A 56657-nucleotide genomic window follows, 5' to 3' on the forward strand; every position below is an offset into this window, starting at 1 on the left:
CCCCGCAGCTGGCAGGTTTCGTCATGCTGACCCAGTACGCGGCGAGCATCCCGGCGCCCTGCGCCTTCCCGCCGGAGCCGCTGACCAACGTCCTCGGCGAGTACCTGGCCAAGCATGGCAAGACCCAGCTGCGCATCGCCGAGACCGAGAAGTACGCCCATGTGACCTTCTTCTTCTCCGGCGGCCGCGAGGAACCCTACGAGGGCGAGGAGCGCATCCTGATCCCCTCGCCGAAGGTCGCCACCTACGACCTGCAACCCGAGATGAGCGCGCCGGAAGTCACCGACCGTATCGTCGAGGCCATCGAGCAACAGCGCTACGACGTGATCGTGGTCAACTACGCCAACGGCGACATGGTCGGCCACACCGGGGTGTTCGAGGCCGCGGTCAAGGCCGTGGAGTGCCTGGACACCTGCATGGGCCGTATCGTCGAGGCGCTGGACAAGGTCGGCGGCGAAGCCCTGATCACCGCCGACCACGGCAATGTCGAGCAGATGGAAGACGAGTCCACCGGCCAGGCGCACACCGCGCACACCTGCGAACCGGTGCCCTTCGTCTACGTCGGCAAGCGCAAGCTGAGCATCCGCGAAGGCGGCGTGCTGGCCGACGTGGCGCCGACCATGCTGACCCTCATGGGGCTGGAGCAGCCGGCGGAAATGACCGGTCGCAGCATCGTCACCCTCGGCTGATCCGCGAACGACGAACTCCCGCGCAGGGCGGATAACCGCGTCGCGGTTATCCGCCGCTTCTGCAGGCCATCGACGGATAACGCCTGCGACGTTATCCGCCGTAGCGGGCCGGGCGCCGCGCCCTGTTTCCACGACGCCACCTTCCCCGCTTTAACGCTGCCGATCGGCCGACAGGCCTGGCCACGCGGCGTCGAGACGTGTGCCGCGGTTTTCATTTTCCGCGTCTCCCCCCCTGCCTCCCGCTACGTCGCCGAGGCCCGTGCTAGCCTTGCCCGCGCTGTCTTTTCCATCTGCCCTACAAGGATTTCCGCCGATGTGGTTCCTCCTCGCCACCTCGCTCCTCGCCCTGTCCTTCCAGCGCCTGCTGGCCCTCGTCTTGCTGCTCGCGACCTGCTGTCTCGCCTTCTACGACGGGGTTCTCGCTCCGCCTGCGGTCGCCGCCCTGGCTGCACTGGGCGTCCTCGCCCTGTTGCGCCGGCGTCTGGCGGCACGCCGCGCCTGGGCCCTGGGCCTGGAGCTGCTGCTGGTCGCCGGCGCGGTGGGCCTGTTCCTGCACCTGCTACCCGGCTTCGCCAACCCCAGGATCCTGGACAAGGCGGTGGTCGGCCCGCAGAGCCTGCCGTTCACCATGTACTTCAACTTCGACAAGGCACTGGTGCCGTTCCTGCTACTGGCCTGCCTGCCGAGCCTGTTCCGCGACGAAGCCCGCGCTCCCGGCCGCCCCTGGTACTGGCTGCTGCTCGTGGCGGCGGTGCCGGCGCTGCTTCTGCTGGCTGTCGGCGTCGGCCTGCTGCGGCCGGAACTCCACGCGCCGGCCTGGCTCTGGCAGTTCATCCTGGCCAACCTGTTCTTCGTTTCCCTTGCCGAGGAAGCGCTGTTCCGCGGCTACCTGCAGCAACGCCTGGGCCAATGGCTGGGCCCCTGGCCCGCCCTGGCGCTGGCCTCGGCGCTGTTCGGCCTGGCGCACTTCGCCGGCGGCCCGCTGCTGATGCTGTTCGCCGGCCTCGCCGGGCTGATCTACGGGTTGGCCTGGCTGTGGAGCGGCCGCCTGTGGGTGGCGACGCTGTTCCACTTCGGGCTGAACCTGACGCATCTGCTGCTGTTCACCTACCCGCTCTACAGACCCGCCTGATGCCCGTGGCCTTCGTCGTCGACGACATCCGCCGCTGCCATCCGGCTGAAATACGTGGAAGCGCCCCACAGCGCGCGGTGCGGGGCGTTTTTTTTAACGGCGGCCACGGGCATACTAGGCCGGTCCAATTCCCAGGTGCCCGCCACCCCATGCTCCGCCTCCTTCCTCTCCTGCTATCCCTCGCCTGTCTCGCTCCGGCCTTCGCCGACGAGCGCGCCGACACCCAACGCCAGCTGGAACAGACGCAGAAGGACATCCGCGAGCTGAAGAAGCTGCTGGACGGCATCCAGCAGGAAAAGAGCGGCGTGCAGAAGCAGCTGAAGTCCACCGAGACCGAGATGGGCGACCTGGAAAAACAGATCAAGGCCCTGCAGGACGAGCTGGACAAGAGCGAAGCCGAGCTGAAACGGCTGGATGGGGAGAAAAAAAAACTCCAGGACGCGCGCATTGAGCAGCAGCGCCTCCTCGCCATCCAGGCCCGCGCGGCCTACCAGAGTGGACGCGAGGAATACCTGAAGCTGCTGCTGAACCAGGAACACCCGGAAAAATTCAGCCGCACCCTCACCTACTACGACTACATCAACAAAGCCCGTCTCGAACAGCTCGCCAGCTTCAACGAAACCCTCCGCCAGTTGGCCAACGTCGAGCAGGACATCTCTGCGCAGAAAGCCGAACAACTGAGCAAGCAAGGCGAGCTGGACAGCCGCCGCGAGGCGCTGGCAGCGACCCGCAAGGAGCGCCAGCAAGCCCTGGCCAAGCTGAACAGCGACTACCGCGAACGCGACCAGAAGCTCAAGTCCCGCCAACAGGACCAGGCCGAGCTGGCCAAGGTACTGCGGACCATCGAGGAAACCCTGGCCCGCCAGGCCCGCGAAGCCGCCGCCGCGGCGGAGCGCGAGCGCCAGCGCGCGCTGGCCGCCGAACGCGAGCGTGCGCGCCAGCAGCAGGCCGCCCCCGGACGAGTCACCAGCCCGCCGCGCGAACCTGCGCCGGGCCCGCTGGTCTCAAGCACTGGCGCGGTCTACGGTGGCGCGTTCGGCTCGGCCCGCGGCAAGCTGCCGTGGCCGGTGAATGGCCGCGTCGTGGCGCGCTTCGGCAGCCAGCGCGGCGACGATCCGCGGGCGAAATGGGACGGCGTACTGATTTCGGCGAGCGCCGGCAGCACCGTCCGCGCGGTGCACGGCGGACGCGTGGTATTCGCCGACTGGTTGCGCGGAGCCGGCCTGTTGGTCATCCTCGACCACGGTGGCGGCTATCTCAGCCTTTATGGCCATAATCAAAGCCTGCTGAAAGACGCCGGCGACACCGTGAAGGCCGGAGACCCGATTGCCACCGTTGGAACCAGCGGCGGCCAGAGTAGCCCGGCCGTGTACTTCGCCATTCGCCATCAGGGCCGCCCGGCGGACCCTACTACCTGGTGCCGCGCACAGGGATAGGCGCCGAACTCGTGATTAGGAGCTGAACATGCTGCATTGCTTCCGTCCCACCACCCTGGCGCTGGCCCTGCTGCTCGGCGCGGGCGCGGCCCAGGCTGCCGACGCCCCGGCCGACGCCGCGCCACTGGCCAACGGTAGCAGTGCCCCGCTGCCCCTCGACGAGCTGCGTACCTTCGCCGAGGTTCTCGACCGGGTGAAGGCCGCCTATGTCGAGCCAGTGGACGACAAGACCCTGCTGGAGAACGCCATCAAGGGCATGCTTAGCAACCTCGACCCGCACTCCGCCTACCTCGGCCCGGAGGACTTCGCCGAGCTGCAGGAAAGCACCAGCGGCGAGTTCGGCGGCCTGGGCATCGAGGTCGGCAGCGAAGACGGCTTCATCAAGGTGGTCTCGCCGATCGACGACACCCCCGCGGCCCGCGCCGGCATCCAGCCCGGCGACCTGATCGTGCAGATCGACGGCAAGCCGACCAAGGGCCAGTCGATGACCGAAGCGGTCGACAGCATGCGCGGCAAGGCCGGCTCCCCGATCACCCTGACCATCGTCCGCGATGGCGGCAGACCGTTCGACGTCGAACTCAAGCGCGCCATCATCAAGGTCAAGAGTGTCAAGAGCCAGGTCCTCGAACCCGGCTACGCCTACCTGCGCATCACCCAGTTCCAGGTCAACACCGGCGAGGAAGTGGTCAAGGCGCTGAACCAGCTGCGCAAGGACAACAAGGGCCGTCTCAAGGGCCTGGTCCTGGACCTGCGCAACAACCCCGGCGGCGTGCTGCAGTCCGCCGTCGAGGTAGCCGACGCCTTCCTCACCAAGGGCCTGATCGTCTACACCAAGGGCCGCATCGCCAACTCCGAGCTGCGCTTCAGCGCCGACCCGGCCGATCCCAGCGACAAGGTTCCGCTGGTGGTGCTGATCAACGGTGGCAGCGCCTCGGCGGCGGAAATCGTCGCCGGTGCCCTGCAGGACCAGAAGCGCGCGATCCTGATGGGCACCGACAGCTTCGGCAAGGGCTCGGTGCAGACCGTGCTGCCGCTGAACAACGACCGCGCCCTGAAGCTCACCACCGCGCTCTACTACACCCCCAACGGGCGCTCCATCCAGGCCCAGGGCATCGTTCCGGACATCGAAGTCGGACGCGCCAAGGTGACCCAGGAGCGGAGCAGCTTCGAGGGCTTCAAGGAAGCCGACCTGCAGGGCCACCTGGCCAACGGCAACGGCGGCGCCGACCGCCCCACCGGCAAGCGTGCCGCGCCGAGCGAGCGCCCGCAGGATTCCGACTACCAGCTCAGCCAGGCCCTTAGCCTGCTGAAAGGCCTGAGCGTCACCCGCGGCAACTGATGTCGGCGTTCCGCGTTGCCCTGCTGGGCCTGTGCCTGCTGTTCAACCAGGCCCAGGCCCGCCAGGACCCCGTCCCCTACCAGCGCCCGCCGCTGCTGACCGTGGTCATCGATGACCTCGGGCAGAACCTGGCACGCGACCGCCGGGTTCTCGACCTGCCCCCCGGCGTAACCCTGGCGATCATCCCGGAAACCCCGCATGCCGCCGAACTGGCCCGCGAGGCGCACCAGCGCGGGCGCACGGTGATCCTGCACATGCCGATGGACCCGGCCGGCGGTCCCTACGCCTGGCGGCCGGAGCTGACCCAGGAAGAGCGTGCGCGGCGGCTGGACGCGGCGCTGGCCAAGGTGCCGTTCGTGCAAGGCCTGAACAACCACGAGGGCAGCCGCATGACCGCGGTGCGCCCGGCGATGGCCTGGCTCGCCGAGGAACTCCAGCGTCGCGGCCTGTACCTGGTCGACAGCCGCACCAGCGCCGCCACCGTGGCCGCCAGCGAGGCGCAGCGGATCGGCCTGGCGAGCGTCTCGCGCGATGTGTTCCTCGACAACGAAGCCACACCGGAAGCGGTCTCCGCACAACTGCAGGCCGGCGTCGCCCTGGCCCGCAAGCAGGGTTCGGCGTTGCTCATCGGCCACCCGCACAAGGCCACCCTCGACGTGCTGGCGCGGGAGCTGCCGAAGCTGCGCGCCCAGGGCATCGAGCTGGTACCGCCGCAGATGCTCATCGGCGAGCGCGGCAACCGCAACGTCAACCCACGCCAGGCGCCGCACTGAAGCCGGGTTTACCGGCGTCGCGGCAGCGGTTAAGGTGACGTCCTCGTCATTCCTGCACGGACGCACCGATGGCCCGCCCTTCCCCTCCCATGCCCCTGCTCGCCGCCGCCCTGCTGGTCGCAGGCGCGATTCCCCTCGGTTTCATCTGGATCCTCACCAGCGCCAAGTTCGAGATAGGCGGCGCCAGCCCCGGCGAGAGCACCGTCGGCAAGGTCGAGAACATCGACCAGCGCGCCATGGAGCAATTCTGCACCGGCGTGCGGGCGACGCCCGCCGGCACCTGGCTGGTAGGCCGGCGCGAGGTCGGCCGCGACGAGCAGGCTCTGCCCGAGGGCGTCATCGACCTGGACCTGGTGGCGGCCGCCCAGCCCAGGGAAAAAGAGTCCGACCCCCACCTCTTCAACTTCCTCAACGGCATGCTGCTATCCGGCGGCGATCCGGAAACCACCTATGTCTCGCGCCTGGGCGCGGACGGCGTGTTCCACGAAGTGGCGCGGCTCGGCGAGACCGCCTGCCTGGAAGTCACGCCGGACGGTTCCAGCGTCTTCCTGCTCACCGGCCTGCGGCGCCCGGGCAAGGACAACGGTCAGCGCGAGCAGACAGTGGTGCTGCGCAGCGACGACCAGGGCAAGAGCTGGCGGCGGCTCGAGGAAGGCTTCATGGCCGAGGCGAATCGACTGGGCTGGGCTCTCGCACCGCGCTTCCACGGCAAGGATGAAGTCTGGGTCTGGGGTGATTTCGAATACGGCGGTGCCGATGGCGGCCGGGAACCCGGCCAGCCGAGCGGGCTGTTCTATTCGCCCGACCGCGGCGCCAGTGTCGAGTCGATCGCCACCTCCGCGCCGCTGCTGGTCGACCTCGCCTACGCCCGCGAGTTGGCGCCGAACGGCGTCAACTGGGGCGACTACAACGGCAAGCACGGGCAGATCAAGGCACACGTCGCCCAACTGAACGCGGAGCGCGCCGCGATCTGGGTAAGCCAGACCTTCCGCTATGGCCCACCCGAGGGGCGCTACCTGACCAGCTCGATATTGGTCACCACCCAGGCCGAACTGCGCCGCGAGGGCGGACGCTGGCAGATGGGCGCGATCCGGCGCACCGACGGCGTGGCCGTCGAGCGCCTGGAACAGAACATGGACGGTCGGGTGATCGCAGTGCTCGACCACCCGGACGAATCGCGCTCGCTGATCGCCGAGCTCGATCGCGACGCGCTCGAATGGAAGATCACCGGCAAGCTGCCCAGCCCGTTCTGGCCCCTGCCGTCCAGTTCCGGGCTGCGCGAGTTCTACATGGGCAGGAATGTGCTGCTGGCCAACACCATGAGCCACTACGAAGTGCCGCTGTGGCTGTATCCCGACGAAGAGCCGGCGAGCGTCTCCGCCAACGCGGTGTACTACTCGGACGACTGGGGTTCATCCTGGCGCCGCCTGGACATCGCCGGCTACCTCGGCGTGCTCGGCTTCGACGAGGCGCACGACCGGGTGTTCTGGGCCCGCGGCAACTGGTACGACAGCCGCGACCTCGGCGTCCAGGCCTACGACCTGGACTGAGCCCCCTCGCCGCGCCGGCGGAGGGGCGCCCGCCAGTCAGAGGTAGTTGGCGACGGCTTCGTCGACGAAGCCTTCCTGGCGCATCTGCTCCAGGGCCTTTTGCAGGCGCTCCACCACCTCGTCCGGAGTGTCCTTGTTCAACGCCAGGTAGAGCTTGGCCTCGTTGAAACGCAGCACCGTCTGCAGGCCGGACACGCCTTCCTGCTTGGCCAGGTAGCGGCCGACCGGATCGGTGGTGGCCCACAGGTCGATCTGCCCGCCGGTAAGCTTCTTCACGTTTTCCTGGTCGCGCAGGGCGTTGATCACCGGGATGCCCTGGGCCTCCAGGTGCTGGCTGACCGCGTCGTTCTTGTAGGCGCCGAGCTTGTAGCGGGCGGCGTCCTTGAGATTCTTCACGGCGATCTTGCTGCCGGCCGGCGCCAGCAACACCCAACTGGTGTCGGCCAGCGGGCCGACCCATTTGAACTGCGGCACCCGCTCGGGGGTGTAGGTCATGGAGAACAGCCCGTAGCCGGGCTTGTCCAGGGTCAACCGGTACAGGCGGTCCCAGGGGAAGCGCAGGCTCAGGGAATAGCCGATGCCGGCGCGCCTGAACATCTCCCGGACGATGTCGGCACTGATGCCGTCGATGCCATCGTCGCGGGCGAAGTTCTTGTCGTCCACCGCCATGTTGAAGGGCGGGAAGTTCTCGGTCAGCAGCACCACCTTGTAGTCGGCGGGCAATTCGGCACGGGCCGCGGAGGCCCCCAGCAACACCCCCAGGATCAGGGTCTGGATCAGGACTTTCAGCATGGTCACACCGCTCGCTTGGTTATCGTTATTGGCTAGCGGCATCCCTGCGTCAGGACGAAATACCTGGCTCGTCGGCCTTCCATGGCATTGCCGGCGGGGCCGGCAAAGGCGTTTCCCCGCCCGGCCCCCTGTTGGCCGGACGGAGCGAATCAGAGATAGCTGTTGAGGATGTCCTCGACGAAACCTTCCTTGCGCATGCCGTCCAGGGCTGCCTGGAGCTTCTGCACCACTTCGTCGGGAGTCTCGCGGTTGAGCGCCAGGTACAGCTGGTCGCTGTTGAAGCGCAGCACCGTCTTCAGGCCGGTCACGCCTTCCTGCTTGGCCAGGTAGCGCCCGGCGGGATCGCCGCTGGCCCAGAGGTCGATCTGGCCCTTGACCAGCTTCTGCGCGTTTTCCTGGTCGCGTAGCGCCAGGTCGGCCTCGAAACCGTTCTTGCCGAGGAACTCGGCGATGGCATCGCCCTTGTAGGCGCCGATCCGGTATTTCTTCGCCTCGTCCAAGCTGCCCAGGGTGATCGGGCTGTCGCCCTTGGCCAGCAGCACCCAGTCGTCCGGGCCGATCGGACCAACCCACTTGAACTTGTCCTCGCGCTCGGCCAGGCGGGCGGTGACGAACACCCCGTAGCCGGGCTTCTCCAGCGCCAGCTTGTAGATGCGGTCCCAGGGGAAACGCAGGGTCAGGCTGTACTTGATGCCGGCGCGCTTGAACATCTCGCGGACGATATCCACGGCGATGCCGTCGATGTTGTCTTCCTGGGCGAAGTTCTTGCCGTTGATCGCCATGTTGTACGGCGGGAAGTTCTCCGTGAGCAGGACCATGCTGTAGTCGGGATCGGTTTCGGCGCGCGCGCCGCCGACCAGCAGCAGGGTTGCGAGCAGCGCGAAGAGCAGGCTTCTTTGCATTGTTGTCATCCTGTCAGGGGCCTGGAGCGAGGCAGAATAACCAGCGCCGCGCCGCCAGGCCAGCCTTTTGCCAGCATCGCCGGCGAGGCGTCAGTAGCGCTCGCGGATCTGCTTCAACAAGCCTTCGCTGCGCAGCGCGTCGACCGCCGTTTGCAACTTCTGCACCAGCTCGTCCGGGGTGTCCTTGTTCAGCGCCAGGAACAGCTCGGCGGTATGGAAACGCTGGACCACCTTCACCTCCTTGAGGCCCTCGCGCTGGGCGACGTAGCGCCCGCTCGGATCGGCGGTGACCCAGAGATCGATCTGCCCACTGGCCAGCTTGTCGACGTTCTCGTTGTCGCGCAGCGCCAGTTGCACCTGCAGGCCGCGGTCGACCAGGTGCTGACTGATGGCGTCGTTCTTGTAGCCGCCGATCCGGTAGCGCGCGGCGTCTTCCAGGCTGTTCAGGTGGATGCTGCTGTCGCCGCGAGCCATCAGTACCCAGTCGTTGACCGCCAGCGGGCCGACCCACTTGAACTTGTCCTCGCGCTCCGGCGTACGGGCGGTGGAAAACACGCCATAGCCGGGCTCGCTCAGCGCCTGCTGGTAGACCCGGTCCCAGGGGAAGCGCAGGATCAGCTGGCACTCGATCTGCGCGCGCTCGCAGGCGGCGCGCACGGTATCGGTGCTGATGCCGCTGATGCCATCGTCCTTGGCGTAGTTGCCGCCGTTCACCGCCATGTTGAACGGCACCAGGTTCTCGGTCAGCAGGACCAGGGTTTCGGCGCGCGCCAGGGCGCTAGCGCATAGCAGGGCCAGGCTGCCGACGCAGCCGAGAGCCAGACGGAAGATGGACATGGAGGACTCCCTGTCGGTCGCAATGTTTGTCGTTATGGCAGGGCATCGGCGCTCTAGCGGCACCTGATGCGGGGGGCGTGACTGTACCTGAAAGAAAGCCGCGCGAGTGTCGACTCGCGCTCAGGAATGGCTAGCCGATCACCGGCCCTGTGCGCTGCGGCGCAACGCGCCTCAGCGCACCACGATACCGCGGCTGGCCAGGTAGGCCTTGGCTTCCGGCACGGTGTACTCGCCGAAGTGGAAGATGCTCGCCGCGAGCACCGCGTCGGCCTTGCCCTCGAGGATGCCGGCGGCCAGATGCTCCAGGTTGCCGACGCCGCCGGAAGCGATCACCGGCACGTTCACCGCCTCGCTGATGGCGCGGGTCACGCCCAGGTCGTAACCGCTCTTCACGCCGTCCTGGTCCATGCTGGTCAGGAGAATCTCGCCAGCGCCCAAGTCTTCCATCTTCTTAGCCCAGAGCACGGCATCCAGCCCGGTGGGCTTGCGCCCGCCATGGGTGAAGATTTCCCAGCGCGGCGCCTCGCCCGGGGCAGAAACCTTCTTCGCGTCGATGGCGACCACGATGCACTGCGAGCCGAAGCGGTCGGCGGCCTCACCGACGAACTCGGGGTTGAACACCGCGGCGGTGTTGATCGAGACCTTGTCCGCGCCGGCATTCAACAGGTTGCGGATGTCCTGCACGCTGCGTACGCCGCCGCCCACGGTCAGCGGAATGAACACCTGGCTAGCCATGCGCTCGACGGTATGCAGGGTGGTGTCGCGCCCGTCGACGCTGGCGGTGATATCGAGGAAGGTGATCTCGTCGGCACCCTGCTCGTCGTAACGGCGGGCGATCTCGACCGGGTCGCCGGCGTCGCGGATGTTCTCGAACTTGACGCCCTTGACCACTCGGCCGTTGTCCACGTCGAGGCAGGGGATGATGCGTTTTGCCAGTGCCATGCGGTTCGCCTCAGGCCTTGAAGTTGTCGCACAGCGCCTGGGCTTCGGCCACGTCCAGGGTGCCTTCGTAGATCGCCCGGCCGGTGATGGCGCCGATGATCCCCGGGGTGCGGGCGTCCAGCAGCTTCTGGATGTCGCCGAGATTGTGGATACCGCCGGAGGCGATCACCGGAATCCGCGTGGCATTGGCCAGCGCGGCGGTAGCCTCGACATTGCAGCCCTGCATCATGCCGTCCTTGGAAATATCCGTGTAGACGATGGCGGACACCCCGTCGGCCTCGAAGCGACGAGCCAGGTCGATCACCTGGACTTCGCTGACCTCGGCCCAGCCGTCGGTGGCGACGAAACCGTCCTTGGCATCCAGGCCGACGATGACCTTGCCCGGGAAGGCGCGGCAGGCCTCGCCGACGAACTCAGGCTGCTTGACCGCCTTGGTGCCGATGATGACGTAGCTGACGCCGGCGCGAACGTAATGCTCGATGGTTTCCAGCGAGCGGATGCCGCCGCCGATCTGGATCGGCAGGTCCGGGTAGCGACGGGCGATGGCGGTGACCACCTCGCCGTTGACCGGCTTGCCTTCGAAAGCGCCGTTCAGGTCCACCAGGTGCAGGCGGCGGCAACCGCCATCGACCCATTTGGCGGCCATCGCCACCGGATCGTCGGAGAAGACCGTGGCGTCTTCCATCAGGCCCTGGCGCAGACGCACGCAGGCGCCGTCTTTCAAGTCGATCGCGGGAATGATCAGCATCGGTGAACCCTGTTCAAGTCTGTATTCGGTGGACAGGCGCGCGGAAACTCAACTCTTTTCCAGCGCCCAGACATCGCTCTCGATGCTTTCGAACCGTTCCTTCAGGTACGACTGCACGTCGAGGATGGCCTTGTTGTAGAAGTACGGGGCGAACTCGCGGGCGAAGAAATCGAGCAGTTCCTCGGCTTCGAAGGAACCCAGCTCCAGTTCGAAGCGGTCCTCCATGAAGCGCTTGATCGCCAGTACCGCGTCCTGGGTCTGCGCGGCGTCCAGCTGGAGGATCGGCGTCTTGCTCTTCGCCCTGGCCATGGCCTACCAGCGCCCGTCCCAGGCCACGAAGTTCTGCAGCAGTTGCAGGCCGTGGGTATGGCTCTTTTCCGGGTGGAACTGCACGGCGAAACGCGAGCCTTCGGCCAGCGCGGCGGCGAAATCGACGCCGTAGTGCCCGTGCCCCACCACCTGGCGCGGGTTACCGGCCTCGATGTAATAGCTGTGCACGAAGTAGAAGCGCGCCTGGTCGGGAATCTCGTGCCACAACGGGTGCTCCACCGCCTGGCTCACCTGGTTCCAGCCCATGTGCGGCACCTTCAGGTGCTCGCCGGCTTCGTGCAGGTCCTTGCCGAAGAAGCGCACCTGGCCGGGGAACAGACCGATGCAGTCGACCCCGTCGTTCTCCTCGCTGCGCTCCAGCAATGCCTGCATACCGACACAGATGCCGAGGAACGGGCGGTCCTGGCTGACCTCGCGGACCAGAGCGTCGAAGCCCAGGCGGCGGATCTCGGCCATGCAGTCGCGGATCGCGCCAACCCCGGGGAACACCACCCGGTCGGCCTCGCGGATCACCGCCGCGTCGCTGCTAACCAGCACCCGGCCGGCACCGACGTGCTCAAGGGCCTTGGCCACCGAGTGCAGGTTGCCCATGCCGTAGTCGATCACGGCTACCGTCTGCATCACAGGCACCCTTTGGTCGACGGCATCTGCCCGGCCATCCGCTCGTCCAGCTCGATGGCCATGCGCAGCGCGCGGCCGAAGGCCTTGAACACGGTCTCGATCTGGTGGTGGGTGTTGTGCCCGCGCAGGTTGTCGATGTGCAGGGTCACCTGGGCGTGGTTGACGAAGCCCTGGAAGAATTCCATGAACAGGTCGACGTCGAAGCCGCCGACGCTGGCACGGGTAAAGGGAACGTGCATCTGCAGGCCGGGCCGCCCGGAGAAGTCGATGACCACCCGCGACAGCGCCTCGTCGAGGGGCACGTAGGCGTGGCCGTAGCGGCGGATGCCCTTCTTGTCGCCGATGGCCTTGGCGAAGGCCTGGCCGAGGGTGATGCCGATGTCCTCGACGGTGTGGTGATCGTCGATATGCAGGTCGCCCTTGCACTCGATGTCCAGGTCGATCAGGCCGTGGCGGGCGATCTGGTCCATCATGTGGTCAAGGAAGGGAACCCCGGTATCGAACCGGGCCTTGCCGGTCCCATCCAGGTCGATGGAGACCTTGATCTGGGTCTCCAGGGTGTCGCGCGCGACGGATGCCTTGCGTTCGGCCATCACCAGCTCCACAGCTAACACTGCACGTAATTATAAGAGGGCCAGCATTATAGGCAGGCCCGGGCTGGCGCTGCCAGCCGCGACCGTCGGCGCGAATCGCCCCACGGGCGGCGGGCCAGGCCTTACACTGCGCTCCTTTCATCCCGCCGCGGAGAGCCGCATGCCCGTGATCGTCGAAACCCTCGCCCAACCCAGCGCCCAGGATCGCCTGGACCTGGCGAAGATCTACGCCGACGCGCCGGACTGGCTGTTCGCCCCGCATGCCGACGGCGCGGCGCTGGTCGCGGCCGGGCTGGCCGCCGGCGAGCTGATCGCCGGGCGCTTCAACGACCGCCTGCTGGGTGCCGCCCTGCTGCGGCGCGGCGACGACGCCTGGCAGCTGTCGCACCTTTGCGTGCGCGGCATCACCCGCGGCCGCGGGGTCGGCCGACGCCTCCTCGACGAGGCCCGGCGCCTGGCTGCCGAAGCCGGCAAGCCGCTGCGCCTGGTCGCCCCGGACGGGCACCTGGAGGCCCGTGCCCTCGCGGCACGCCACGGGCTGCCGCTGGACAGCCTCTGATATGCTCGGTGGCGGTCCCCGCCACGGAGCTTCGCCATGTCCTTTTCCTCCGCCGAGCGCGCCGCCCTGCTTGCCCTCAAGGGGGTCGGCCCGACCGTGCTGCAACGCCTGGAGCAGATGGGCCTTGACAGCTTCGTCCGGCTGCGCGACTGCGACGCCGCGAGTATCCTCGCCCAGGGCGCGGCCCTGACCGGCTCCAGTTGCTGGAAGAACAGCCCGCAGGCGCGGGCAGCGATCGTCGCCGTGCTGCAGCGCGCAGCCAGCGACGTATGAACGACGTCGACGTACTGGTAGTCGGCGCCGGCGCCCTCGGCCTGGCCTGCGCTGCGCGCCTGGCCGAAGCCGGCCACGGCGTACTGGTGGCGGAGCGCGAACGGCTGGTCGGTAGCCACACCTCCAGTCGCAATTCCGAAGTGATCCACGCCGGCCTCTACTACCCGCCCGGCTCGCTCAAGGCCGATCTCTGCCTGGAAGGCCGCGAACGCCTGTACGCCTGGTGCGCCCGCCACGGCGTCGGCCACCGGCGCATCGGCAAGCTGCTGGTGGCGGTGGAAGAAAACGAGCGCGAGAAGCTCCAGGCCCTGGCGGCCAACGCACGCGCCTGCGGGGTCGACGACCTGATGCCGCTGGACGGCACCACGCTGCGCGCGCTGGAGCCCCAGGTCCGCGGGGTCGCCGCCCTGCTCTCGCCGAGCACGGGAATCATCGACAGCCACGCCTACCTGCAATCGCTGCAGGCCGTCGCCGAACGCCACGGCGCACAACTGGCGCTGGACACCCGGGTCGACCGCCTGGAGCGCCACGCCGGCGGCTGGCGCGCCGAAGGACAGAGCGTCGGCGAAGCGTTCCGGTTGCGCGCGGGCTGGGTGGTCAATGCCGGCGGCCTGTTCGCCCAGGCGCTGGCGCAACGCACCGAAGGCCTCGATCCGCGCCTGGTGCCGGCGCTGCACCTGTGCCAGGGGCGCTATTTCTCCTACAGCGGCCGCTCGCCGTTCCGCCACCTGGTCTACCCGATGCCCGAGGCGCGCACCGCCGGGCTCGGCATCCACGCCACCCTCGACCTCGGCGGCCAGTTGCGCTTCGGTCCCGACGTGAATTACGTGGACAACCTCGACTACCGCGTCGACGAATCCCTCCGCCCCGCCTTCGCCCAGGCCATCTCGCGCTACTTCCCCGGCATCGATCCTCGGCGCCTGGCCGCCGGCTACGCCGGCATCCGGCCCAAGCTCGGCGGGGCGGGGGAACCCGCCGCCGACTTCATCATCCAAACCCCTGCCGAACACGGCCTGCCCGGCCTGGTCAACCTGTTCGGCATCGAGTCGCCCGGCCTCACCGCCAGCCTGGCGCTCGCCGAACGGGTCGCCCGCGCACTCTGAGACGAGGTTTCGCCGCGCGCAGGGTCGGCCTGGCAAAACGGCGTTGTTATACTCGCCCGCACATTCACCGCTGCCAGCACAAAGGATTCGTCCATGAAAGCATTCGGCAAGGTCCTGGGGCTGTTCTTCCTGGGACTCTTACTGCTCGTCGTGGCCCTGGGCTTCGCCCTGACCCACCTGTTCGATCCCAATGACTACAAGGACGAAATCCGCCAGATCGCCCGCGACAAGGCCAACCTGGAGCTGGACCTGAAGGGCGACATCGGCTGGAGCCTGTTCCCCTGGCTGGGCCTGGAACTGCACGACACCAGCATCGCCAGCGCCGCCACGCCGACCAAGCCGTTCGCCGACCTGCAGATGCTCGGCCTGTCGGTGCGGGTCCTGCCGCTGCTGCGCAAGGACGTGCAGATGAGCGCGATCCGCGTCGAAGGCCTGAGCCTGGACCTGGTCCGCGACAAGCAGGGCAAGGGCAACTGGGAAAACATCGGCAAGCCGGCCCAGCCCCAGGCCCCGGCCGCTCCTTCCGCCACCCCGCCGGCAGCGGACGGCAAGGGCGCCCAGGCGCAGGCACCGGAGCAGGCGCCGCAGAACGACAGCCCGCGCACCCCGATCAAGCTCGACATCGACAGCCTCAACGTCAACAACGCCCGCGTCACCTATACCGACGAAGCCAGCGGCAAGCAGTACAACGTCGAGGGCATCGAGCTGAGCACCGGCGCCATTCGCGAAGGCAGCAGCATTCCGCTGAAGCTCAACGCCTACCTCGGCACCAACCAGCCGGTGGTACGGGTCAAGACCGAGCTGACCGGCAACCTGCGCTTCGACACCGCGCTCAGGCGCTACCAACTGGAAGACGCCAGGCTCTCCGGCGAAGCCTCGGGCGAGCCGCTGCAAGGCAAGACCGCCACCTTCTCCGCCCAGGGCCAGTTGCTGCTCGACCAGTCGGCGCAGATCGCCGAGTGGAACGGCCTGAAGCTGAGCGTCAACCAGTTGCGCGCCCTCGGCGAACTGAAGGCCCGCGAGCTGGACAAGGACACCAAGTTCAGCGGCGGCCTGTCGATCGCGCCGATGAACCTGCGCGAGTTCCTCGCCGGCATCGGCGTGACCCTGCCGGCCATGGCCGATGCCAACACCCTCGGCAAGTTCGAGCTGAACACCCGCCTGGCCGGCAGCCGCAACAGCCTGAATCTCGAAGACCTCAAGCTGGGTCTGGACGACACTGCCTTCAGCGGCCGCTTCGGCATCGCCGATTTCGCCAGGCAATCGCTGCGCGCCCAGCTCAAGGGCGACAAGCTCGACCTCGACCGCTACCTGCCGGCCAAGGCCAAGCAAGCCCAGGATGCCGCCAGCGCCACGCGCAAGGCGGAAGTCGACGCCACCGTGGCCAGTGCCGCCCAGGGCAACACGCCGCTACCGGAAAAACCGACCAGGCAGGCCTGGAGCGACGCGCCGCTGCTGCCCATCGCGACCCTGCGCAAGCTCGACCTGGACGTGGCGCTGAACTTCGGCCGGCTGACCGTCGAGAAGCTGCCGATCGACGACGCCAGCCTGAAGCTGCGCGGCCAGGGCGGCGTGATCAGCCTCGACGACATGCGCGGCGGGCTGTACAACGGCCGCTTCAACGCCAAGGCCAACCTCGATGTACGCCAGGACAGCGCCGTGCTGACCGCCACCAAGCACATCGCCAACGTGCCGGTGGAGCGCCTGCTCGAAGCCCAGGGCAAGAAACCGCCGGTGAAGGGGCTGCTCGACCTCGACGCCGACATCCGCACCAGCGGCAACAGCGAGAAATCCTGGATCGACCATCTCAACGGCAACGCACGCTTCAGCCTGATCAACGGCGTGCTGCCCGACGCCAACCTGGAGCAACAGCTCTGCCAGGGCATCGCTACCCTCAACCGCAAGGCCCTTGCCGGTACTCACGGCGGCAAGGACACGCCTTTCCGCGAGCTCAAGGGCAGCCTGAACTTCACCAACGGCGTGGCCAGCAACCCTGACCTGAAAGTGGCCATTCCCGGCCTGGCGGTCAGCGGCCACGGCGATATCGACCTGCGCGTGCTGGGCATGGACTATCGCATCGGCGTGGAGATCCAGGGCGACAAGAGCGACATGCCGGACCCGGCCTGCCAGGTCAACCAGCGCTACGCCGGCATCGAATGGCCGCTGCTCTGCCGCGGCCCGCTGGAACTCGGCGCCAAGGCCTGCCGCCTGGACAAGGAAGGCATGGGCAAGGTCGCCGCGAAACTGGCCGGCAATCGCCTCAACGAAAAACTCGAAGAGAAGCTCGGCGACAAGGTCAGTCCGGAGCTGAAAGACGCACTCAAAGGGCTGTTCAACCGCAAATGACACCTGAAGGCTTCAACGGCGCGGTCCTCGACTGGTACGACCGTCACGGTCGCAAGGACCTGCCCTGGCAGCAGGGCATCACCCCCTACCGGGTGTGGGTCTCGGAAATCATGCTGCAACAGACCCAGGTCAGCACCGTGCTCGGTTACTTCGACCGTTTCATGGCAGCGTTGCCCGACGTCGAGGCACTGGCCGCGGCGGCCGAGGACGAAGTCCTGCACCTATGGACCGGGCTCGGCTACTACAGCCGTGCGCGCAACCTGCACAAGACCGCGCAGATCGTGGTCGAGCGGCATGCCGGGGAGTTCCCCCGCGACGTCGAGCAGCTCGCCGAACTGCCCGGCATCGGCCGCTCCACCGCTGGAGCCATCGCCAGCCTGTCGATGGGCCTGCGCGCACCGATCCTCGACGGCAACGTCAAGCGCGTACTGGCGCGCTACCTGGCGCAGGACGGCTATCCCGGCGAACCGAAGGTGGCCAGGGCGCTGTGGGAGGCCGCCGAACGCTTCACCCCGCACGCACGGGTCAACCACTACACCCAGGCGATGATGGACCTCGGCGCCACCCTCTGCACGCGCAGCAAGCCCAGTTGCCTGCTTTGCCCGCTGGTCTCCGGCTGCCGCGCGCACCTGCTCGGCCGCGAAGCCGATTATCCGCAGCCCAAGCCGCGCAAGGCGTTGCCGCAGAAGCGCACGCTGATGCCGATCCTGGCCAACCGCGACGGCGCCATACTGCTCTACCGGCGGCCTTCCAGCGGACTCTGGGGCGGGCTCTGGAGCCTCCCCGAACTGGACGACCTCGACGGCCTCGAACCGCTCGCCGCGCGCCATTCCCTGGCCCTCGGCGAGCGCCGCGAACTGAGCGGCCTGACCCATACCTTCAGTCATTTCCAGCTCGCCATCGAGCCCTGGCTGGTGGCGGTGGAAGGCGCTCCGCGCGCCGTGGCCGAGGGCGACTGGCTCTGGTATAACCTCGCCACCCCGCCGCGCCTGGGCCTCGCCGCTCCGGTGAAGAAGCTGCTCAAGCGCGCAGAACAGGAACTCGGACGCGGCACGACCGCGTGAATGCCGGGCCCGCGGGCCCGGCGGCAACTGCAGGAGAACGACCATGAGCCGCACCGTGATGTGCCGCAAGTACCACGAAGAGCTGCCCGGCCTCGACCGCCCGCCGTATCCTGGCGCGAAGGGCGAGGACATCTACAACAACGTGTCGCGCAAGGCCTGGGACGAGTGGCAGAAGCACCAGACCATGCTGATCAACGAGCGTCGCCTGAACATGATGAACGCCGAGGACCGCAAGTTCCTCCAGCAGGAGATGGACAAGTTCCTCTCCGGCGAGGACTACGCCAAGGCCGACGGCTACGTGCCGCCATCCGCCTGACCCCCACCCCGCCCGACGGAGGCCGCCATGACCCCATCCCTCTCTGGCCTGCCTCCGTTCCGCACCGCGCTGATCGGCTACGGCTTCGCCGGCAAGACCTTCCACGCCCCGCTGATCCGCGCGGTACCGGCGTTGTGCCTGGAGCACGTGGTCTCCCGCGACCCTGGGCGGGTGCACGCCGACCTGCCCGAAGCCCGGGTCAGCGCCGATCCGGATGAGGCCATCGAGGCCGCCGACATCGACCTGGTGGTCATCGCCTCGCCCAATGCCACCCACGCCAGCCTCGCCGAACGGGCCTTGCGCGCCGGCAAGCACGTGGTGGTGGACAAGCCGTTCACCGTCACCCTGGCCGAAGCCCGGCGCCTCGCCGACCTCGCCCGTGAACGGCCTGGGCAGGTCCTCTCGGTGTTCCAGAACCGGCGCTTCGACAGCGACTTCCTCGCCGTGGAGGCCGCCCTGCAGGCCGGCAGCATCGGCCCGGTGCGCTACTTCGAGTCGGCCATCGAGCGCTTCCGTCCGCAGGTCCGCGACCGCTGGCGCGAACACGACCTGCCCGGCTCCGGGCTGTGGTTCGACCTCGGCCCGCACCTGCTCGACCAGGCACTGTGCCTGTTCGGCGTACCGCAGCGTGTGCACGGACACCTGCGCCGGCTGCGCGAGGGGGCGCAGACCGACGACTGGTTCGAGGTCCTGCTCGATTATCCGCACTGCCAGGTAGCGCTGCGCGCCAGCATGCTCGCCGCCAATCCGGCGCCACGCTTCAATGTGCACGGCGACCACGGCAGCCTGCTCAAGGCCGGCGCCGACATCCAGGAAGCGCAACTGCTCCAGGGACTGCACCCCGGTTCCGCCGGCTGGGGCCGCGATCCCGACCTGCTGCAGCACATCGATGGCCAGGGCCTGCGCCAGTCGCTGGTCACCCCGGCAGGCGACCAGAGCCGCTACTACCAGGCGCTGGCCGCCGCCATCCGCGGCCAGTCGCGCAACCCGGTGTCGGCGCAACAGGCCTGCGCGCTGATGGCCCTGCTGGAGTTGGCACGACGCTCCGCCGAGGAAGGCCGGAGCCTGCCGGTGGAGCTGCGCGACGAGGAACGCCAGGCCTGGAACTGAGGCCCGGCAGTCCGGCGGAAACCGCGAGGGGATCGTAAGGCGTTAAAAAACAAAAAAAATTTCTTCGCCGGTGTTGACACTGCCGCGCTAAACCCGTTTAATTGCGCCCCGTTGCCCAGGTAGCTCAGTTGGTAGAGCAGGGGATTGAAAATCCCCGTGTCGGCGGTTCGATTCCGTCCCTGGGCACCATGAATACGACGAAAAGGCTCACCTCCGGGTGGGCCTTTTTGCTTTCCGCCGTTCGCCTAGACGTGCTGCCCGCCGTTGACGTGGATTTCCGCGCCATTCACGTAGGATGCGCCGCTGGTGCAGAGGAAGTAGATCAGCGAAGCGATCTCCTCCGGCCGGCCGAGGCGGTGCAGCGGGATGCTGCGCTCGACGATCTCCTCGGTGCCCGGCGACAGGATCGAGGTGTCGATCTCCCCCGGCGCGATGGCGTTCACCCGCACCCCATGCGGGCCGAAGTCGTGGGCCATCTCGCGGGTCAGCGCGGACAACGCCGCCTTGGAAGTGGCGTAGGCCACCCCGGCGAACGGATGCACCTTCGAGCCGGCGATGGAGGTCACGTTGATCACCGTTCCCTGCGCCGCCTTCAGCTCGGCGAACAGTCCGCGCGCCAGCAGCGCGGTGGAGAACAGGTTGACGTTGAACACCCGCAGCCAGGTGGCGTAGTCGGTTTCCAGCACACCGAGGCGCTCGCCGCCTTCGCCCTTGGGCGAGATGCCGGCATTGTCCACCAGCGCGTGGAGCCGGCCGTCGCCAAGCTTCTCGCGGATCAGTTCCAGGCTGGCCTCGACGCCGGGAATGTCCTCCAGGTCCAGATGGATGTGGTTTTCCTCGCCGTCCGCCCAGGGACATTCGCTGGCCCAGCTCTGCCGCGACGCGGTGAACACCCGCCAACCCGCGGCATTGAAGTACTTCACCGTGGCATGCCCGATACCGCGGCTCGCCCCGGTCAGCAACAGGGTCTTTCTCTCCGCCATACGCCCTCCGTGAAGGCCTGCTGGAATGAACGCGACTCGCACAGCCTACAAGGAATGACGAATCGCCGCGGCGGATCTTTCGCCCATCCCGGCGAACGGCCGAGCGTGAGCCAGGCAGTGCCGATAGACTAGGCGGACCTTGTCCGGACCCCCGATCGATGCTGAAGAAAAGCTTCAACTCCCTGCTCACCACCTGGCTCGCCGGCCTGCTGGTGATGCTGCCGCTGGTACTCACCCTAGCCTTGCTGGCCTGGGTGGTCAGCTTGCTGAACCGCTTCGTCGGGCCATCCAGCCTGATCGGTCGCGGCTTCGCCGCCATCGGCCAGCCGCTCGCCGGCGATTCGCCACTGGCCTACCTGCTCGGTACCGCGCTACTGCTGGTAGCCATCTACCTGCTTGGCCTCGGCGTACAGCTAGGCCTGAAGCGGCCGCTGGCCAACCTGTTCGACCTGACCCTGCGGCGCACCCCGCTGATCGGCAACCTGTACAACCTGGCCGACCGTTTCGTCGGCCTGCTGGACAAGAAGCAGGACGCCGACATCGCCGCGATGAGTCCGGTGTGGTGTTTCTTCGGCGGCGACGGCGCCGCCGTGCTGGCGCTGATGCCCAACCCCGAAGCGGTGGAACTGGACGGCCGCGCGCACTACGCGATCCTGGTGCCGACCGCGCCGATCCCGGTGGGCGGCGGCCTGCTCTACGTTCCGGTGGAATGGGTGAAACCGGCACAGATCGGCATGGACACCTTCACCAGCATCTATGTGTCGATGGGCATCACCCCACCGCCGCCGCTGGCCGCCGCCAAGGTGCTGGCGGAGCCGCGCGCGGAGCAGCCGCCGGCGGCTCCATAGGCGGTCCCGCATGCCCGGGAACGGGGCGCACACCGACCTCCAGGCTCTGCTTCAGGTCAGGGTTCGCCAGGAGTTTTCTTCGAAAGCCGACAGTTTTGTTCCTACGCGACAGCGCACTGCAGCGATGCGACAAGATGCCGCCAACCCCGCTCCAGAGGCACGCCGCCTGCTTGGCTCCGGTTGAAGCGCTGTGCTAGCTTGCCTTCGCCAGGAAGGCCCTTCCAATCCGAATAACAAGAGGAAAATCCATGGCCGAGGCCACCCCCGCACTGGAAATCCGTAACCTGCACAAGCGCTACGGCGACCTCGAAGTGCTCAAGGGCATCTCCCTCACCGCCCGCGACGGCGACGTGATCTCCATCCTCGGATCGTCCGGCTCGGGCAAATCCACCTTCCTGCGCTGCATCAACCTGCTGGAGAACCCGCACCAGGGCCAGATCCTGGTCTCCGGCGAAGAGCTGCGCCTGAAGAAGAGCAAGAACGGCGACCTGGTCGCCGCCGACAGCCAGCAGATCAACCGGCTGCGCAGCGAACTCGGTTTCGTCTTCCAGAATTTCAACCTGTGGCCGCACATGAGCATCCTCGACAACGTGATCGAGGCGCCACGTCGCGTACTGGGCAAGAGCAAGGCCGAAGCGATCGAGATCGCCGAGGGCCTGCTGGCCAAGGTCGGCATCGCCGACAAGCGCCACAGCTATCCCGCGCAACTTTCCGGCGGCCAGCAGCAGCGCGCGGCCATCGCCCGGACCCTGGCCATGCAACCCAAGGTGATCCTGTTCGACGAGCCCACCTCGGCGCTCGACCCGGAAATGGTACAGGAAGTGCTTAACGTGATCCGTGCGCTCGCCGAAGAGGGCCGGACCATGCTGCTGGTCACCCACGAAATGAGCTTCGCCCGCCAGGTTTCCAGCGAGGTGGTATTCCTCCACCAGGGCCTGGTAGAAGAGCAGGGAACGCCGCAACAGGTTTTCGAAAACCCCCAGTCGGCGCGCTGCAAACAGTTCATGTCCAGCCACCGCTAACGGAGCAACACCGCATGAAGAACTATAAGAAGATCCTGCTGGCCGCCGCTGCAACCCTGGCCTTCGCCCTCGACGCCAGCGCCGCCGACAAGCTGCGCATCGGCACCGAAGGCGCCTACCCGCCCTTCAACGGCATCGATGCCAGCGGCCAGGCGGTCGGCTTCGACCTCGACATCGGCAAGGCGCTGTGCGCCAAGATGAAGACCGAGTGCGAGGTGGTGACCTCCGACTGGGACGGCATCATCCCGGCGTTGAACGCCAAGAAGTTCGACTTCATCGTCGCGTCCATGTCGATCACCGACGAGCGCAAGCAGGCAGTCGACTTCACCGATCCCTACTACACCAACAAGCTGCAGTTCGTCGCGCCGAAGAGCGTCGACTTCAAGACCGACAAGGACTCCCTGAAGGGCAAGGTGATCGGCGCCCAGCGCGCCACCATCGCCGGCACCTGGCTGGAAGACAACATGGCCGACGTGGTCACCATCAAGCTCTACGACACCCAGGAGAACGCCTACCTCGACCTCTCCTCGGGGCGCCTGGACGGCGTGCTGGCCGACAAGTTCGTGCAGTACGACTGGCTGAAGAGCGACGCCGGCAAGGAGTTCGAGTTCAAGGGCGAACCGGTGTTCGACAACGACAAGATCGGTATCGCCGTGCGCAAGGGCGACCCGCTGCGCGAGAAGCTCAACGCCGCGCTGAAGGAAATCGTCGCCGACGGTACCTACAAGAAGATCAACGACAAGTACTTCCCCTTCAGCATCTATTGATGCCAAGCCAGGCCACCGCCGGGCGCGTCCCGGCGGTGGCCGCCTTCAGGCCTGACTTCTCATGATTCTCGACCTGCATGGGTTCGGCGAGCAACTGCTCGCCGGTACCTGGATGACCCTCAAGCTGTCGCTGGCGGCGGTCTGCGTGGGGCTGCTGCTCGGCCTCCTCGGCGCCATCGCGAAGACTTCGAAGTACGCGGCCCTGCGTTTCCTCGGCGGCACCTACACCACCATCGTCCGTGGCGTGCCGGAAACGCTCTGGGTACTGATGATCTATTTCGGCACGGTGAGCGGCCTGAACGCCCTCGGCGACCTTTTCGGCAAGCCGGACCTGGCGCTCTCGCCGTTCGCCGCCGGCACCCTGGCCCTCGGCCTGTGCTTCGGCGCCTACGCCACCGAGGTGTTCCGCGGCGCGCTGTTGTCCATTCCGCGCGGCCATCGCGAGGCCGGCCAGGCGCTCGGCCTGTCGCCCGGTCGGATCTTCTGGCGCATCGTCCTGCCGCAGATCTGGCGGGTCGCCCTGCCCGGCCTCGGCAACCTGTACCTGATCCTGCTGAAGGACACCGCGCTGGTGTCGCTGATCACCCTCGACGAGATCATGCGCAAGGCGCAGGTCGCCTCCAACGCGACCAAGGAACCCTTCACCTTCTACATGACCGCGGCCGCCATCTACCTGAGCCTCACGGTCGTCATCATGGTCGCCCTGCACTTCCTCGAACGTCGCGCCGGCCGTGGTTTCGTGAGGAACGAGCTATGAGCGAGTGGGAGCTGATCCTCAAGTGGATGCCGAAGATGCTCCAGGGCGCGGCGCTGACCCTGGAGCTGCTGGCGATCGCGGTGGTCGCCGGGCTCGCCCTGGCCCTGCCGCTGGGCATCGCCCGCGCCTCGCGGCACTGGTACGTGCGCGCGGTGCCGTACGCCTACATCTTCTTCTTCCGCGGCACGCCGCTGCTGCTGCAACTGTTCATCGTCTACTACGGCCTGGCGCAGTTCGAGGAAGTGCGCAAGAGCGCCTTCTGGCCCTACCTGCGCGATCCGTACTGGTGCGCGCTGCTGACCATGACCCTGCACACCGCCGCCTATATCGCCGAGATCCTCCGCGGCGCGATCCACTCGGTGCCGGTCGGCGAGGTGGAGGCCGCCCGTGCCCTCGGCATGTCGCGGCGCCAGGCGCTCTGGCACATCATCCTGCCGCGCGCGGTGCGCATCGGCCTGCCGGCCTACAGCAACGAAGTGATCCTGATGCTCAAGGCCAGCGCGGTGGTCTACACCGTGACCCTGTTCGACATCATGGGCATGGCCCGGACCATCATCGCCCGCACCTACGAATCGATGCTGTTCTTCTGCCTGGCCGGCGCGCTGTACCTGGTGATCACCATCGTGCTGACGCGGATATTCCGCCTGATCGAACGCTGGTTGCGGGTCGACGCCACCCAGGGCCGCTGAGCGGGCGCTTTCCGATGCCTGCGGGGCGGCTATAATCGCCGCCCCGTTTTCCCGCTGCCGCTCGCATCGTGTCCGAAACCTTCCCGTTCCTCACTGGCGACGCCCTGTCGCAGCGCTTCCTCGCGCTGGACGCGTTCCTTCTCGAACACCAGCGGCTCTGGCGACCCCGCCCGTTCAGCGAACCGACCCTGGCGTGGGAAGCCGAACACGCCGAGCTGGCGTCCTGGCTGCGCGGGCGCAGCCTCGAACAGGCCGACGCGGAGCACAACCAGCCCACCCGCCTGGCCGCGCCCGCGCCTTATCCGCAGCTCGCCGCCCAGGCCGCAGCGCTGGGCGCGGTCGGCGAACTGCCATTGGCGGAACGCCCGCAGGCACCGAACCGCTTCAATGTCGACGTACCGGGACGCAAGTGGCAGCAGATCGGCCTGTTCGCCGGGCGCCTGCAGTTCGCCAGGCCGGTCGTCCACTGGCTCGACTGGTGCTCCGGCAAGGGCCATCTGGGCCGCCTGCTGGCCCATGCGGGGCAACCGCTGACCTGCCTCGAACACGATCCCGCGCTGGTCGCCGACGGACAGCGCCTGAGCGACCGCCTGGGGCTCTCCGCCCACCACCTCCGCCAGGATGTGCTGGCCGTGGACTGCGCCGAGCGCCTGCTTCCCGGGCATACGCCAGTGGCCCTGCACGCTTGCGGCGAACTGCACCTGCGCCTGCTGCGCCTGGCCAGCCAGGCCGGCTGTCGCCAACTGGCGGTGGCGCCATGCTGCTACAACCGCATTCCGGGGCCTTTCTACCAGCCGCTCTCGCAAGCGGCAGGCCGATCGCTGCTCGCGCTATCGCTTGACGACCTGCGCCTACCCCTGAGCGAGACAGTCACCGCCAGCCAACGGGTCCGTCGCCAGCGCGACCAGTCGATGGCCCGGCGCCTGGGTTTCGACCTGCTGCAGCGCGAGCTACGCGGAATCGACCAGTACCTGAGCGTGCCTTCCCTTCCGGTGGCCTGGCTGGAACGTCCATACGCCGACTACTGTCGCGAACTCGCCGTCCTCAAGGGACTTCCCGAACCGGCCGCGCGCGACTGGCAGGCGCTGGAAGCGGCCGGCTGGAAGCGCCTGGCGATGGTTCGCAACCTGGAACTGGTGCGCGCCCTGTTCCGCCGCCCGCTGGAACTCTGGCTGCTGCTGGACCGCTGCCTGTATCTGGTCGAACAGGGCTATAGCGTCCGCCTGGGCGAGTTCTGTCCGACCTCCCTGTCTCCGCGAAACCTGCTGATCCTTGCGGAGCGCAGCTGATACGGGTGTTCCGGATGGTTGCCCACACAACCTGTGGATAAGTCTGGTGACAAGTTCTGGGAAACATCTGCAGAGGGGCCCGTATCCAGGGGCGGCCAATGCTGTTCAAAAAATGAACAGAAAAAATAAAATCCATATAAAACAATATCTTGTTAACAACCGAAATAACCGCAGCGACTCTTAGAGCGTTTCCTTCCTATCCCTTGCCCACTTGTGCATAAGCCTGGCTTTCCGGTTAATCCGAAAGTGGACTTCAGCACCGACAATAGTTGCAAAACGGCATCGTATGACGTTCGAAGGAACGGATTGTTCTTTTATTGCAACGGTTGAGCTCTTGTTAATCGCTGCCTAGGCAGTATTATTTTGAAACACTTTCCCTGCCTAGACAGCGATCCCCTCCACCATGGGTCACTACAGCGCCTCCGACTTTCCCTTCAAGGGCTCCATTGGCCAGCTCATCGGCGTCAGTGCCGCGACCAAGGACCGCATCCTCGAGAAGCACCTCGCCGCGCTGGACATCACCGCCGCCCAGTTCAAGGTGCTGATCTTCGTCGGTCTCAACCGTGCCAACAGTCCGGTCGAACTGTGTCGCGAGCTGTCGGTGGACAGCGGCTCGATGACGCGCATGCTGACGCGCCTGGAGAAAAAAGGGCTGCTGCTGCGCGGCCGCTGTCCCGAAGACCGCCGTTGCCTGCGCCTGGATCTCAGCGAAGCGGGACGGAAGGTCCAGGAGCAGCTTCCGCTGATCGCCTCGGCGGCGATGAACGAGCTGGTCGCCTGCCTGAGCACGGAAGAATTGCAGACGCTGACCCATCTGCTGACCAAGGTTCTGCTACACGCCGGCTGCCCGCGGGCCAGCCTGCAGGAGTCCTGATCCATGCCCTTCCCTCCTCTCCATCTCTGGCCGCAGCGATTGGCGCTGGCCTCGGCGATACTGCTGGCCGCCGGCTGCGTCACTTCCGAAGGCCTGGAACCGAACGCCCGACTGCAACCGGCAGGCGCCCTCCAGGCGGGCAGGAGCCTGGACGGCGTAGCCCTTTCGCCAGCGGCCTGGCCGCGCCAGGACTGGTGGACCGGGCTCGGCGACCGGCAGCTCGACCAACTGATCGGCGAAGCCCTGCAAGGCACTCCCGACCTGCAGATCGCCGAGGCGCGTGCGCGCCAGGCGGCGGCAACGGCCCAGGCGCAAGATGCCGCGCGCCAGCCGACGCTGGACGCCAAGGCCAGCTACTCCGGCATCCGCGCGCCGACCAGCGTGGCCCCGGCACCGCTCGGCGGCCGCTATTCGGCGATCAAGTACCTGTCGCTCGGCTTCAACTACGACTTCGACCTCTGGGGCGGCGAGCGCGCCGCCTGGGAAGCCGCCCTCGGCCAGGCCAATGCCGCGCGGATCGACAGCCAGGCCGCGCGCATCGGCCTCTCGGCAAGCATCGCCCGCGCCTACAGCGACCTCGCCCACGCCTTTACTGTGCGCGATCTCGCCGAGGAAGAACTGAAGCGCTCGCAGCGCATGACCGAGCTGAGCCAGAAGCGCATGAGCGCCGGGCTCGACAGCAAGGTCCAGCTGCAACAGACGCAGACCCAGCTGGCTACCGCCCGCCAGCAACTCAGCGCCGCCGAGCAGGACATCGCCAGCGCCCGCATCGCCCTCGCCGTGCTGCTGGGCAAGGGGCCCGATCGCGGTCTCGAACTGCAGCGCCCGCAACCGCTGAACCCGGCCAGCCTGAGCCTGCCCTCGGTGCTCCCGGCGGAACTGCTCGGCCGCCGCGCCGACATCGTTGCCGCGCGCTGGCGGGTCGAGGCGGCGCGCCGCAACATCGACTCGGCGAAGACCGAGTTCTATCCCAACCTCAATCTCGGCGCGATGGCCGGCCTCGCCGCCCTGCACACCAGCGACGTGTTGCAGGCGCCGAGCCGCTTCTTCCAGGTGGCGCCGGCGATCTCCCTGCCGATCTTCGACGGTGGCCGCCGCCGCGCCAACCTGGCCGAACGCGACGCCGACTACGACCTGGCCGTCGGCCAGTACAACAAGACGCTGGTCCAGGCCCTCGGCGAGGTCAGCGACGACCTCGGCAAGTTGCGCTCCCTGGAGCAGCAGGTGATCGACCAGCGCCAGGCCCGCGATATCGCCAGGTCCAACTTCGACCTGGCCATGCGTCGCTACGGCGAAGGCGTCGGCAGCTACCTCGACGCCCTCAGCGTGCAACAGCAACTGCTGGTCGCCGAACGCCAGCTGGCCAGCCTGGAGAGCCAGCAGATCGATCTTTCCGTCCAGCTGGTCCAGGCCCTGGGCGGCGGTTTCCAACCCGATTCCCGCTCCGCTGCGCTCGCTACCGCGAAAGCGCCGGCAGAATGAACGAGGCACCCACCATGACTACCGCCAACAGCGAAACCCCCGCCGGCAACCCGAAGCGCAAGCGCTGGTTGCTGATCCTGCTCGCCGTGATCGTTCTCGCCACCCTGGCCAGCGTGGCCTGGGAGTTCTTCTACGGCCGCTGGCACGAGGACACCGACGACGCCTACATCAACGGCAACGTGGTACAGATCACCCCGCAGATCGTCGGCACCGTGGTCAGCATCGGCGCCGACGACGGCGACCTGGTGCGCAAGGGCCAGGAACTGGTCAGGTTCGATCCCAGCGACGCCGACATCGCCCTCCAACGCGCCGAGGCCAACCTGGCCCACACCGTGCGCCAGGTGCGCGGGCTGTTCAGCAACGTCGACGGCTATCGCGCCGAGGTCGCCACCCGCAAGGTCGCGCTGGCCAAGGCCGAGGCCGACTACAAGCGGCGCAAGAACCTCGCCGACGACGGCGCCATTTCCCAGGAGGAACTGGCCCACGCCCGCGACGCCCTGGACAGCGCGAAAGCCTCGCTGACCAGCTCGGAACAGCAGTTGAACACCAATCGCGCGCTGGTCGACGACACCCAGATCACCTCCCATCCGGACGTCAAGGCCGCCGCCGCGCAACTGCGCCAGGCCTACCTGGACGACGCCCGCTCGACCATCGTCGCGCCGGTCACCGGCTACGTCGCCAAGCGCAGCGTACAGGTCGGCCAGCGCGTGCAACCGGGCAATGCGCTGATGGCCGTGGTCCCGCTGGACCAGATCTGGATCGACGCCAACTTCAAGGAAACCCAGCTCAAGCACATGCGTATCGGCCAGCCGGTGGAGATCCGCTCCGACCTCTACGGCAGCGACGTGCGCTACAGCGGCACCGTCGACAGCCTCGGCGTGGGCACCGGCAGCGCGTTCTCCCTGCTGCCGGCGCAGAACGCCACCGGCAACTGGATCAAGATCGTCCAGCGGGTGCCGGTGCGCATCCATATCGATCCGCAAGAATTGCAGAAGCATCCGCTGCGCATCGGCCTGTCGATGGACGTCAAGGTCGACCTGCACGACCAGAGCGGCCCGGCCCTGGCCCAGCAGCCACCGCGCGAAGCGCTGTTCTCCACCGATGTCTACCAGCAGCAACTGGCCTCGGCCGACAAGCTGATCGAACGCCTGATCGAAGCCAACCTCGCCGAAGACCACGGCAAGACCGCCCAGCGTTGAGCCCGCCAGCATGAGCGAAAGCAGCAGCTTCTCCCCGCCCAGCCTGGTGATGGCGACCATCGGCCTGTCCCTGGCGACTTTCATGCAGGTGCTCGACACCACCATCGCCAACGTCGCCCTGCCGACCATCTCCGGTAACCTCGGGGTGAGTTCGGAACAGGGCACCTGGGTGATCACCTCGTTCGCCGTGAGCAACGCCATCGCCCTGCCGCTGACCGGCTGGCTGGCCCGGCGGGTCGGCGAGGTGCGCCTGTTCATCGCCGCCGCGCTGCTGTTCGTACTCGCCTCGTTCCTCTGCGGCATCGCCCAGTCGATGCCTTCTCTGGTCGGCTTCCGCGCCTTGCAGGGCTTCGTCGCCGGGCCGCTGTATCCGATCACCCAGACCCTGCTGATCTCCATCTACCCACCGGCGAAGCGCGGCATGGCCCTGGCCCTGCTGGCGATGGTCACGGTGGTGGCGCCGATCGCCGGGCCGATCCTCGGCGGCTGGATCACCGACGACTACAGCTGGCCGTGGATTTTCTTCATCAACGTGCCGGTCGGCCTGTTCGCCGCTTTCGTCGTCTACCAGCAACTGAAGGCACGCCCGGTGGTGATCAAGAAGGCGCCGATGGACTACGTCGGCCTGATCGCCCTGGTGATCGGCGTCGGCGCCCTGCAGATCGTCCTCGACAAGGGCAACGACCTGGACTGGTTCGAGTCGAACTTCATCGTCGGCGGCGCGCTGATCGCGGCGATCGCCCTGGCCTTCTTCATCATCTGGGAATTCACCGACCGCCATCCGATCGTCAACCTGCGCCTGTTCGCCCACCGCAACTTCGCCGCCGGCACCCTGGCGCTGGTGCTGGGCTATGCCGCGTTCTTCGGCATCAACCTGCTGCTCCCGCAATGGCTACAGACCCAGATGGGCTACACCGCCACCTGGGCCGGGCTGGCCGCCGCGCCAATCGGCATCCTCCCGGTGTTCCTCTCGCCGCTGGTCGGCCGCTACGCCAACCATTTCGACCTGCGCATGCTTGCCGGCCTGTCGTTCCTGGCGATGGCCATCACCTGCTTCATGCGCGCCAACTTCACCACCGAGGTCGACTACCAGCACATCGCCATCGTGCAGTTGATCATGGGGCTCGGCGTGGCGTTCTTCTTCATGCCGATCCTGAGCATCCTGCTCTCCGACCTGCCCCCCGACCAGATCGCCGACGGCTCCGGCCTGGCCACCTTCCTGCGCACCCTCGGCGGCAGCTTCGCCGCCTCGCTGACCACCTGGATCTGGAACCGCCGCGCCACCCAGCACCACGCCTACCTCAGCGAAAACATCAGCCTCTACGACCCGGCCACCCACGAAACCCTCGCCCAGCTCGGCGGCAACACCCAGGCGAACGCGGCGCTGCTCGACCGGATGGTGCAGAGCCAGGCCTACATGATGTCCACCATCGACTACTTCACCATGCTCGGCTGGCTGTTCCTCGCCCTGCTGGTGATCATCTGGCTGGCCCGCCCGCCGTTCGGCGCCAAGCCCGGCGCGGCCGCCTCCGGGCACTGAGGACGAACGGCATTCGGGCAGGAAAATCAGTGGTTTACTCCTGGCGGCGGCTGGCTATAATGTCGCCCTCTTCGCCGGTATAGCTCAGCTGGTAGAGCAACTGACTTGTAATCAGTAGGTCCCGGGTTCGACTCCTGGTGCCGGCACCATGAATCCCGAAAAGCCCCGCCTCGCGCGGGGCTTTTTGTTTTATCCTGCTTCCTTTCTACCCAGTGATGGCACTTCGAATAGAATGCCGGGTCAGATGCACCTACCAGATCTGGGGTTGGCAGGATCGCCATTTTTCCCGTACTAATCGTCGTCTTCACGATCGATTGGTACACCTTGGCGGGACGTGTCGAAGCAGCCCTACGGACAACCACTGCTTGAACAAGGTATGACTCATGACGATTCTCGTGACCGGCAGCGCCGGCTTCATCGGCGCCAATTTCGTGCTCGACTGGCTGGCCCTGCATGACGAGCCGGTGGTCAGCCTCGACAAGCTCACCTACGCCGGCAACCGGCAGAACCTCGCCAGCCTCGACGGCGACGCCCGGCACACCTTCGTCGCCGGCGATATCGGCGATAGCCAGCTGGTAGCCCGCCTGCTCGCCGAGCACCAGCCGCGGGCGATCCTCAACTTCGCCGCGGAATCTCATGTGGACCGCTCGATCCACGGCCCCGAGGACTTCATCCAGACCAACATCGTCGGCACCTTCCGCCTGCTGGAAGAAGTGCGCGCCTACTGGGGCGCGCTGGAGCCGGAAGCGAAGGCGGCATTCCGCTTCCTCCACGTCTCCACCGACGAAGTCTATGGCTCGCTGGCACCGAGCGATCCGGCCTTCACCGAGAACAACCGCTACGAGCCGAACAGTCCCTACTCGGCGTCCAAGGCGGCCTCCGACCACCTGGTGCGGGCCTATCACCACACCTACGGGCTGCCGGTGCTGACCACCAACTGCTCGAACAACTACGGCCCGTACCACTTCCCGGAAAAGCTCATCCCACTGGTGATCCACAACGCCCTGGCCGGCAAGCCGCTGCCGATCTACGGCGACGGCCAGCAGATCCGCGACTGGCTCTACGTCAAGGACCATTGCAGCGCCATCCGCCGGGTCCTCGAAGCCGGGCAACTGGGCGAGACCTACAATGTCGGCGGCTGGAACGAAAAGGCCAACCTCGACGTGGTCGAGACCCTCTGCGCCATCCTCGACCAGGAGCAGCCGCGCGCCGACGGCCGCAGCTATCGCGAGCAGATCACCTTCGTCAAGGATCGTCCGGGCCATGATCGCCGCTACGCCATCGATGCCACGCGCCTGGAGCGCGAGCTGGGCTGGAAGCCGGCGGAAACCTTCGAGACCGGCATCCGCAAGACCGTGCGCTGGTACCTGGACAACCAGGACTGGGTGGCCAACGTAACCAGCGGTGCCTACCGCGAGTGGGTGGGTAAGCAGTACGCATGAACCGGATCCTTCTCCTCGGCGCCAACGGCCAGGTCGGCTGGGAGCTGCAGCGCGCCCTGGCGCCGCTGGGCGAACTGCTGGTCTGTGACCGCCGGCGCGCCGATCTCGCCGACCCCGAAGGCCTGGCGCGACTGATTCGCGCCGAGCGGCCGCAGTTCATCGTCAACGCCGGTGCCTACACCGCGGTGGACAAGGCCGAGAGCGATGCCGACAACGCCCGCCTGATCAATGCCCGCGCCGTCGCGGTACTGGCCGAGGAGGCCGCGGCCTGCGGCGCCTGGCTGGTGCATTACTCCACCGACTACGTGTTCGACGGCGCGGGCAGCGCGCCTTTCGCCGAGGACGCGCCGACCGGCCCGCTGAGCGTCTACGGGCAGACCAAGCTGGAAGGCGAGCAGGCCATCCGCGCCAGCGGCTGCCGCCACCTGATCTTCCGCACCAGCTGGGTCTACGCCGCGCGCGGCGGGAACTTCGCCAAGACCATGCTGCGCCTGGCCGGGCAACGCGACGAACTCAAGGTCGTGGCCGACCAGTTCGGCGCGCCGACCAGCGCCGAGCTGATCGCCGACGTCACCGCCCAGGCCCTGCAGCGTCTGCGCTGGGATGCCGAGCTGGCAGCACGGGCCAGCGGCACCTACCACCTGGTCGCCAGCGGCGAGACGTCCTGGCACCTCTATGCGCGCTTCGTCATCGAACAGGCGCTGGAGCGGGGCTGGGAGTTGCAGGCGACGCCGCAGCGGGTCCTGCCGATTGCCACCGAGGATTACCCGGTGCCGGCGAAGCGTCCGGCCAATTCGCGCCTCGACAACCGCAAGCTGCAACAGGTCTTCGGCCTGGTACTGCCCGACTGGCGCTACCATGCCGGACGCATGATCCAGGAACTGAGCGAACAGGGACCACTATGAAACGCAAGGGCATCATCCTCGCCGGAGGCTCGGGCACCCGCCTGCACCCGGCAACGCTGGCCATCTCCAAGCAGCTGCTGCCGGTGTACGACAAGCCGATGATCTACTACCCGCTCAGTACCCTGATGCTGGCGGGCATCCGCGAGATACTGATCATCTCGACCCCACAGGACACCCCACGCTTCCAGCAGTTGCTGGGCGACGGTTCGAACTGGGGCCTGGACCTGCAATATGCCGTGCAACCGTCGCCGGACGGCCTGGCCCAGGCCTTCCTGATCGGCGAGTCGTTCATCGGCAACGACCTCAGCGCGCTGGTCCTGGGCGACAACCTCTATTACGGCCACGACTTCCACGAGTTGCTCGGCAGCGCTTCGCAGCGCCAGACCGGCGCCAGCGTCTTCGCCTACCACGTGCTGGACCCGGAGCGCTACGGCGTGGTCGAGTTCGACCAGGGCGGCAAGGCCATCAGCCTGGAAGAGAAGCCACTGGAGCCGAAGTCGAACTACGCGGTCACCGGCCTGTATTTCTACGACCAGCAGGTGGTGGACATCGCCAGGGACCTGAAGCCTTCGCCGCGCGGCGAGCTGGAGATCACCGACGTCAACCGCGCCTATCTGGAGCGCGGCCAGCTCAGCGTGGAGATCATGGGCCGCGGCTACGCCTGGCTGGATACCGGCACCCACGATTCGCTGCTCGAGGCCGGCCAGTTCATCGCCACCCTGGAGAACCGCCAGGGTCTCAAGGTGGCCTGCCCGGAAGAGATCGCCTACCGGCAGAAGTGGATCGACGCCGCGCAACTGGAAAAACTCGCCGCGCCGCTGGCCAAGAACGGCTACGGCCAATACCTCAAGCGCCTGCTGACCGAGACCGTGTACTGATGAAAGCGACCCGCCTGGCAATCCCCGACGTCATCCTCTTCGAACCCCGGGTGTTCGGCGACGATCGCGGATTCTTCTTCGAAAGCTACAACCAGCGCGCCTTCGAGGAGGCCTGCGGTCATCCGGTCAGCTTCGTCCAGGACAACCATTCGCGTTCCGCCCGTGGCGTCCTCCGCGGCCTGCACTACCAGATCCGGCAAGCCCAGGGAAAACTGGTGCGCGCCACTCTCGGCGAGGTATTCGACGTGGCCGTCGACCTGCGTCGCGGCTCGCCGACCTTCGGCCAGTGGGTAGGCGAACGCCTGAGCGCGGAGAACAAGCGCCAGATGTGGATTCCGGCCGGCTTCGCGCACGGCTTCGTGGTGCTCAGCGAATACGCCGAGTTCCTCTACAAGACCACCGACTTCTGGGCGCCGGAACACGAACGCTGCATCCTCTGGAACGATCCCGAGCTGAAGATCGACTGGCCGCTGCAGGATGCCCCCCTGCTTTCGGAGAAGGACCGCCAGGGCAAGGCATTCGCCGACGCCGACTGCTTCCCCTGAACGGCAGGGAGCGACCGGACTCGGCGCAAGGCGTGATAATTTAGGGCATCCCGTCCGGGATGCCCCGGATACTCGCAGCCACGGCAGGTTCGTTCGTCTTGAAAGCCTATTTCCATCGCTGGCGCTCGCTGGTCATCCTCGCCCTGCTTCTCGCGCCGCTGCTCTGGCCCCTGCAATATTTCGCCGAGCGCTACTACAGCGAGCAGTTGGCCGAGCAGAACCGCCAGACGCTCGACCTCTACGTCGCCAACCTGCTCGGCACGCTGCGCCGCTACGAAGAACTGCCGCAGATCCTCGGCGGCCTGCCGGTGCTGCGCCAGGCCCTGCAACAACCTGGCGACCCGCTGCTGCAGAAGATCGCCAACGAGGCGCTGGCCGACATCCGCCGACGCACCGGCGCCGACGTGATCTACCTGCTGCAACCGGACGGCACCACCCAGGTCGCCTCCAACTGGGCCCAGGCGGACAGTTTCGTCCACCGCAACTTCGCCTTCCGCCCCTATTATCGCGAGGCCATGCAGGGCCGCCTGGCGCGCTTCTTCGGCCTGGGCACCACCTCGATCAAGCGCGGCTACTACTTCGCCAGCGCGGTGAAGGAAGGCTCGCGGATCATCGGCGTGCTGGTGGTGAAGGTCGATCTCGAACACATCGAACGGCTCTGGGGCAATTCCCCGGAGCAACTGCTGGTGATAGACAACTACGGCGTGGTGATCCTCTCCTCCCGCGAGGACTGGCGCTTCCATGCCAGTCGGCCGCTGAGCGCGGCGGAGCGCGACGAGATCCACGCCAACATCCCCTACCCGGTGCAGGACCCGAAGCCCCTGCGCCTGCAGCAGAGCGCCTGGCTCAGCCAGAGCCGGACGCTGCCGGAAACCGGCTGGACGGTGAGCATCTACGCCCCCCGCACCCTCATCGAACGGCCGGTGCGCAGCGTCCTGCTGATCGGCGGCGCGACCCTGCTCGCCCTGCTCCTGCTGCTTACCCTGCTGACCCTCAGCCGCCGTCACTACCTGGACCGCATCGCTCTCGAGGCCGAGGCCAAGCGCCAGTTGGAAGAGCGCGTACTGGAACGCACCCGCGAGCTGGAGAACGCCAACGCGCAGTTGCAGCAGGAAGTCCACGAACGCGAGCAGGCCCAGCGCGAGCTGATGCGCGCCCAGGACGAAGTGGTCCAGGCCGGCAAGCTCACGGCCCTCGGCACCATGTCGGCGAGCATCAGCCACGAACTCAACCAGCCGCTGGCGGCGATCCGCAGCTACGCCGACAACGCCCGGGTGCTGCTCGACCACCAGCGCACCGAGGACGCCCGCGGCAATCTCGAGCAGATCAGCGACCTCACCACCCGCATGGCCTCGATCATCGCCCACCTCAAGGCCTATGCCCGCGGTGCGCGCCGGGCGCCGGAGAACGTGCAGTTGCAGCCGGCGATCGAGGACGCCCTGTCGATGGTGGCCAGCCGGCGGCGGGCGATGAACGTCGAACTGCTGCGCGACGTGCCGGACGCCCCGCTGTGGGTCCAGGCCGGCGAGACCCGCTTGCGGCAGATCCTCGGCAACCTGCTCACCAATGCCCTCGACGCGCTCGCCGAGAAAGCTCCGCCGCGGCGCCTGTGGGTAATCGCCAGCCAGGACCAGCACGGCGTGACCCTGACTCTGCGCGACAACGGCCCGGGGTTTTCCGAGGACGCCCTGGCCCACGCCCACGAACCCTTTTTCACCACCAAGACCACCGCCAAAGGGCTCGGCCTCGGCCTGGCCATCTGCGATAACCTATTGCGCGCCCTCGGCGGCCGCCTGGAAATGGGCAACCATCTCGAAGGCGGCGCCGTGGTGCGCCTGCACTTGCTGCCGGGAGTTCCCGGCGTCGCCGCCATGCCCCAGGAGGAAACCCGCGCATGAGTCCCTTCGCGCCATTCGATGCCCAAACCCAGGTCCTGCTGATCGACGACGATCCGCACCTGCGCCAGGCCCTGCGCCAGACGCTCGACCTCGCCGGGCTCAAGGTCGCGACCCTGGACGACGCGCGCCAGTTGGATACCGCGCAGTGCAAGGACTGGCCCGGGGTGGTGGTCAGCGACATCCGCATGCCCGGCATCGATGGCATGGAACTGCTCCGCCAATTGCACGAACAGGACGCCGACCTGCCGGTGATCCTGATCACCGGCCACGGCGACGTGCCGCTGGCGGTCCAGGCCATGCGCGGCGGCGCCTATGACTTCCTGGAAAAGCCCTTCCCCAGCGACGCCCTGCTCGACAGCGTGCGCCGCGCCCTGGAGGTGCGCCGGCTGGTCCTGGAGAACCGCACCCTGCGCCTGGCCCTGGCCGAACGCCACGAGCTGCATGGGCGCCTGATCGGACGCTCGGCCGGCATGCAGCGCCTGCGCGAGCAGGTCGGCTCGCTGGCGGCGATCCAGGCCGACGTGCTGGTCCTTGGCGAAACCGGCGCCGGCAAGGAGGTGGTCGCGCGGGCCCTGCATGACCTGTCGAGCCGACGCGACGGACCGTTCGTCGCGATCAACGCCGGCGCCCTCGCCGAATCGGTGGTGGAAAGCGAACTGTTCGGTCACGAGGCCGGCGCCTTCACCGGCGCGCAGAAGCGCCGCATCGGCAAGTTCGAGTACGCCAATGGCGGCACCCTGTTCCTCGACGAGATCGAGAGCATGAGCCTGGACGTGCAGGTCAAGCTGTTGCGCCTGCTGCAGGAACGGGTAGTCGAGCGGCTCGGCTCCAACCAGTTGATCCCGCTGGATATCCGCATCATCGCGGCAACCAAGGAAGACCTGCGCCAGGCCGCCGACCAGGGCCGCTTCCGCGCCGACCTCTATTACCGCCTCAACGTCGCCAGCCTGCGCATTCCACCGCTGCGCGAGCGCGGCGAAGACATCCCGCTGCTGTTCCGCCATTTCGCCGAAGCCGGCGCCATGCGTCATGGCCTGACGCCACGCGAACTGGACGCCGGCCAGTCGGCGCGGCTGCTGGCCTACGACTGGCCGGGCAACGTGCGCGAATTGCAGAACGCCGCCGAGCGCTTCGCCCTGGGTCTCGGCCTGAGCCTGGACGACGGAGTCCTGCCCGACGCCGCCGACGAGCCGCACAACCTCAGCGCCAAGGTCGAGGCCTTCGAGCGCTCGCTGATCGCTGCCGAACTGGAACGCCCGCACAATTCGCTGCGCAGCGTCGCCGAGGCCCTCGGTATCCCGCGCAAGACCCTGCACGACAAGCTGCGCAAGCACGGCCTGCCGTTCAACACGCCTGGCGAAAATCCGCCAGATGATGGCGAATGAATGGCGGATTACCGCCAACCGTTCGCCATCCGCGCCCGCAGCATCTCCCCTGCGTACCCTTGGCCCGACTGGCACAGGGCTTGCTCACGGCTTCCCGAGCGTTCCAACAAGCAGAAGACCAGGCGCTTTTCCGATTCACGCAGCATCTGCCGCTGCGCTGCCTAGACTTCCCTTGTTCGGCCACGCCGAGAGGACACCCGTCCTCTTCATAAAAGACAGACAAGAACAAAGAGGAAGTCTCATGCTCAAGCACACCGCGAAGGCGCTCGTCTGCGCACTTTCCCTGACCGTCGCCGGAATCGTCCAGGCGGCCGACCCGATCGTCATCAAGTTCTCCCACGTCGTCGCCGAGCACACGCCCAAGGGCCAGGGCGCGCTGCTGTTCAAGAAACTGGTGGAGGAACGCCTGCCGGGCAAGGTCAAGGTGGAGGTCTACCCGAACTCGTCGCTGTTCGGCGACGGCAAGGAGATGGAAGCCCTGCTGCTGGGCGACGTGCAGATCATCGCGCCGTCGCTGGCCAAGTTCGAGCAGTACACCAAGAAATTGCAGATCTTCGACCTGCCGTTCCTGTTCGACAACATCCAGGCGGTCGACCGCTTCCAGCAGAGCCCGCAGGGCAAGGAGCTGCTGACCTCGATGCAGGACAAGGGCATCACTGGCCTCGGCTACTGGCACAACGGGATGAAGCAGTTGTCCGCCAACAAGCCCCTGCGCGAGCCGAAGGACGCCCGCGGCCTGAAGTTCCGCGTGCAGGCCTCCAAGGTGCTCGAGGAACAGTTCAAGGCGGTGCGCGCCAACCCGCGCAAGATGAGCTTCGCCGAGGTCTATCAGGGCCTGCAGACCGGCGTGGTCAACGGTACCGAGAACCCCTGGTCGAACATCTACTCGCAGAAGATGCACGAAGTGCAGAAGTACATCACCGAGTCCGACCACGGCGTGCTGGACTACATGGTGATCACCAACACCAAGTTCTGGAACGGCCTGCCGGAAGACGTGCGCGGCGTGCTGGCCAAGACCATGGACGAGGTCACCGTGGAGGTGAACAAGCAGGCCGAGGCGCTCAACCAGGGCGACAAGCAGCGCATCGTCGAGGCCAAGACCAGCGAGATCATCGAACTCACTCCCGAACAGCGGGCCGAATGGCGCAAGGCCATGCAGCCGGTGTGGAAGAAGTTCGAAGGCGAGATCGGCGCCGACCTGATCAAGGCCGCCGAAGCCGCCAACCAGGCCCAATAAGAAGAAGAGGGAAAGCCCATGCACGCGCTCGCGCGCGTCTGGGCGCGCCTGGAGGAAGGCCTGATCGCCTTCCTCCTCGCCGCCATGACGCTGGTTACCTTCGTTTATGTAGTCCTCAATAACCTCTATACGCTGCTCTACGATCTCGCCGATCTCTGGGAGGGCGGCAACGAGACGCTGCTCGCCATCGGCGATGGGGTCCTCACCCTGGCCCAGGAGATGACCTGGAGCAACGCCCTGACCAAGGCCCTGTTCGCCTGGCTGATCTTCCTCGGCATCGCCTACGGCGTACGCACCGCCGGGCACCTCGGTGTGGACGTGCTGGTGAAGCTGGCCTCGCGACCGGTACAGCGAGTGCTCGGCGTGATCGCCTGCCTGGCCTGCCTCGGCTACGCCGGCCTGCTCTGCGTGGCCAGCTACGACTGGGTGAAGACCCTGTTCATCGCCGGCATCGGCGCCGAGGACCTCGACCACTTCGGCATCCACCAATGGCACATCGGCCTGATCGTGCCGGTCGGCTTCGCCCTGGTGTTCATCCGTTTCGCCGAGATCCTCGTGCGCATCCTGCGCAACCGCCAGACCGGACTGGGACTGGCCGACGAGGCTGCCGACGCGCTGAAGCTGACCGAGCACGAGGAGCCCAAGGCATGACCATTCTGTTCCTCTTCCTGCTGCTCTTCCTGCTGATGTTCATCGGCGTGCCGATCGCCGTCTCCCTGGGTCTCTCCGGCGCACTGACGATCCTCCTGTTCAGCCCGGACTCGGTACGCTCGCTGGCGATCAAGCTGTTCGAGACCTCCGAGCACTACACCCTGCTGGCGATCCCGTTCTTCCTGCTCTCCGGCGCGTTCATGACCACCGGTGGCGTGGCGCGGCGCCTGATCGACTTCGCCAACGCCTGCGTCGGACACATCCGTGGCGGCCTGGCGATCGCCGCGGTGCTCGCCTGCATGCTCTTCGCCGCGCTATCCGGCTCGTCTCCGGCAACGGTGGCGGCAGTGGGTTCGATCGCCATCGCCGGCATGGTCCGCTCGGGTTATCCACAGGCGTTCGGCGCTGGGATCGTCTGCAACGCCGGCACCCTCGGCATCCTCATCCCGCCATCGATCGTGATGGTGGTCTACGCCGCCGCCACCGAGACCTCGGTGGGCAAGCTGTTCATCGCCGGCGTGGTTCCGGGGCTGCTGCTGGGACTGATCCTGATGGTGGTGATCTACATCGTCGCCCGGGTCAAGAAGCTGCCCGCCATGCCAAGGGTCAGTCTGCGCGAATGGCTGGCCAGCGCGCGCAAGGCGCTGTGGGGGCTGCTGCTGATGGTGATCATCCTCGGCGGCATCTATTCCGGCGCCTTCACCCCCACCGAGGCCGCCGCCGTCGCCGCGGTGTACTCGGCCTTCGTCGCACTGTTCGTCTACCGCGACATGCGCCTGAGCGAATGCCCGAAGGTGCTGCTGGAGTCCGGCAAGCTGACCATCATGCTGATGTTCATCATCGCCAACGCCATGCTCTTCGCCCACGTGCTGACCACCGAGCAGATACCGCAGAGCATCGCCAGCTGGGTCACGGAACTGGGACTTTCGCCATGGATGTTCCTGCTGGTGGTGAACATCGTGCTGCTGATCGCCGGCAACTTCATGGAGCCTTCGGCGATCATCCTGATCCTGGCGCCGATCTTCTTCCCCATCGCCATGGAGCTGGGCATCGATCCGATCCACCTCGGCATCATCATGGTGGTGAACATGGAGATCGGCCTGATCACGCCGCCGGTCGGGCTCAACCTGTTCGTCACCTCGGCGGTCACCGGCATGCCGCTGGGCGCGACCATCCGCGCAGCGCTGCCGTGGCTCATGATCCTGCTGGTGTTCCTGATCATCGTGACCTACATCCCGGCGGTATCCCTGGCATTGCCGAACTGGCTGGGGATGAGCTGACGGAACGGTAACGACGGCGGAAAACCCCGCCCTGCGCTCGGGCCTTCGGCAAAAATCCGCTCATGCCGCAGGCCCGTGCCCCGCAGTTGACGGGCCGGGCCACCTGTCGATGGCTGGCACGCCGCTTGCTCAATCGCTCGCAGTGCCCCTGGCACCGGCTTTCGGTTCGCCCAGCGAACCGCGCCCTTCGGCCACGAACCGGATGGCGGCCCCTTCCCCTGTGCCGACGTGCGCCAGCACGCGCGGCGGGTGGGCGGCGATCCCGTCCCCCCAGCGGTCTTCACACCCTGAAGCCCAAATGAAGAGCCCGGCGAACGCCGGGCTTCTTCATTTCTTTCCTTGTGCTTTTTCGTTCTTTGATAAGAGCGGAAAATTATTTTTACTTATAAATAAAAAATACTCCTCTCGAAATACTGCAACACTTCCCTGGAAAGTCGCGGCGGTTTTTCGACGGACCGTCAACAAGCCGGCGACCACCCACCTGAAAGTCAGAATACCGTCTCGCGAAATTCATTGATCGGCATCAACGATCCGGCTTGATCCGCGGCTTATAGCCCGACTTCGAGCAATTTCAAGCTTTCCCCGTAGCGGATGGCAAGACTTCCCCTATCACATGAAAAAACCGCCCTATTCCGGGCAGGTCTTAGATTCCTCTTCTATCTTTGGCACTCGCAACTTACAGGAATGCGTCATCTAATTACTTTGAGTAGGAAGCTATTGACGTGGATCAGCATTCAACAATAGCCGCTGCCGCCTAATGGCTTCACTCTCAATTCCTATAGGGAGATTCCGAAAATGTCCCAAGAATCCAGCCAAAAACTCCGACTAGGAGCGCTAACGGCTCTGGTTGTCGGCTCGATGATCGGAGGGGGCATCTTCTCCCTTCCGCAAAACATGGCAGCCAGCGCCGACGTCGGCGCCGTCCTGATCGGATGGGCGATCACCGCCGTCGGCATGCTCACCCTCGCTTTCGTCTTCCAGACCCTCGCCAACCGCAAGCCCGAACTCGACGGCGGCGTGTACGCCTACGCCAAGGCCGGCTTCGGCGACTACATGGGTTTCTCCTCGGCCTGGGGCTACTGGATCAGCGCCTGGCTGGGCAACGTCGGCTACTTCGTCCTGTTGTTCAGCACCCTCGGCTACTTCTTCCCGATCTTCGGCAAGGGCGACACCGTCGCGGCGATCGTCTGCGCCTCGGTCCTGCTCTGGGCCCTGCACTTCCTGGTGCTGCGCGGGATCAAGGAGGCGGCGTTCATCAACACCGTCACCACCGTGGCCAAGGTCGTGCCGCTGTTCCTGTTCATCCTGATCTGCCTGTTCGCCTTCAAGCTGGACATCTTCACCGCCGACATCTGGGGCAAGAGCAACCCGGACCTGGGCAGCGTGATGAACCAGGTGCGCAACATGATGCTGGTCACCGTCTGGGTGTTCATCGGCATCGAGGGCGCGAGCATCTTCTCCTCCCGCGCGGAAAAACGTTCCGACGTCGGCAAGGCCACCGTGATCGGCTTCATCACCGTCCTGCTCCTGCTGGTGCTGGTCAACGTGCTGTCCATGGGCGTGATGACCCAGCCGGAACTGGCCAAGCTGCAGAACCCGTCGATGGCGCTGGTACTCGAGCATGTGGTCGGCCACTGGGGCGCCGTGCTGATCAGCGTCGGCCTGCTGATCTCGCTGCTGGGCGCGCTGCTCTCCTGGGTGCTGCTGTGCGCCGAGATCATGTTCGCCGCCGCCAAGGACCACACCATGCCGGAGTTCCTGCGCCGCGAGAACGCCAACCAGGTGCCGGCCAACGCCCTGTGGCTGACCAACATCTGCGTACAGGTGTTCCTGGTGGTGGTGTTCTTCACCTCGGGCGACCCGGACGGCATGGACCCGTACACCAAGATGCTGCTCCTGGCCACCTCGATGATCCTGATCCCGTACTTCTGGTCCGCCGCCTATGGCCTGCTGCTGACCCTGAAGGGTGAGACCTACGAGAACGATGCCCGCGAACGCAGCAAGGACCTGGTCATCGCCGGCATCGCCGTGGCCTACGCGGTCTGGCTGCTCTACGCCGGGGGCCTGAAGTACCTGCTGCTGTCCGCCCTGCTGTATGCGCCCGGCGCGATCCTTTTCGCCAAGGCCAAGCACGAGGTCGGCCAGCCGATCTTCACCGGAATCGAAAAACTGATCTTCGCCGCAGTCGTCATTGGCGCCCTGGTGGCTGCCTACGGCCTCTACGACGGTTTCCTCACCCTCTGATTACTCCACTGGAGACGTGAAATGAGCACGGAAAAAACCAAACTTGGCGTCCACTCCGAAGCCGGCAAACTGCGCAAAGTGATGGTCTGCTCGCCCGGACTCGCCCACCAGCGCCTGACCCCGAGCAACTGCGACGAGTTGCTGTTCGACGACGTGATCTGGGTGAACCAGGCCAAGCGCGACCACTTCGACTTCGTCACCAAGATGCGCGAGCGCGGCATCGACGTCCTCGAGATGCACAATCTGCTGACCGAGACCATCCAGAACCCGGAAGCGCTGAAGTGGATCCTCGATCGCAAGATCACCGCCGACAGCGTCGGCCTGGGCCTGACCAGCGAGCTGCGCTCCTGGCTGGAGAGCCTGGAGCCGCGCAAGCTGGCCGAGTACCTGATCGGCGGCGTCGCCGCTGACGACCTGCCCGCCAGCGAAGGCGCCGACATCCTCAAGATGTACCGCGAGTACCTGGGCCATTCCAGCTTCCTGCTGCCGCCGTTGCCGAACACCCAGTTCACCCGTGACACCACGTGCTGGATCTACGGCGGCGTGACCCTGAACCCGATGTACTGGCCGGCGCGACGACAGGAAACCCTGCTGACCACCGCCATCTACAAGTTCCATCCCGAGTTCGCCAACGCCGAATTCGAGATCTGGTACGGCGACCCGGACAAGGACCACGGCTCCTCGACCCTGGAAGGCGGCGACGTGATGCCGATCGGCAACGGCGTGGTCCTGATCGGCATGGGCGAGCGCTCCTCGCGCCAGGCCATCGGTCAGGTCGCCCAGTCGCTGTTCGCCAAGGGCGCCGCCGAGCGGGTGATCGTCGCCGGCCTGCCGAAGTCCCGCGCCGCGATGCACCTGGACACCGTGTTCAGCTTCTGCGACCGCGACCTGGTCACGGTCTTCCCGGAAGTGGTCAAGGAAATCGTGCCCTTCAGCCTGCGCCCCGATCCGAGCAGCCCCTACGGCATGAACATCCGCCGCGAGGAGAAAACCTTCCTCGAAGTGGTCGCCGAATCCCTCGGCCTGAAGAAACTGCGCGTGGTCGAGACCGGCGGCAACAGCTTCGCCGCCGAGCGCGAGCAATGGGACGACGGTAACAACGTGGTCTGCCTGGAGCCGGGCGTGGTGGTCGGCTACGACCGCAACACCTACACCAACACCCTGCTGCGCAAGGCCGGCGTCGAGGTCATCACCATCAGCGCCAGCGAACTGGGTCGCGGTCGCGGCGGCGGCCACTGCATGACCTGCCCGATCATCCGCGACCCGATCGACTACTGACAGACAACCCGCTCTCGAGCTGAACGGCGGCGCTCCCAGGAGGGGCGCCGCCCACCGACTTCCCACAAGGAGATCAATCATGGCTTTCAACATGCACAACCGTAACCTGCTCAGCCTGATGCACCACAGCACCCGCGAGCTGCGTTACCTGCTCGACCTGTCCCGCGACCTCAAGCGCGCCAAGTACACCGGCACCGAGCAGCAGCACCTGAAGCGCAAGAACATCGCCCTGATCTTCGAGAAAACCTCCACTCGCACCCGCTGCGCCTTCGAGGTGGCCGCCTACGACCAGGGCGCCAACGTCACCTACATCGACCCGAACTCCTCGCAGATCGGCCACAAGGAGAGCATGAAGGACACCGCGCGGGTTCTCGGCCGGATGTACGACGCCATCGAGTACCGCGGCTTCAAGCAGGAAATCGTCGAGGAACTCGCGAAGTTCGCCGGCGTTCCGGTGTTCAACGGCCTGACCGACGAATACCACCCGACCCAGATGCTCGCCGACGTGCTGACCATGCGCGAGCACAGCGACAAGCCGCTGCACGACATCAGCTACGCCTACCTGGGCGACGCGCGCAACAACATGGGTAACTCCCTGCTGCTGATCGGCGCCAAGCTCGGCATGGACGTACGCATCGCCGCGCCGAAGGCGCTCTGGCCGCACGACGAGTTCGTCGCCCAGTGCAAGAAGTTCGCCGAGGAAAGCGGCGCCAAGCTGACCCTCACCGAGGATCCGAAGGAAGCCGTGAAAGGCGTGGACTTCGTCCACACCGACGTCTGGGTGTCGATGGGCGAGCCGGTGGAAGCCTGGGGCGAGCGGATCAAGGAACTGCTGCCCTACCAGGTCAACATGGAGATCATGAAGGCCACCGGCAACCCGCGGGCCAAGTTCATGCACTGCCTGCCGGCGTTCCACAACAGCGAGACCAAGGTCGGCAAGCAGATCGCCGAGCAGTATCCGAACCTTGCCAACGGCATCGAGGTGACCGAGGACGTCTTCGAGTCGCCCTACAACATCGCCTTCGAGCAGGCCGAGAACCGCATGCATACCATCAAGGCGATCCTCGTCTCGACCCTCGCCGACATCTGACCGCGCTCCTGCGCCCCGGCCCACGCGGCCGGGCGCAGCCGCCTTCCGGAGGTAACCGATATGCGTATCGTCGTCGCATTGGGCGGTAATGCCCTGCTACGCCGTGGCGAACCCATGACCGCGGACAACCAGCGGGAAAACGTGCGGATCGCCGCCGAACAGATCGCCAAGGTGGCGCCCGGCAACGAGCTGGTGATCGCCCACGGCAACGGCCCCCAGGTCGGCCTGCTGGCCCTCCAGGGTGCCGCCTACGACAAGGTCTCGCCCTACCCGCTGGACGTCCTCGGCGCGGAAACCGAGGGCATGATCGGCTACATGATCGAACAGGAAATGGGCAACCTGCTGCCGTTCGAAGTGCCGTTCGCCACCATCCTCACCCAGGTCGAGGTGGACGGTAAGGATCCGGCGTTCCAGAACCCGACCAAGCCGATCGGCCCGGTCTACTCCAGGGAAGAAGCCGAGCGCCTGGCCGCCGAGAAGGGCTGGAGCATCGCCCCGGACGGCGACAAGTTCCGCCGCGTGGTGCCCAGCCCGCGGCCGAAGCGGATCTTCGAGATCCGCCCGGTGAAGTGGCTGCTGGAGAAAGGCACCATCGTCATCTGCGCTGGCGGCGGCGGTATCCCGACCATGTACGACGAGGCCGGGAAGAAGCTCAGCGGCGTCGAGGCGGTGATCGACAAGGACCTCTGCTCCTCGCTGCTGGCCCAGGAGCTGGTGGCCGACATCCTGATCATCGCCACCGACGTCGACGCGGCCTACGTCGACTGGGGCAAGCCGACCCAGAAGGCCATCGCCCAGGCCCACCCGGACGAACTGGAGCGCCTCGGCTTCGCCGCCGGCTCCATGGGTCCGAAGGTCCAGGCCGCCATCGAGTTCGCCCGCGCCACCGGCAAGGACGCGGTGATCGGTTCGCTCGCGGACATCGTCGCAATCACCGAGGGCAAGGCGGGAACACGGGTCAGCACGCGCAAGGCGGGCATCGAGTACCGCTGATACACCACCCCCAGGGCCGCTTCGCGGCCCTTCTTCATTCTCCTCTGCCGGCATCGGGCGAAAGGTGGATAGCGCCACGCCTCTGCGCGCGGACTTTCAAGCAAGTCCCGCAACACTCGCCTACGCCCCACCTCTGCCAACAGCCCGGCCATGGGCGTCAATCCCCCCACGGCAGACCGCCAGCACTTGTGGAAAGCCCACGCAACGCGGTATTCAGTAGGAAAATACGTGACTCGATAGTCATGATTCACGTCAGCATAGTCACCCTGATCATTTCAACGGCCACTGGCTCGTGCCCGGGTCCGTGAAGCTCGCCTCGCCGACGGGAAAGGCCGCCATCGCCGCCACGCGCTTCCCGCTCCGGACCAGGCAGCAGCCCGGCACGCGAACGACTATTCGAAGGAGTTTCTGAGTGATGTCTCGACTACCGGTCATTGTTGGTTTCGGTGGCTACAACGCAGCAGGCCGTAGTTCCTTCCACCACGGCTTCCGCCGCATGGTCATCGAATCGATGGACCCGCAGGCGCGCCAGGAAACCCTAGCCGGCCTGGCGGTCATGATGAAACTGGTCAAGGCCGAAGGCGGCCGCTACCTGGCCGAAGACGGCACGCCGCTGTCCCCGGAGGACATCGAGCGGCGCTACGCCGAACGCATCTTCGCCTCTACCCTGGTGCGACGCATCGAACCGCAGTACCTCGACCCGGATGCAGTCCACTGGCACAAGGTCCTCGAGCTGTCCCCTGCCGAAGGCCAGGCGCTGACCTTCAAGGCCTCGCCCAAGCAACTGCCCGAGCCGCTGCCGGCCAACTGGTCGATCGCTCCCGCGGAGGACGGCGAGGTGCTGGTGAGCATCCACGAGCGCTGCGAGTTCAAGGTGGACAGCTACCGTGCGCTGACGGTGAAGTCCGCCGGCCAGTTGCCCACCGGTTTCGAACCGGGCGAGCTGTACAACTCGCGCTTCCACCCGCGCGGCCTGCAGATGTCGGTGGTCGCCGCGACCGACGCGATCCGCTCCACCGGCATCGACTGGAAGACCATCGTCGACAACGTCCAGCCCGACGAGATCGCGGTATTCTCCGGCAGCATCATGAGCCAGCTCGACGACAACGGTTTCGGCGGCCTGATGCAATCCCGCCTGAAGGGCCACCGGGTCTCGGCCAAGCAACTGCCGCTGGGCTTCAACAGCATGCCCACCGATTTCATCAATGCCTACGTGCTCGGCAGCGTCGGCATGACCGGCAGCATCACAGGCGCCTGCGCCACCTTCCTCTACAACCTGCAGAAGGGTATCGACGTCATCACCAGCGGCCAGGCCCGGGTGGTCATCGTCGGCAACAGCGAGGCGCCGATCCTGCCGGAGTGCATCGAGGGCTACAGTGCCATGGGCGCACTGGCCACCGAAGAAGGCCTGCGCCTGATCGAAGGCCGCGACGACGTGGACTTCCGCCGCGCCAGCCGGCCGTTCGGCGAGAACTGCGGCTTCACCCTGGCCGAGTCCAGCCAATACGTAGTGCTGATGGACGACGAACTGGCCCTGCGCCTGGGCGCGGATATCCACGGCGCGGTAACCGACGTGTTCATCAACGCCGACGGTTTCAAGAAGTCCATCTCCGCCCCCGGCCCGGGCAACTACCTGACGGTAGCCAAGGCGGTGGCCAGCGCGGTGCAGATCGTCGGCCTGGACACCGTGCGCCACGCCAGCTTCGTCCACGCCCACGGCTCCAGCACGCCGGCCAACCGGGTCACCGAATCGGAAATCCTCGACCGCGTGGCCAGCGCCTTCGGCATCGACGGCTGGCCGGTCACCGCGGTGAAGGCCTACGTCGGCCACTCCCTGGCCACCGCCAGCGCCGATCAACTGATTTCCGCCCTGGGCACCTTCAAGTACGGCATCCTCCCTGGGATCAAGACCATCGACAAGGTCGCCGACGACGTCCACCAGCAGCGCCTGAGCATCTCCAATCGCGACATGCGCCAGGACAAGCCGCTGGAGGTATGCTTCATCAACTCCAAGGGCTTCGGCGGCAACAACGCCAGCGGCGTGGTGCTGTCGCCGCGAATCGCCGAGAAGATGCTGCGCAAGCGCCATGGCCAAGCGGCCTTCGCCGCCTACGTCGAGAAGCGCGAGCAGACCCGCGCCGCCGCCCGCGCCTACGACCAGCGCGCGCTGCAGGGCGACCTGGAGATCATCTACAACTTCGGCCAGGACCTGATCGACGAACATGCCATCGAGGTCAGCGCCGAACAGGTGACGGTGCCCGGCTTCAGCCAGCCGCTGGTATACAAGAAGGACGCGCGTTTCAGCGACATGCTCGACTGAGCGCCACCACAACGGAAAAGGCCCGGCTAGACCGGGCCTTTTCGTTTCAGTGCAGCGCGCGCGCCAGTTGGATCAGCTCGCTGCGCCACTCGGCAGCGCGCGGCAGGGCCAGGAAGGAGCCGTTGAGGTAATCCTCGCGCGGCTCGTAGGTGAATGGCGCACCATGCAGGTCGAGCACCTCGCCGCCGGCGCCTTCCAGCACACCCTGGGCGGCGGCCGTGTCCCATTGCGAGGTTGGCGTCAGGCGCGGATAGCAGTCGGCAGCGCCCTCGGCCAGCAGGCAGAACTTCAGCGAACTGCCGATGCTGGCTCGCCGCAGGTCGCCGAAGCGCTCGCTCAAGCCATCCAGCAGGCGCTCCTGGGCCGGGCTGCCATGGCGCTTGCTGGCCACCACGGTGAAGGCCTCCTCGGGCTCCAGGCGCACACTGATCGGTTGCGCGCGGCCATCGGCCTCCTCGCGCCAGGCACCGAGACCGGCGCCACCGTAGTAGCAGCGGCCGCTCACCGGCACGCCGACCAGGCCGAACAGCACCCGGCCATCCTCGACCAGGGCCACGTTGACGGTGAACTCCTCGCTACCGGAGATGAACTCCTTGGTGCCGTCCAGCGGGTCCACCAGCCACCAGCGCCGCCAGTGGCCGCGCTCGCTCAGCGGTATCTCGCAATCCTCTTCGGAAAGCACCGGAATGTCCGGCGCCAGCGCCCGCAACCCCGCCTCCAATATATGGTGCGCGGCAAGGTCGGCGGCGGTAACCGGCGATTCGTCGGCCTTCGAGCGCACCGCCACGTCGGCGCGCCAGTGCGGCAGGATCGCCTCGCCGGCGCGCCGCACCAGCGCCACCAATTCGCCCCAGGGCACCGGTCTCATGCCTGGTACTCGCCGCGCTGAGTGAGCAGGTCGCGTACCAGGTACAGCGCAGCCAGGGCGCGGCCTTCGCTGAACTGGGCGTGCTGGGCCAGGCTCGACAGTTCGCGCAGGCTGATGCGATCGACGCCCATCGGCTCCGGCTCGTCGCCCGGCAGGCGCTCCTCGTAGAGGTCGCGCGCCAGCACCACCTGGATGCGCTGGCTCATGTAGCCCGGCGACAGCGACAGTTCGGTGATGTGCTCCAGTTGCCGGGCACCGTAGCCCGCTTCCTCCTTGAGCTCGCGGTTGGCCGCCGCGAGGATGTCCTCGCCCGGCTCGACCAGGCCCTTGGGCAGCGACAACTGGTATTCGTCGACCCCGGCGCAATATTCCTCCACCAGCACCGCGTGCTCGGCATCGAGCATGGCCACCACCATCACCGCACCGTAGCCCTGGCCCTTGCCGACCAGACGCTCGTAGGTGCGCTCGACGCCATTGCTGAAGCGCAGTTGCAACTCCTCGACAGCGAACAGTCGGCTCTTCGCGACGATCTCGCTGGCGAGTACGGTGGGTTTCTGACGCATGTGGATAACTCCTTGGCGAAGCCGGCGGGTTATCATACCCCGGCTTTTCCGATTATCCCTGTCGGAGATTGATGGGAAGCGACAGATTTCCGCATCGATCGCGACGAACCGCGACAAGAGCCGCCATGCCCACCCTGCCCTGGTCCGCCATCGACACCGTGCTGCTCGACATGGACGGCACCCTGCTCGACCTGCACTTCGACAACCACTTCTGGCTGGAACACCTGCCCCAGCGCTATGCCGAACGCAATGGCCTCAGTCGCACCGAAGCCGACGCCGTGCTCGAGCCGCTGTTCCGCGAACACGCCGGCCAGCTCAACTGGTACTGCCTGGATTTCTGGAGCCGGGAACTGGACCTGTCGATCCGCGAACTCAAGCACGAGGTGGCGCACCTGATCTCGCTGCGTCCGCACGCCGATACCTTCCTCGCCGCCCTGCGCCGGGCCGGCAAGCGCGTGGCGCTGCTCACCAACGCGCACCGCGACTCGCTGTCGCTGAAGCTGGAACGGATCGAACTGGCGCCCTATTTCGACCGACTGATCAGCTCCCACGACTACGGCTACCCGAAGGAGGACGCGCGCTTCTGGAGCGCCCTGCAAGCCGATTTCGGCTTCGACCCGCAGCGCAGCCTGTTCATCGACGACAGCCTGCCGATCCTGCGCAGCGCCCGCGCCTATGGTGTCGCCCACCTGTTGGCGGTACGCCACCCGGACAGCCGTGGCCAGGTCCGGGACACCGAGGAGTTCGCCGCCCAGGAGGACTACCGGCGGCTGCTCGAAGGACTGCCGTAGCCGCGGAAACGAAAACCCCGCCACGCGGGCGGGGTTGGCGAAACGCCGGGATCACTCGGGAATGCGCAGGACCTGGCCGGGGTAGATCTTGTCCGGATGGCTGAGCATCGGCTTGTTGGCCTCGAAGATCTTCATGTAGGCGTTGGCATTGCCGTATTCGGCCTTGGCGATGGCGCTCAGGGTGTCGCCTTTCTTCACGGTGACGAAGCGCGCCTCCGGAGCGGCCTGGGCCACGGTGATCTTGTCTTCCACCGAGGAGACGCCGGCGACGTTGCCCAGCGCCAGCAGGATCTTCTCTTTCTCCTCTTGGCTGGCCACCTCGCCCGAGGCGATGACCTTGTCGCCTTCCACCGAAACCTGGATGTTCGGGTTGCCCAGGCCGACCTTGGCGACGTGCTCCTTCAGCGACTCGGCCGCCTGTGCCTCATGCCCCGTCAGCGTATCCCACAGCTTTTCACCGGCTTCCTTCACGAACGCGAAAATACCCATCTTTGGTTCTCCCTTTACGGTTACGGTTGCAAGCGGCCGGCGCAATCCCGATCCGCGACTAGCCAAGTCTAGACTGCAAAAACCGGCGAAATATCCCCAGGCTCCTTCGTCACCCCATAACACTGCGCCCATTCGCGTTAAGATTCGGCGACACCCCCGCCACGGAAGCGCCGATGGACATCAAGCAACTGAAATTCCTCTGCGCCCTCGACGAAACCCGCCACTTCGGCCAGGCCGCCGCGCGCTGCCACGTCACCCAGCCGACCCTGTCCATGCGCCTGCGCAGCCTGGAGGAAGAACTCGGCCTGGAACTGGTGCGACGCAGCCAGCGCTTCGAAGGCTTCACCGAGGCCGGCGAGCGCGTACTGGCCTGGGCACGCAGCCTGCTGGCGGCCCAGGAAGGGCTGTACGCGGAAGCCGCCGCCTGCCGCGGGCAACTGGTCGGGACCCTGCGCCTGGGCGTGGTGCCGCTGGCCAGCTTCGACCCGATGCGCCTGGTCCAGCACATGGCCGGGCGCCACCCGGAGTTGCGTTTCCAGCTCTATTCCCTGAGTTCGGAACAGGTACTCGAAGGCCTGGCGCGCAACCAGTTCGATCTCGGCGTCTCTTATCTGGACCGTCTGGACCGCAGCCATTTCGAGGGCATCGAACTGGCGGAGACCCGCATGGGCCTGCTCCATCACCCCAGCCATTTCCCGCTCGACGCCGCGCTGCTGAACTGGGAAGCGCTGGCTGGCCTGCCGCTAGGCCTGCTCTCGGCGGGCATGCACTTCCGCCAATCCATCGACCACAACTTCCGCAGCCGCGGGTTGAGCCCCATCGCGCGCCTGGAAACCGACTCGGTACAGCAACTGCTGCAGGCGGTGCAGCGCGGCTTGTGCTGCGCGATCATGCCGCTGGGCAGCGAAGTCGACGGCGAGTTGCGCCTGATCCCCATCGAGGACGCCCATACCCTGGCAGCGCTCGGTCTGATCATCCGCAGCGGACAGCCGCGCTCGGCGCTGGCCGAAGCCTGTTTCGAGGAAGCCCGGAACTGGTTGGCGCCGCAGTCTTGATAGATCACGTCGATCAGCGCATCGGCACAACCGATTAGACGCTGCCCCGCGTCAGGCCTAGGCTGGTGCCACACCTAGAACGATAGGGCCCAGCCCATGCCTTGCCAGCCTGCATGCCCGGTATCCGCGGATACCTGGGCGCCTTCCGCCGTTCCCGACGATTACCGCTACGCCGACCTGCACCTGCCGCAGCAGGTCGGCCAGGCCTCCCTTGCCGCCGAGTGTGCCGTGGCGATCAGCTACAACGGACTGAACCAGGCGGTGATGATGGCCTCGCCCGAGGACATCGAGGATTTCGTCCGCGGTTTCAGCCTCAGCAGCGGCTTCGTGGAGTCCATCGACGACATCTATGAAATCCGCGTCAGCGGCCAGGGCGAATCCCTCCACGCCGAGGTCGAAATCAGCAGCCGCGCGTTCTGGAACCTCAAGCGCCAACGCCGGCAACTGGCCGGCACTTCCGGATGCGGCCTGTGCGGCGTCGAAGCCCTGGAGCAGGCCCTGCCGCAACTGCCGGAACGGTCGCCGCAGGCGCTGCCTCCCGCCGCCCATCTCGGCGCCCTGCGCCAGCGTATCGAGCAGGCCCAGCGACTGGCGCGCCATAGCGGCGCCCTGCATGCCGCGCTGTATTTCGACGGGCATGGCGAGCTGCGCCTGTGTCGCGAGGACATCGGCCGCCACAACGCCCTCGACAAGCTGATCGGCGCCCTGCACCGCCAAGGCCTCGACGCCGCGCGCGGTTTCGCCGTGGTCACCAGCCGCTGCAGCCTGGAGCTTATCCACAAGGCCGTACGTGCCGGGATCGGCACCCTGGTCAGCCTCTCCGCACCCACCGCCCTGACCGTGCAATGGGCGCGCCGCCACCAACTGAACCTGATCCACCAGCCCCATCACAACGCCCCGCGGGTCTACAGCCCGGCGCCGGCCGCAACCGAGTGAGTCCGCCATGAGCCTGCAACCTCTCCAACCCCGCTACAAGCCCTATGCCGGCGCCGCCGCCGGCTGGGGCGCGCTGCGCAGCGTGGCGCACTTCTGGCTGGACAGCAAACAGCCGTTCAAGAACCTCCGCGCCCTGCTCAAGACCAACCAGAACGGCGGTTTCGACTGCCCCGGCTGCGCCTGGGGCGACTCGCCGGAAGACGGCCGGGTGAAGTTCTGCGAGAACGGTGCCAAGGCAGTCAACTGGGAAGCCACCAAGCGCCGCGTCGACGCGGCGTTCTTCGCCCGCTACAGCGTCAGCGCCCTGCGCGAACAGAGCGACTACTGGCTGGAATACCAGGGCCGCCTCACCGGACCGATGCGCTACGACCCGCTCAGCGACCACTACCAGCCGATCACCTGGGACGCCGCCTTCGCCCTGGTCGCCGAGCACCTGCGACGCCTGGATAGCCCCGACCAGGCGGAGTTCTATACCTCCGGGCGGGCCAGCAACGAGGCGGCCTACCTCTACCAGTTGTTCGTCCGCGCGTTCGGCACAAACAACTTCCCCGACTGCTCGAACATGTGCCACGAAGCCAGCGGCGTGGCACTGGGCCGCAGCGTCGGGGTCGGCAAGGGCAGCGTGACCTTCGACGACTTCGAACACGCCGACGCGATCTTCATCCTTGGGCAGAACCCCGGCACCAACCACCCGCGCATGCTCGAGCCGCTGCGCGAGGCAGTGAAGCGCGGTGCCCAGGTGGTCTGCTTCAACCCTCTCAAGGAGCGCGGCCTGGAGCGCTTCCAGCATCCGCAGAACGCGCTGGAAATGCTGACCAACGGGTCCTCGCCGCTGAACACCGCGTTCTTCCGTCCGGCACTGGGCGGCGACATGGCGGCGATCCGCGGGATCGCCAAGTTCCTCCTCGCCTGGGAGCGCGAAGCCCAGGCCGAGGGTAGCGAGCCGGTATTCGACCACGCCTTCATCGCCGAGCACACCGACGGCCTCGAGGCCTACCTGGCCGAACTGGATGCCACCCCCTGGGAACACCTGGAGCGCCAGTCCGGGCTGGGCCTGGCGGAAATCGAGCAGGCTGCGCGGATGTACCGGCGGGCGAACAGGGTCATCGTCTGCTGGGCGATGGGCATCACCCAGCACCACCATTCGGTGGCGATCATCCAGGAAATCGTCAACCTGCAACTCCTGCGCGGCAACCTGGGCCGCCCGGGCGCCGGTCTCTGCCCGGTCCGCGGCCACAGCAACGTTCAGGGTGACCGCACCATGGGCATCAACGAGCGGCCGCCGGCGGCGCTGCTCGACGCACTGGAACGGCGCTTCGGCTTCGAAGTGCCACGCCACAACGGGCACAACGCCGTCGAGGCGATCGCCGCGATGCTCGCCGGCAAGTCGAAGGTCTTCATCGGCCTGGGCGGCAATTTCGCCCAGGCCACCCCGGACAGTCCGCGCACCCACGCCGCCCTGGCGTCATGCGACCTGACCGTGCACATCAGCACCAAGCTCAACCGCAGCCACCTGACCACCGGCCGCGACGCACTGATCCTGCCCTGCCTGGGGCGCACCGACATCGACCGCCAGGCCGAAGGCCCGCAGGCGGTCACGGTGGAAGACTCGTTCAGCATGATCCACGCATCCTACGGGCAACTGGAGCCGCTCTCGCAGCAGATGCGTTCGGAGCCGGCGATCATCGCCGGCATCGCCAAGGCAACCCTGGGCAACCATCCGGTGGACTGGGACGCGCTGATCGCCAACTACGAGCGCATCCGCGAGCTGATCGCCGACACCATCCCCGGTTTCGCCGACTTCAACCGCCGCGTCCGCCATCCCGGTGGCTTCTACCTCGGCAACTCCGCCGGCGAACGACGCTGGAACACCGCCAGCGGCAAGGCCAACTTCGTCGCCAACCCGCTGCCCCGCGACCTGTTGCCGGCACAGGTGCGCGACAGCGGCCTCGAACCCGACCTGATCCTGCAGACCCTGCGCTCCCATGACCAGTACAACACCACCATCTACGGCCTGGACGATCGCTATCGCGGAGTGAAGGGCCAGCGCGAAGTGGTATTCGCCAACGAGGCGGATATCCGCCGCCTGGGCTACCAGCCGGGCGACAAGGTCGACCTGGTCTCGCTGTGGAGCGATGGCATCGAACGCCGGGTACGCCGCTTCACCCTACTCGCCTTCGACATCCCGGCCGGCCAGGCAGCCGCCTACTACCCGGAAACCAATCCCCTGGTGCCGCTGGAGAGCGTCGGCGTCGGCAGCCATACGCCGACTTCGAAGTTCATCGCGGTACGCCTGGAAAAGGCCACGGGCGACGGGCGCATTATCTGAAGCCCATGAAAAACGCCGCCTCCTGCAACAGGAGGCGGCGTCTTAAGGAAAAAGTCGATGAAAGGCCTTGAAGGCAGGCCGCTCGTCGGCGTTAGAATGGCCAGCATCCCGCCAGCAAAAATACCGATTTCGACCCTGAAATCGCGCTTCACATTCGGTCTACGACCGCCTCTACTTAAGAAAGTTCCCCATACAAAACAAGTACTTGGAATATTTCGAATTTGCTCTACCAATCGTCGGCTGGCGCTTGTCAGCGGTTTGGGCCAACCCCAGCATCGCAGCCGTCATCCCCACAGAGTGAAACTCTCTATGAAGTATTCCTCGATACTCCTGTTGTCCCTGAGTCTGGTCGGTAGTACCGCCTTCGCAGGCGACGACACCCGCGCGGCCATCGGCGGCGCCTTGGGCGGGGTGTTGGGTTCGGTCGTCGGCGATGCGGTCGGCGGCAGCACTGGCGCCGCGATCGGTAGTGGCATCGGTGGCGCTGCGGGCGGTGCAGTCGGCGCCGGACGCGGCAACAAGACCGAAGCGGCGATCGGCGGCGGCCTCGGTGCCGCAGGCGGCAACGTCATCGG

The 56657-nt window shown here is 66.6% G+C and carries 54 protein-coding genes and 2 tRNA genes (2 of these 56 running past the window's edge); 44 read left to right on the forward strand and 12 right to left on the reverse strand.

From position 1 onward, the window contains the following. From gpmI to ACYAF3_RS09020, 6 genes are all read left to right on the forward strand, one after another. On the forward strand, positions 1-689 hold the final stretch of the coding sequence (gene gpmI, locus ACYAF3_RS08995) for a 2,3-bisphosphoglycerate-independent phosphoglycerate mutase (RefSeq protein ID WP_003114478.1). The gene continues 859 nt to the left of window position 1, outside the view; the window shows 689 of its 1548 coding nt (coding positions 860-1548); the start codon falls outside the window, past its left edge; the stop codon is at positions 687-689. 313 nt (positions 690-1002) lie between these two features. Continuing rightward, a complete protein-coding gene (locus ACYAF3_RS09000) occupies positions 1003-1821 on the forward strand; it encodes a CPBP family intramembrane glutamic endopeptidase (protein ID WP_003125784.1) in 819 nt (272 codons plus the stop codon). 149 nt (positions 1822-1970) lie between these two features. After that, positions 1971-3257 carry a murein hydrolase activator EnvC family protein gene (locus tag ACYAF3_RS09005; protein ID WP_017002357.1) on the forward strand — a complete coding sequence of 429 codons (1287 nt, stop codon included), beginning with the start codon at positions 1971-1973 and terminating at the stop codon, positions 3255-3257. 28 nt (positions 3258-3285) lie between these two features. Next, on the forward strand, positions 3286-4596 hold the full coding sequence (cptA, locus tag ACYAF3_RS09010; protein ID WP_003096067.1) for a proteolytic complex protein CptA: 1311 nt from the start codon (positions 3286-3288) through the stop codon (positions 4594-4596). Beyond that, the gene (locus ACYAF3_RS09015) at positions 4596-5369 is read left to right on the forward strand and encodes a divergent polysaccharide deacetylase family protein (protein WP_003096069.1); all 774 of its coding nucleotides are present in this window, start codon (positions 4596-4598) and stop codon (positions 5367-5369) included. Before cptA ends, ACYAF3_RS09015 begins: the two co-directional genes overlap by 1 nt. A 68-nt stretch (positions 5370-5437) precedes the next feature. Further along, a complete protein-coding gene (locus ACYAF3_RS09020; protein WP_003106328.1) occupies positions 5438-6919 on the forward strand; it encodes a hypothetical protein in 1482 nt (493 codons plus the stop codon). 36 nt (positions 6920-6955) lie between these two features. Here the strand turns inward: ACYAF3_RS09020 and ACYAF3_RS09025 are convergent, their stop codons facing one another. The 8 genes from ACYAF3_RS09025 to hisB all read right to left on the reverse strand — a co-directional run bounded on the left by ACYAF3_RS09025 (position 6956) and on the right by hisB (position 12684). After that, positions 6956-7711, reverse strand: a complete 756-nt coding sequence (locus ACYAF3_RS09025; RefSeq protein WP_003096075.1) for a substrate-binding periplasmic protein — start codon at positions 7709-7711, stop codon at positions 6956-6958. 149 nt (positions 7712-7860) lie between these two features. Further along, positions 7861-8613 (reverse strand): substrate-binding periplasmic protein, encoded by a 753-nt coding sequence (locus ACYAF3_RS09030; RefSeq protein ID WP_003106330.1) that lies wholly within the window; start codon positions 8611-8613, stop codon positions 7861-7863. Positions 8614-8703: 90 nt separating this feature from the next. After that, on the reverse strand, positions 8704-9450 hold the full coding sequence (locus ACYAF3_RS09035; RefSeq protein ID WP_003106332.1) for a substrate-binding periplasmic protein: 747 nt from the start codon (positions 9448-9450) through the stop codon (positions 8704-8706). Between the two features lie 171 nt (positions 9451-9621). After that, positions 9622-10392, reverse strand: coding sequence for an imidazole glycerol phosphate synthase subunit HisF (gene hisF, locus ACYAF3_RS09040; protein WP_003106334.1), 771 nt, complete (start codon positions 10390-10392; stop codon positions 9622-9624). A 10-nt stretch (positions 10393-10402) separates the two neighbouring features. Then, entirely contained in the window at positions 10403-11140 is a 738-nt protein-coding gene (gene hisA, locus ACYAF3_RS09045) for a 1-(5-phosphoribosyl)-5-[(5-phosphoribosylamino)methylideneamino]imidazole-4-carboxamide isomerase (RefSeq protein ID WP_003106336.1), read from the reverse strand. A 48-nt stretch (positions 11141-11188) separates the two neighbouring features. Beyond that, entirely contained in the window at positions 11189-11449 is a 261-nt protein-coding gene (locus tag ACYAF3_RS09050) for a DUF2164 domain-containing protein (protein ID WP_003096084.1), read from the reverse strand. A gap of 3 nt (positions 11450-11452) precedes the next feature. Then, the gene (gene hisH / locus ACYAF3_RS09055; protein ID WP_003096087.1) at positions 11453-12091 is read right to left on the reverse strand and encodes an imidazole glycerol phosphate synthase subunit HisH; all 639 of its coding nucleotides are present in this window, start codon (positions 12089-12091) and stop codon (positions 11453-11455) included. Further along, complete coding sequence (hisB, locus tag ACYAF3_RS09060; protein ID WP_003096088.1) at positions 12091-12684, reverse strand: imidazoleglycerol-phosphate dehydratase HisB; 594 nt, start codon at positions 12682-12684, stop codon at positions 12091-12093. The genes hisH and hisB overlap by 1 nt, the downstream gene beginning before the upstream one ends. 160 nt (positions 12685-12844) lie before the next feature. On the opposite strand from hisB, the gene ACYAF3_RS09065 reads away from it, so the two are divergent. From ACYAF3_RS09065 to ACYAF3_RS09100, 8 genes are all read left to right on the forward strand, one after another. After that, the gene (locus ACYAF3_RS09065; RefSeq protein WP_003112623.1) at positions 12845-13243 is read left to right on the forward strand and encodes an acetyl-CoA sensor PanZ family protein; all 399 of its coding nucleotides are present in this window, start codon (positions 12845-12847) and stop codon (positions 13241-13243) included. Between the two features lie 36 nt (positions 13244-13279). After that, entirely contained in the window at positions 13280-13516 is a 237-nt protein-coding gene (locus ACYAF3_RS09070; protein WP_003105533.1) for a hypothetical protein, read from the forward strand. Beyond that, positions 13513-14619 carry an NAD(P)/FAD-dependent oxidoreductase gene (locus ACYAF3_RS09075; RefSeq protein ID WP_003105534.1) on the forward strand — a complete coding sequence of 369 codons (1107 nt, stop codon included), beginning with the start codon at positions 13513-13515 and terminating at the stop codon, positions 14617-14619. Before ACYAF3_RS09070 ends, ACYAF3_RS09075 begins: the two co-directional genes overlap by 4 nt. A 93-nt stretch (positions 14620-14712) precedes the next feature. Next, complete coding sequence (locus ACYAF3_RS09080; protein ID WP_003105535.1) at positions 14713-16965, forward strand: AsmA family protein; 2253 nt, start codon at positions 14713-14715, stop codon at positions 16963-16965. After that, a complete protein-coding gene (gene mutY / locus ACYAF3_RS09085) occupies positions 16962-18029 on the forward strand; it encodes an A/G-specific adenine glycosylase (protein WP_003096098.1) in 1068 nt (355 codons plus the stop codon). The genes ACYAF3_RS09080 and mutY overlap by 4 nt, the downstream gene beginning before the upstream one ends. Before the next feature lie 43 nt (positions 18030-18072). Further along, positions 18073-18345, forward strand: coding sequence for an oxidative damage protection protein (locus tag ACYAF3_RS09090; protein ID WP_003096100.1), 273 nt, complete (start codon positions 18073-18075; stop codon positions 18343-18345). A 27-nt stretch (positions 18346-18372) separates the two neighbouring features. Continuing rightward, on the forward strand, positions 18373-19455 hold the full coding sequence (locus tag ACYAF3_RS09095; RefSeq protein ID WP_128669364.1) for an oxidoreductase: 1083 nt from the start codon (positions 18373-18375) through the stop codon (positions 19453-19455). Positions 19456-19568: 113 nt separating this feature from the next. Continuing rightward, a tRNA-Phe gene (locus tag ACYAF3_RS09100) sits at positions 19569-19644 on the forward strand. A gap of 56 nt (positions 19645-19700) precedes the next feature. On the opposite strand, the gene ACYAF3_RS09105 is transcribed toward ACYAF3_RS09100, so the two are convergent. Next, a complete protein-coding gene (locus ACYAF3_RS09105) occupies positions 19701-20438 on the reverse strand; it encodes an SDR family NAD(P)-dependent oxidoreductase (RefSeq protein ID WP_003096148.1) in 738 nt (245 codons plus the stop codon). 158 nt (positions 20439-20596) lie between these two features. On the opposite strand from ACYAF3_RS09105, the gene ACYAF3_RS09110 reads away from it, so the two are divergent. From ACYAF3_RS09110 to fabY, 25 genes are all read left to right on the forward strand, one after another. Continuing rightward, on the forward strand, positions 20597-21286 hold the full coding sequence (locus tag ACYAF3_RS09110; protein WP_003105540.1) for a DUF502 domain-containing protein: 690 nt from the start codon (positions 20597-20599) through the stop codon (positions 21284-21286). 248 nt (positions 21287-21534) lie between these two features. After that, the gene (locus ACYAF3_RS09115) at positions 21535-22308 is read left to right on the forward strand and encodes an ABC transporter ATP-binding protein (RefSeq protein WP_003096153.1); all 774 of its coding nucleotides are present in this window, start codon (positions 21535-21537) and stop codon (positions 22306-22308) included. A 14-nt stretch (positions 22309-22322) separates the two neighbouring features. After that, positions 22323-23075: an ABC transporter substrate-binding protein gene (locus tag ACYAF3_RS09120; RefSeq protein WP_003096156.1), complete on the forward strand. Its 753-nt coding sequence runs from the start codon at positions 22323-22325 to the stop codon at positions 23073-23075. 61 nt (positions 23076-23136) lie between these two features. Then, positions 23137-23832 carry an ABC transporter permease gene (locus ACYAF3_RS09125; protein WP_003105543.1) on the forward strand — a complete coding sequence of 232 codons (696 nt, stop codon included), beginning with the start codon at positions 23137-23139 and terminating at the stop codon, positions 23830-23832. Next, positions 23829-24521, forward strand: coding sequence for an ABC transporter permease (locus tag ACYAF3_RS09130; RefSeq protein ID WP_003096163.1), 693 nt, complete (start codon positions 23829-23831; stop codon positions 24519-24521). Before ACYAF3_RS09125 ends, ACYAF3_RS09130 begins: the two co-directional genes overlap by 4 nt. Positions 24522-24589: 68 nt before the next feature. Next, positions 24590-25810 (forward strand): methyltransferase, encoded by a 1221-nt coding sequence (locus ACYAF3_RS09135; RefSeq protein WP_003105545.1) that lies wholly within the window; start codon positions 24590-24592, stop codon positions 25808-25810. Between the two features lie 403 nt (positions 25811-26213). Continuing rightward, a complete protein-coding gene (locus ACYAF3_RS09140; protein ID WP_003105547.1) occupies positions 26214-26684 on the forward strand; it encodes a MarR family winged helix-turn-helix transcriptional regulator in 471 nt (156 codons plus the stop codon). 3 nt (positions 26685-26687) lie between these two features. Then, positions 26688-28166: an efflux transporter outer membrane subunit gene (locus ACYAF3_RS09145; protein WP_016254012.1), complete on the forward strand. Its 1479-nt coding sequence runs from the start codon at positions 26688-26690 to the stop codon at positions 28164-28166. A gap of 14 nt (positions 28167-28180) precedes the next feature. After that, entirely contained in the window at positions 28181-29365 is a 1185-nt protein-coding gene (locus ACYAF3_RS09150; protein WP_003110594.1) for an HlyD/EmrA/EmrK family protein, read from the forward strand. A 10-nt stretch (positions 29366-29375) separates the two neighbouring features. Continuing rightward, the gene (locus ACYAF3_RS09155; protein WP_003096173.1) at positions 29376-30905 is read left to right on the forward strand and encodes a DHA2 family efflux MFS transporter permease subunit; all 1530 of its coding nucleotides are present in this window, start codon (positions 29376-29378) and stop codon (positions 30903-30905) included. A gap of 73 nt (positions 30906-30978) precedes the next feature. After that, positions 30979-31054, forward strand: a tRNA-Thr gene (locus tag ACYAF3_RS09160). Positions 31055-31288: 234 nt separating this feature from the next. Next, a complete protein-coding gene (gene rfbB / locus ACYAF3_RS09165; RefSeq protein WP_003096179.1) occupies positions 31289-32347 on the forward strand; it encodes a dTDP-glucose 4,6-dehydratase in 1059 nt (352 codons plus the stop codon). After that, positions 32344-33252 (forward strand): dTDP-4-dehydrorhamnose reductase, encoded by a 909-nt coding sequence (gene rfbD, locus ACYAF3_RS09170; RefSeq protein ID WP_016254013.1) that lies wholly within the window; start codon positions 32344-32346, stop codon positions 33250-33252. Before rfbB ends, rfbD begins: the two co-directional genes overlap by 4 nt. Then, positions 33249-34130, forward strand: a complete 882-nt coding sequence (rfbA, locus tag ACYAF3_RS09175) for a glucose-1-phosphate thymidylyltransferase RfbA (protein WP_003105518.1) — start codon at positions 33249-33251, stop codon at positions 34128-34130. The genes rfbD and rfbA overlap by 4 nt, the downstream gene beginning before the upstream one ends. Then, positions 34130-34675: a dTDP-4-dehydrorhamnose 3,5-epimerase gene (gene rfbC, locus ACYAF3_RS09180; RefSeq protein ID WP_003121267.1), complete on the forward strand. Its 546-nt coding sequence runs from the start codon at positions 34130-34132 to the stop codon at positions 34673-34675. Before rfbA ends, rfbC begins: the two co-directional genes overlap by 1 nt. Positions 34676-34734: 59 nt before the next feature. Continuing rightward, positions 34735-36573 (forward strand): two-component system sensor histidine kinase DctB, encoded by a 1839-nt coding sequence (dctB, locus tag ACYAF3_RS09185; protein WP_003123664.1) that lies wholly within the window; start codon positions 34735-34737, stop codon positions 36571-36573. Next, positions 36570-37958 (forward strand): two-component system response regulator DctD, encoded by a 1389-nt coding sequence (gene dctD / locus ACYAF3_RS09190; protein WP_003096187.1) that lies wholly within the window; start codon positions 36570-36572, stop codon positions 37956-37958. Before dctB ends, dctD begins: the two co-directional genes overlap by 4 nt. Before the next feature lie 241 nt (positions 37959-38199). Next, positions 38200-39195: a C4-dicarboxylate TRAP substrate-binding protein DctP gene (gene dctP, locus ACYAF3_RS09195; protein ID WP_003105525.1), complete on the forward strand. Its 996-nt coding sequence runs from the start codon at positions 38200-38202 to the stop codon at positions 39193-39195. An 18-nt stretch (positions 39196-39213) separates the two neighbouring features. Next, positions 39214-39846, forward strand: coding sequence for a C4-dicarboxylate TRAP transporter small permease protein DctQ (gene dctQ / locus ACYAF3_RS09200; RefSeq protein ID WP_057392617.1), 633 nt, complete (start codon positions 39214-39216; stop codon positions 39844-39846). Next, complete coding sequence (gene dctM / locus ACYAF3_RS09205) at positions 39843-41126, forward strand: C4-dicarboxylate TRAP transporter large permease protein DctM (protein WP_003105529.1); 1284 nt, start codon at positions 39843-39845, stop codon at positions 41124-41126. The genes dctQ and dctM overlap by 4 nt, the downstream gene beginning before the upstream one ends. A 795-nt stretch (positions 41127-41921) precedes the next feature. Further along, positions 41922-43370, forward strand: coding sequence for an arginine-ornithine antiporter (gene arcD / locus ACYAF3_RS09210; protein WP_003123669.1), 1449 nt, complete (start codon positions 41922-41924; stop codon positions 43368-43370). Between the two features lie 21 nt (positions 43371-43391). Next, positions 43392-44648, forward strand: a complete 1257-nt coding sequence (gene arcA, locus ACYAF3_RS09215) for an arginine deiminase (RefSeq protein WP_003100029.1) — start codon at positions 43392-43394, stop codon at positions 44646-44648. Between the two features lie 79 nt (positions 44649-44727). Then, complete coding sequence (locus ACYAF3_RS09220) at positions 44728-45738, forward strand: ornithine carbamoyltransferase (RefSeq protein ID WP_003100031.1); 1011 nt, start codon at positions 44728-44730, stop codon at positions 45736-45738. Between the two features lie 60 nt (positions 45739-45798). Continuing rightward, the gene (gene arcC, locus ACYAF3_RS09225; protein ID WP_003100033.1) at positions 45799-46731 is read left to right on the forward strand and encodes a carbamate kinase; all 933 of its coding nucleotides are present in this window, start codon (positions 45799-45801) and stop codon (positions 46729-46731) included. 415 nt (positions 46732-47146) lie between these two features. Next, complete coding sequence (gene fabY / locus ACYAF3_RS09230; protein ID WP_003114068.1) at positions 47147-49051, forward strand: beta-ketoacyl-ACP synthase FabY; 1905 nt, start codon at positions 47147-47149, stop codon at positions 49049-49051. A 46-nt stretch (positions 49052-49097) separates the two neighbouring features. Here the strand turns inward: fabY and cysQ are convergent, their stop codons facing one another. Further along, positions 49098-49919 carry a 3'(2'),5'-bisphosphate nucleotidase CysQ gene (gene cysQ, locus ACYAF3_RS09235; protein ID WP_003100038.1) on the reverse strand — a complete coding sequence of 274 codons (822 nt, stop codon included), beginning with the start codon at positions 49917-49919 and terminating at the stop codon, positions 49098-49100. Then, entirely contained in the window at positions 49916-50482 is a 567-nt protein-coding gene (nudE, locus tag ACYAF3_RS09240) for an ADP compounds hydrolase NudE (RefSeq protein ID WP_003096206.1), read from the reverse strand. The genes cysQ and nudE overlap by 4 nt, the downstream gene beginning before the upstream one ends. Before the next feature lie 125 nt (positions 50483-50607). Between nudE and yrfG the strand changes: the two genes are divergently transcribed. Next, positions 50608-51273: a GMP/IMP nucleotidase gene (yrfG, locus tag ACYAF3_RS09245; protein WP_003100040.1), complete on the forward strand. Its 666-nt coding sequence runs from the start codon at positions 50608-50610 to the stop codon at positions 51271-51273. 51 nt (positions 51274-51324) lie between these two features. On the opposite strand, the gene lysM is transcribed toward yrfG, so the two are convergent. After that, positions 51325-51762: a peptidoglycan-binding protein LysM gene (lysM, locus tag ACYAF3_RS09250; RefSeq protein ID WP_003096210.1), complete on the reverse strand. Its 438-nt coding sequence runs from the start codon at positions 51760-51762 to the stop codon at positions 51325-51327. A 173-nt stretch (positions 51763-51935) separates the two neighbouring features. On the opposite strand from lysM, the gene ACYAF3_RS09255 reads away from it, so the two are divergent. The 4 genes from ACYAF3_RS09255 to ACYAF3_RS09270 form a co-directional block, all read left to right on the forward strand. After that, on the forward strand, positions 51936-52817 hold the full coding sequence (locus tag ACYAF3_RS09255) for a LysR family transcriptional regulator (protein WP_003100042.1): 882 nt from the start codon (positions 51936-51938) through the stop codon (positions 52815-52817). Between the two features lie 96 nt (positions 52818-52913). After that, on the forward strand, positions 52914-53753 hold the full coding sequence (gene fdhD / locus ACYAF3_RS09260) for a formate dehydrogenase accessory sulfurtransferase FdhD (protein WP_003100044.1): 840 nt from the start codon (positions 52914-52916) through the stop codon (positions 53751-53753). 7 nt (positions 53754-53760) lie between these two features. Next, a complete protein-coding gene (locus ACYAF3_RS09265) occupies positions 53761-56082 on the forward strand; it encodes an FdhF/YdeP family oxidoreductase (protein WP_003118023.1) in 2322 nt (773 codons plus the stop codon). A gap of 309 nt (positions 56083-56391) precedes the next feature. After that, positions 56392-56657, forward strand: partial view of a hypothetical protein gene (locus ACYAF3_RS09270; RefSeq protein WP_003100049.1) — the 5' portion only. The gene runs 250 nt beyond the window's last position; only the first 266 of its 516 coding nucleotides appear in the window; it begins with the start codon at positions 56392-56394; its stop codon lies off the right edge, out of view.

The sequence above is a fragment of the Pseudomonas sp. TZ252 genome, from assembly GCF_056110345.1.

Coding starts and splice junctions, on each gene's coding strand:
- ACYAF3_RS09000 (WP_003125784.1), top strand. CDS start 1,003: ATGTGGTTCCTCCTCGCCACCTCGCTCCTCGCCCTGTCCTTCCAGCGC.
- ACYAF3_RS09005 (WP_017002357.1), top strand. CDS start 1,971: ATGCTCCGCCTCCTTCCTCTCCTGCTATCCCTCGCCTGTCTCGCTCCG.
- cptA (WP_003096067.1), top strand. CDS start 3,286: ATGCTGCATTGCTTCCGTCCCACCACCCTGGCGCTGGCCCTGCTGCTC.
- ACYAF3_RS09015 (WP_003096069.1), top strand. CDS start 4,596: ATGTCGGCGTTCCGCGTTGCCCTGCTGGGCCTGTGCCTGCTGTTCAAC.
- ACYAF3_RS09020 (WP_003106328.1), top strand. CDS start 5,438: ATGGCCCGCCCTTCCCCTCCCATGCCCCTGCTCGCCGCCGCCCTGCTG.
- ACYAF3_RS09025 (WP_003096075.1), bottom strand. CDS start 7,711: ATGCTGAAAGTCCTGATCCAGACCCTGATCCTGGGGGTGTTGCTGGGG.
- ACYAF3_RS09030 (WP_003106330.1), bottom strand. CDS start 8,613: ATGCAAAGAAGCCTGCTCTTCGCGCTGCTCGCAACCCTGCTGCTGGTC.
- ACYAF3_RS09035 (WP_003106332.1), bottom strand. CDS start 9,450: ATGTCCATCTTCCGTCTGGCTCTCGGCTGCGTCGGCAGCCTGGCCCTG.
- hisF (WP_003106334.1), bottom strand. CDS start 10,392: ATGGCACTGGCAAAACGCATCATCCCCTGCCTCGACGTGGACAACGGC.
- hisA (WP_003106336.1), bottom strand. CDS start 11,140: ATGCTGATCATTCCCGCGATCGACTTGAAAGACGGCGCCTGCGTGCGT.
- ACYAF3_RS09050 (WP_003096084.1), bottom strand. CDS start 11,449: ATGGCCAGGGCGAAGAGCAAGACGCCGATCCTCCAGCTGGACGCCGCG.
- hisH (WP_003096087.1), bottom strand. CDS start 12,091: ATGCAGACGGTAGCCGTGATCGACTACGGCATGGGCAACCTGCACTCG.
- hisB (WP_003096088.1), bottom strand. CDS start 12,684: ATGGCCGAACGCAAGGCATCCGTCGCGCGCGACACCCTGGAGACCCAG.
- ACYAF3_RS09065 (WP_003112623.1), top strand. CDS start 12,845: ATGCCCGTGATCGTCGAAACCCTCGCCCAACCCAGCGCCCAGGATCGC.
- ACYAF3_RS09070 (WP_003105533.1), top strand. CDS start 13,280: ATGTCCTTTTCCTCCGCCGAGCGCGCCGCCCTGCTTGCCCTCAAGGGG.
- ACYAF3_RS09075 (WP_003105534.1), top strand. CDS start 13,513: ATGAACGACGTCGACGTACTGGTAGTCGGCGCCGGCGCCCTCGGCCTG.
- ACYAF3_RS09080 (WP_003105535.1), top strand. CDS start 14,713: ATGAAAGCATTCGGCAAGGTCCTGGGGCTGTTCTTCCTGGGACTCTTA.
- mutY (WP_003096098.1), top strand. CDS start 16,962: ATGACACCTGAAGGCTTCAACGGCGCGGTCCTCGACTGGTACGACCGT.
- ACYAF3_RS09090 (WP_003096100.1), top strand. CDS start 18,073: ATGAGCCGCACCGTGATGTGCCGCAAGTACCACGAAGAGCTGCCCGGC.
- ACYAF3_RS09095 (WP_128669364.1), top strand. CDS start 18,373: ATGACCCCATCCCTCTCTGGCCTGCCTCCGTTCCGCACCGCGCTGATC.
- ACYAF3_RS09105 (WP_003096148.1), bottom strand. CDS start 20,438: ATGGCGGAGAGAAAGACCCTGTTGCTGACCGGGGCGAGCCGCGGTATC.
- ACYAF3_RS09110 (WP_003105540.1), top strand. CDS start 20,597: ATGCTGAAGAAAAGCTTCAACTCCCTGCTCACCACCTGGCTCGCCGGC.
- ACYAF3_RS09115 (WP_003096153.1), top strand. CDS start 21,535: ATGGCCGAGGCCACCCCCGCACTGGAAATCCGTAACCTGCACAAGCGC.
- ACYAF3_RS09120 (WP_003096156.1), top strand. CDS start 22,323: ATGAAGAACTATAAGAAGATCCTGCTGGCCGCCGCTGCAACCCTGGCC.
- ACYAF3_RS09125 (WP_003105543.1), top strand. CDS start 23,137: ATGATTCTCGACCTGCATGGGTTCGGCGAGCAACTGCTCGCCGGTACC.
- ACYAF3_RS09130 (WP_003096163.1), top strand. CDS start 23,829: ATGAGCGAGTGGGAGCTGATCCTCAAGTGGATGCCGAAGATGCTCCAG.
- ACYAF3_RS09140 (WP_003105547.1), top strand. CDS start 26,214: ATGGGTCACTACAGCGCCTCCGACTTTCCCTTCAAGGGCTCCATTGGC.
- ACYAF3_RS09145 (WP_016254012.1), top strand. CDS start 26,688: ATGCCCTTCCCTCCTCTCCATCTCTGGCCGCAGCGATTGGCGCTGGCC.
- ACYAF3_RS09150 (WP_003110594.1), top strand. CDS start 28,181: ATGACTACCGCCAACAGCGAAACCCCCGCCGGCAACCCGAAGCGCAAG.
- ACYAF3_RS09155 (WP_003096173.1), top strand. CDS start 29,376: ATGAGCGAAAGCAGCAGCTTCTCCCCGCCCAGCCTGGTGATGGCGACC.
- rfbB (WP_003096179.1), top strand. CDS start 31,289: ATGACGATTCTCGTGACCGGCAGCGCCGGCTTCATCGGCGCCAATTTC.
- rfbD (WP_016254013.1), top strand. CDS start 32,344: ATGAACCGGATCCTTCTCCTCGGCGCCAACGGCCAGGTCGGCTGGGAG.
- rfbA (WP_003105518.1), top strand. CDS start 33,249: ATGAAACGCAAGGGCATCATCCTCGCCGGAGGCTCGGGCACCCGCCTG.
- rfbC (WP_003121267.1), top strand. CDS start 34,130: ATGAAAGCGACCCGCCTGGCAATCCCCGACGTCATCCTCTTCGAACCC.
- dctB (WP_003123664.1), top strand. CDS start 34,735: ATGCCCCGGATACTCGCAGCCACGGCAGGTTCGTTCGTCTTGAAAGCC.
- dctD (WP_003096187.1), top strand. CDS start 36,570: ATGAGTCCCTTCGCGCCATTCGATGCCCAAACCCAGGTCCTGCTGATC.
- dctP (WP_003105525.1), top strand. CDS start 38,200: ATGCTCAAGCACACCGCGAAGGCGCTCGTCTGCGCACTTTCCCTGACC.
- dctQ (WP_057392617.1), top strand. CDS start 39,214: ATGCACGCGCTCGCGCGCGTCTGGGCGCGCCTGGAGGAAGGCCTGATC.
- dctM (WP_003105529.1), top strand. CDS start 39,843: ATGACCATTCTGTTCCTCTTCCTGCTGCTCTTCCTGCTGATGTTCATC.
- arcD (WP_003123669.1), top strand. CDS start 41,922: ATGTCCCAAGAATCCAGCCAAAAACTCCGACTAGGAGCGCTAACGGCT.
- arcA (WP_003100029.1), top strand. CDS start 43,392: ATGAGCACGGAAAAAACCAAACTTGGCGTCCACTCCGAAGCCGGCAAA.
- ACYAF3_RS09220 (WP_003100031.1), top strand. CDS start 44,728: ATGGCTTTCAACATGCACAACCGTAACCTGCTCAGCCTGATGCACCAC.
- arcC (WP_003100033.1), top strand. CDS start 45,799: ATGCGTATCGTCGTCGCATTGGGCGGTAATGCCCTGCTACGCCGTGGC.
- fabY (WP_003114068.1), top strand. CDS start 47,147: ATGTCTCGACTACCGGTCATTGTTGGTTTCGGTGGCTACAACGCAGCA.
- cysQ (WP_003100038.1), bottom strand. CDS start 49,919: ATGAGACCGGTGCCCTGGGGCGAATTGGTGGCGCTGGTGCGGCGCGCC.
- nudE (WP_003096206.1), bottom strand. CDS start 50,482: ATGCGTCAGAAACCCACCGTACTCGCCAGCGAGATCGTCGCGAAGAGC.
- yrfG (WP_003100040.1), top strand. CDS start 50,608: ATGCCCACCCTGCCCTGGTCCGCCATCGACACCGTGCTGCTCGACATG.
- lysM (WP_003096210.1), bottom strand. CDS start 51,762: ATGGGTATTTTCGCGTTCGTGAAGGAAGCCGGTGAAAAGCTGTGGGAT.
- ACYAF3_RS09255 (WP_003100042.1), top strand. CDS start 51,936: ATGGACATCAAGCAACTGAAATTCCTCTGCGCCCTCGACGAAACCCGC.
- fdhD (WP_003100044.1), top strand. CDS start 52,914: ATGCCTTGCCAGCCTGCATGCCCGGTATCCGCGGATACCTGGGCGCCT.
- ACYAF3_RS09265 (WP_003118023.1), top strand. CDS start 53,761: ATGAGCCTGCAACCTCTCCAACCCCGCTACAAGCCCTATGCCGGCGCC.